We start from the raw sequence: 57,671 nt of genomic DNA on the forward strand, positions 1-57,671 counted from the left end.
TCCCCTCCGGTCAACAGTAATGAGTCCATGATATCATGAACTCTTTTTTTACTGTCTACCTTGAGGGGATAATACCACCGCAGGAGAAAGGGCTGTCCCTTTTTGCTTGTTGACGTGGAGGGGAGGGATCTTGGCTACTCCTGCCCCTTCAGCGTGACTTTTACCTTCACCGTTTCCTGCTCGTCCGGATTTTCCTTGGAGGTTATCGTGACGTAAAGCGTGACCGTTTCGCTGCCCGTTTCCGGTAGGGCGACGAGAACGCCGTTGTCATCGATCAGCTCCGGCTTGGAGCTTTTGGTGACCGCGTAGGAGACGTCCTCGGATTTGGTCGGCAGCGCCAGGACCGCTTCGCCGATCGTCTCCGTGTTGGCGACGTCCGCTTGGAACGCGTCAGCCGTCTCTTTCAGGCTGCTGCGCGCCTGTTTCTTCGCGGTCTCGTCGGTCGCCGCTTCTTTTACCCGCAGGGCTTTCCACAGCTCGTAGGTGTCCGCCACTTCCCCGGTTTCCGGATCGATGACGTAGGCGACGAGGCGCAGCTTGTACTTGCCCGGCGGCAGCAGCTTCGGTACCAGCGAACCGGTGACGTACGTGCCGTCGATGTTGGAGATCGTAAACGGCCCCGGCGCAAACGGCTCGAAGTCGTTAAAGCGGACAGCCATCGTGCCGATGTACGTGTCGTCCAGGCTCCACGCCTCCAGTTCGATGAGGTTGACCCCGGTCGCCTGGAGTATCGCCTCTACGGTGATGGTGTCATCCTTGCCATCCCCGTCGGGAGAGAGGGTTGCGCTGGAGAGCTTCATGTCGGCCAGACCGAAGTGGGTGTCCTCCGGCTTGTCGCCGACGTGGACGACGAACGGCAGATGCAGGTCCGGGTACTTCTCGTCCCTGCTCTTCAGAAGCACTTCCCCTTCGTACACGCCTTCTTTGGCGTCGCTATCGGGAGCGAGGCTGAGCGTAAACCTCGTCCGTTTCTTCGCTTTGGCGGAAATCGTATCGCTGGACAGCTTCACCTTGATGTCGCGGACGTCGGGCGTCTCTTTCGGATGCCACGGGTCGGTGGTGACGGCCTCGTGCATGATCACTTCCGCATCGTAGGTGACGTCCGTTTTTGACGTGTTTTTCAACTGCAGGGTCTTGCTGACCGGGGCGCTGCCCGCCTTCAATAGGCCAAAGCTGGTGTTGGCGCCGTAATTGGTGATCGTCTCCGGCTCGTAGTCTTCGTTGAGGATGGTCACCTGCTCCACGGTTTGCAGCACGGCCGGGGTCTTCATCGCGGCCAGACCGTTTACGCGTCCGGCGCCTTGGGAGTAGACGTCATACAGGGTGTCTTCCTCGTCGTAGAGGCGTTCCGCCGTGTTGGCGAGCGCCGCTTTGACGTCAAACGGGGTCCACTCCGGATGGGCCTGCTTCAACAGCAGCGCCAGGCCGGCCACGTGCGGCGTCGCCATGCTGGTGCCGTTGAAGCGGGCGTACGCCTTGTTGTACTGCGCGTCCTCAATCAGCTTGCCCCAGGCGGGAACGCTGGAGAGGATGGAGACGCCGGGAGCGGAGACGTCCGGCTTGATGGCGTAGTTGTCGCCCAGGACCGGACCGCGCGAGCTGAATCCGGCCATTTTGTCGCCGGGATCATTGGTGGTCGGGTAGTCGCCGGAGAAGGTGAACGTCAGGGACGAGGCCTTGGCCGGGTCGCTCAGCAGTTCCTTGGCCAGCGCTCGTCCTTCCACCCCCCTCATGTCAAAGGTGGGAATCCCCTCCATTTGATCGCCCAGGATGGTGGCGATGTAATCGCCGCGGTCTTCCGGCGGGAGATCCAGGTCGGCCTGTCCGTCGCCGTCCTTGTCGTTGCCGTTGAAGATGACGATGGCGGCTGCGCCGGCCTTCTTGGCGTTGAGAATCTTGTCCGTAAACGCAAGCGTGCCGCGGGAGACAAGCGCCACCTTGCCCTTTACGTTCACGTTGGCAAAGTCCTGCGCGGAACCCAGGTTGGCGTACACGACCGGCAGTGGATCGATGCCGATCAGTTCCCGGAAGTTGGCCTGATTGATCTGCCATGCCATCACGTGGAAGTTGTAGGTTTGGCCCAGGGACGAAGTGGCCGAGGCGTCGTACAGCACGCTCGGCGATGTCACCGCGCCTACCGTGATGGGCAGTTTGGCCCCGGCCGGCGAACCGGCCGTATAGTAGTATCGCCCCGGCTCGTCCTGCGCCGCGTTGCCGTTGGCGATGACCGTGATCACGCCTGCCCGCATGGCGTTGTTGACCGCGATCGAGTCGGGGGAGTCGGCGTTCTTTTCGATGTTGGAGCCGAGCGACAGGTTGATGACGTCCATGCCGTCTCTCACCGCTTTTTCGATGCCGTCGATCACCTGCGCGGAACTGCCGCCGTCACGGCCCAATACACGGTACACGTAGAGGTCGGCGGCGTAGGCAATCCCTTTTACCTGGACGTCGGACCGCTTGTTCTTGGCCCGTCCGACGATGGTGCCGGAGACGTGTGTGCCGTGGGAAGACCCTTCGTATCCCGTTCCCCTGCGGTCGTCATCCGGGGAGATGGGCGCTTCTTCGTACGGGTCCTTGTCGTTGTCGAACGAATCGTAGCCGCCTTTGTAGGCATCTTTCAGGTCAGGGTGCAGGTAGTCGACGCCGGTGTCGATCACCCCGACCTTCAATCCTCTGCCGTCCAGCCCCGCGTTCCACATGTCGAGGACGCCGATCTGCTTCAGCGGGGCGATGTCGTACTTGTACGAGCCGCTTTGGGCCGGTTCCACATCAGGGACGGAGTAGGTGCTGTTTTCGTAGACAGCCTGGACCTGCGGCAGTTCGGCCAGCTTGGGAATGTCATTGGCCGGCAGGGTCAGCTCCATGCCGTTGAACACGAGGGAAAACTGGCGCTCCACGTCAAGGTCGATGTTCTTTTTCCGCGCTTCTTTCAGGAAAGAGGACTGCTCCCGGGCGACCCGGCTCTCCTGCGGGCTGGTCGAGCGGGAGCCGCGGCGGTATTCCTGCGATACGGCCGCCGGTTCCGATTTGAACTGGACGATGACGCTCACCTTTTTGTCGGATTCCGTGTTGAGACGGGGAGAGATTTTGGCGGTCCCGGTCCCCTCGGTGACGACCGCGTTGGTGACGCTGTTCAGCTTGGACAGCTCCTGTCTGCTCAGCTTCTCCGAGGCGTAGGCGTTGTACGGCAGGGACGTGAGCAACAGGACAGTTGCGAGAGAGAGCGAGGCAACGGTTTTTCTCGTGTTTTTCACACTTTCTCCTCCTACCAGAAAAATAAACATTTATAAAATCGCTAATGGTTTTCGGTATTGTGGAAGAGATTCCCTTGTTAAAAAAATTATTTTTTTTCGTCATGTTTCGATAAAAATTCCCCTGTTTTTACAGGGGGACAGAGACAAAAAAACATTCCCCTTCCGCGGGGGAAGGGGGATTCGCATCCAAGCGTCATGGCATCGGCACGGCCGGCATCAATTCCTGGAACAAATCCTGGTGCTTCATCATGAAGGACTGCGCGGCGTCGGCCACTTCCTGCTGGATGGCCATGATTTCTTCGTCGGTCACCGTCGCGATGTTGACGGCATTGTCCGGGGTCATGGCCGGAATGCTGAGCGGTTTGCCAAACGCTTCCTTCACTTTTACGTTCAGGCTGATGCCCTTCGGCATGTCGGGCGCCGCCTTGTCGAAATTCACCTTGATCGTGCCTTCGGAATCGCGTTCGCTGTCGGTTTTTGTCATCGACGTGGTGATGCGGCCGGAGAGGGCAATGTCGTCCGGCTGATCCGCGCTCTTCAGGTTCAGCTTGAAGTCGTAGCTGCCCGTTTCCTTTTTGTCCTGCTTGCTGGTTTCGAACGTGGTGGACAGATCCAGCTTCACTTCCGGTTCCGCGTTGAACAGGAAGCCGATGGTGCCGGTCGTTTTGTCGCTGTGCGTGGTGCCTTTGTAGCGGAACGTCATCTCGCCTTTTTGGCCGTCGTCGTCGACAAACAGGGAGTAGCGGCGGTACGTGTCGGCTCCGTTGGCAAAGGCGACGCTGTGCCAGAGGTTTTGCTCTTCCTTGCCCTGTTCGCCGGTGATCACCAGCTTGCGGGAGAGGATTTTGTCGTCGCTGTTGATGAGCACCACCATTTTGAGCTGGTCGTTCGTGCTCGCGGTCTTTTTCCATTCGGCCAGCATGTCGTCAAAGACCTTGACGTATTCTTTCTTGAACTCCTCTTTGGACAGTTCCTGCACGTCCGGATACCCGCTGTCTTTCAGCAGCACGGCGACGTTGTGGTAGCGGCCGTAGATCAGGTCGAACAGCTTGTCGTCCGCCTTTGCCTTTTCCGCTATTTTCGTCAGGAGCGCTTTTCCTTCCTCATCGGTGAAGGTGACGGTCACCTCGCGGGCGCTCGTCTGGTAGCCTTCCTCGGAGAAGGAGGCGTTCTTGTTGATCGTCACCTGGCTGTCTTTCAGGTTTTCCGCGTACAGGAGCGCATACGGCCTGAGCACGCTGGCCACTTCATCGCGGGAGACTTTCAGCGCCTCGTACAGGTCGCGGGACGTGATCAGGCGCTTGGGCAGCTCTTCGCCATATCGCGCCTTGATCGTGTCGCGGTCTTTCAGGTCCACATAACCGTATTTGGGGTAAAAGTCCGGGAGCCGGAAGCCCAGCTTGGTGTCATCGAAGACATATTCCAGCGTAAGGAGCTTGCGGTCTTTCAGATGCACTTCCACACCGCCGGACTGCTGCCGCTTGGATTCGTCCGCGTTGGACTGGATCACCAGTTTGGCGCTCTTCAAGAGGTCCAGGATTTTCTCGGCCTGCGGGTCGGCGGGGGTGCCGTCGACGGCGATTTGACTCAGCTCGGTCGTGGAGTGAACCGGTTTTTCCAGGTACGGTTTGATGTACTCTTCGTATTCGTTAAAAGATTGGGAAAAGTCGTCGGACAACTGGGCAAAGTTGTTGGCCTCCGCCTCCAGATAGACCGTTTTGGCGCTTTTGAACAAATCCAGCTTGGCGTACGCTGCGCCCAGTCCGCCCAGCACCGCGATCCCGGCCGCCCCGATCACGAGCAGCGTCTTGTTGAAGCGTTTGCGCGGCGGGTTCACGTTTGTCGTGGTTTCCATAATGTTCCTCCTCGCATGGTTTCTCTTCTCTTTATGGGGGTGCGCTGTGGAAAGGATTTTTTGCACCCGACTCCGTATTGTACCACAAGGAAGCGGAAATGATGCCCGTGCGTTTGAGAAAAATTTTTAAAACAAGGAAAATCATCCAGGGAATATGAGGAGGAACAACCATGTTTCGGCTTGAACAGTTGGCGTACCTGGTGGCGACCGCCGAAAAGGGGAGCCTCAACAAAGCGGCCAAGGCGCTGTACCTCTCGCAGCCGGCGCTGTCGAAACAGTTGGCCTTGCTGGAAAAGCAGCTCGGCTGTCGGTTGTTCCACCGGAAGCGGACGGGGATCGAGCTGACCGAGGCGGGCCGCTACCTGTACGAGCGGGCCAGTCTGATTCTGGAGCAGGTGGAGGAGACGGTGGCGGGGATCAAACGCTTCAGCGAGCAGCAGCGGCTGCGCATCGGCGCGCTGCCCAGCGTGGCCAACCACTACCTGCCCGAGCGGGTGGCGGCGTACACCGCCGGGGAAGCCGGGAAGGTTGCGCTGGTCGTCAAGGATACGTCGGAGGAATTGACGGCGCTGCTGGAGGAGGGGACGGTGGACGCCGTCCTTGTGCAAAACAGGGCGGGAGACGCGCCGTTTCTTACCCGTCCGCTGCTTCACGAATCGTACCTGGCCGTTCTCCCGGCCGACCATCCGCTTGCGGAAAAGGAGGCGGTGGACTTCGCCGCGTTTTGCCGCGAACCGCTCCTGATCCACCGCGACCCGTGCGACATTCGCGAAGACTTTCGCCGCCAATGCCGCCGCTTGGGCGTGCAGGCAGCGCACCTGCTGGAGCTGGATTTCAACGATTCCCTGCTGGCGTACGCGGCCATGGGCAACGGGCTGACCATCGTGCCCGAGATGGCGGCCGCTTCGCTGGGGGACAAAGGGCTGGTCGTGCGGCCGTTTTGCCAGCCGTTTGGCCGCACGATCTCGCTTATTTGTCATCCAGGGGCGGTACGTGAAGCCGTCCGCCTGTGCGAAGCGGAAACAGGCGAGCCCAGCTCTCCCCGTTCAGCAGAATGACGCCCGCCAGCACCCCGATGCTGCCGGCAAGCGAGGTGGCGGTCAGCTCTTCGCCGAGAAACACGGCGCCGATCGCCAGGGCGATGACCGGGGCCACGTAGGTCCAGGTGGTGGGAAACGCCGCGTTGGTCGCCTGGACCAGCCGGTAGTAGAGCGTGGAGGCGACAATGGACACGACCACCGTCAGATAGGCGAGCGCGGCCAGGGAGAGGCCGGTAAAACGGACGGCGCTCACCGGTTCCGTGACCGCGGACAGGAGCAGGAGGACCAGGCTGGCAGCCAGCATCTGGTAGCCGTTGAAGACGAACGGGGTCAGCCGGGCGACCCAGGCGCGGGAGCGAACCGCCCCCCAGGAAAAGAACAGCTCGGAGACGACAATCGCCCATTTGCCGAGGAGCGCGTGGATGCTGCCGCCTGGCTCCGCCGCCGGCCAGCCGACGAGACAGGCGGTGCCGGCCAGGCTGAGCAGCAGTCCGGCCGGCACGTACCAGCGCCAGTTCATCTGTCTGCACACGACGCTGATCAGCGTGGTGAACACGGGTGCCGTGGCGACCAACAGCGCGGCGGTTCCCGAGGAGATGTGCTGCTCGCTCCAGAACAGGGCGGCGAAGGGGATGGTCGTCATCAGCACGCCCAAAAGCGCCACCTCCGCCCATTCGCGCAGGCGCAGCGGAACAAGCTGCCGGCGCCAGGCGAGTACCGCCAGAACGAGGACGGCGGCGAGGAAAAAGCGGAGACCGGCAAACAGCAGCGGCGGCATGCCTTCCGCCAGTCCCAGTTTGATCGCGAAATACGACGTGCCGTAGATCAGGCACATCAGTCCGTATCCGACGAGCACGACCTTCTCTCCTTTCTTTTTCTTTCATCGTACCTACGGCGGGAAAACAGGACGTACTACCGATTGGGCAGAATGATATAACGCATGGTTATCATGAAGGAGGGAGCGCCGTGGATTTTCGGGTGCTGCAAACCTTTGTCATGGCGGCCGCCACGGAAAATTTTCACCAGACGGCTGAGGCGTTGTTTATCGCCCAACCGACGGTCAGCCAGCACATCCGGATTTTGGAAAAGGAATTGGGAATCAACCTGTTTGAGCGGGTGGGCAAACGCGTCCGGCTGACACCGGCCGGGAAGCGTTTTCTGCCCCATGCCAAAGGGCTCCTGGAACAATGGCACCACGGCCTGGAGGACCTTCAGGCGTGGCGGCAGGGGTACCGGGAGAAGCTGCAGATCGCGGTCTCCCCGATCATCGCCCGCACGCGGTTGTCCCATTTGATTCACCGCTATACCAAGCTGTATCCGGACGTGGACCTCTCCATCAAAATCGCCGAGTCAGTGGAGATCGGCCCGCTGGTGCAGAGCGGGCAGGCCGATCTCGGGCTGACGCGGATGATCCCGGGCGAACTCAATTTGCATACATACAGGCTGTACGAAGATCCGGTCGTGTTTGCCGTCCCGCACAGCGGCGGGGACATGGAGGCGCCGCTGCCCGACTGGGAGCAGGAGCTGCAAACCAAGCGGCTTCTGACGCACAATCACCCCGGCTACTGGGACGATCTGCTGCTTCTGCTCAGGCAGCGCGGACTGTCGCTGAGGACGATGGCCGTCTCCCAGGTGGACATTACCAAGGCGTTCATCGAGGAGGGATTGGGCGTCTCCTTTTTGCCCCGCTCGGCCATCAGCCGGGAGCTGTTCGAAAACCGCTTTATGGAACTGCCCACCCCCGGCCTGGTCATGCCGAAGGTGGCCTCCTACCTGGTGCTGCCGAAAACGGGGGGAAGCGAACCGGCCCAGCGCTTTGTCGACATCCTGGCCGCCTTGTATCCGCCGCTGCCGGAGGTGCACGGGGCGGGGCGGTCGTGAGGAGACAACCGGCAGGCGGCGTACGGGAGAACTGAATTGATCACGACTTGCAATTGATACGCCTGTTTTCTTCTATTTCCCTTAACGTTTTTTAATCGATATACTGATAAGAAGAGAAATGGAGACGAAGAGACTGGAGAAAAGGGAGTGGCGTGGATGAGTCAACAGCATACGTTAGCCATTGGTTTGGAAGGCATCGCGGTCGCGGAAACGGACCTCAGCCTGGTGGACGGCCTCAACGGCCTGCTTGTCTACCGCGGCCATTGGGCGCGCGACCTGGCGATCAACCATACGTTTGAGGAAGTGGCCCATCTGCTGTGGTACGGCCATCTGCCCAACGAGCAGGAGCTGGCCGAGCTGAAGGGCAAACTGAAAGCAAACCGGGAACTGCCGGCCCACGTCAAGAACATTCTCGACCTGATCCCGGCCGACGTGGACATGATGAGCGTGCTGCGCACCGGCGTTTCCATACTGGGCAGCGCCGATTACGGCTGGCCGCCGACGCTGGACCAGGTCATTTCCCTGACGGCGAAAATGCCGACGATCGTGGCGTACCGCTACGCCCGCCTCTGTGGCCGCGAGCCGCTGGATCCCAACCCCGCCCTGGATCACACGGCCAACTACCTGTACATGCTGAAGGGGCAGGAGCCCAACCCGGCCCATGTGCGCGCGCTGGACGCCTACCTGATTCTGACGCAGGAGCACGGCATGAACGCCTCCACGTTCTCCGGACGCGTCGTCAGCTCCACCCAGTCCGACCTGATTTCCTCGATCACGGCCGCCATCGGGGCGCTGAAGGGACCGCTGCACGGCGGCGCGCCGTCCGAAGTGACCGAGATGATCGAAGCGATCGGCACCAAGGAAAACGCCGAACCGTGGCTGCGCGCCAAGCTGGAAAAAGGAGAACGCTTGATGGGTTTCGGCCACCGCGTGTACAAGACCGTCGATCCGCGCGCGACCGCGCTGCGCGTCGTGGCGTCGCAGCTCTCCGGCGACGATCCGTGGTTTGACCTGGCCACGCACGTGGAACAGGTGGGGTTGAAGCTGCTGAAGGAATACAAGCCGGGCCGCAAGCTGAACACCAACGTGGAGTTTTTCGCCGCCGCCGTCATGCGGGCGGTAGGGCTGGACGATTCCCTGTTCACGCCGACCTTTGCCGTCAGCCGCGTCGTCGGCTGGAGCGCCCACATCCTGGAGCAGGCCAAAAACAATCGGATCATTCGTCCGCAGTCGATTTACACCGGTCCGATGCCGGAATAACATCCTGCGCGGCTGTCGATACAGTCCGTGCATCTGACGGGAGCAGCCCTGTGGGGACTGCTCCTTTCTTGTTGGGCAGCCGCTCTGGAGGAGCAGGCTGTTTTTTGGCGGAAACCGGCTTCTTCCAACGGGCTTTCCTGGAAGGTTTTCCTGCCTGCTTGACCGTTTTTGATTGGATAATGATTGAAATTGCTCGTTTATGGTTGTTTATAATCGAAATTTGGGATATAATCATGGGAGAATTCGAAAAGTTTTGTCTCTCATCCCGGAAAGGAGGGTGCGATGCTAACCCCTGAACGTCATCACGTCATCTTGTCCCTGCTCAAAGAAAAGGACGTTGTCCGCATCCACGAGCTGGTGGAAGCGACAGGGGCATCCGAGTCGACCATCCGGCGCGACCTGAGCGAATTGGAAGAACAGCGGCTGCTCAAGCGCGTTCACGGCGGGGCGTCTTCCTTGCAAAACAAGATTGAAGAACCCACCGTTTTGGAAAAAGCGGTCAAACGCGAGAAGGAGAAAACGGCGATCGCCCGGTATGCCGCCAGTCTGGTGCAGGAACGGGACTCGATCTTCATCGACGCCGGTACGACCACGTACCAGATGCTGCCTTTCCTTCCCTACGACAACATCGTCGTGGTGACTAATGGTCCCGACATGGCCCTGCAGCTCATCAAACGGAACATCAAGACGATTCTGATCGGCGGAGAATTGAAAGCGGCAACATTGTCGCTGGTGGGACGGGATGCCCTCAAAACCATCAGCCAGTACCGCTTCGACAAATGCTTCCTGGGCATGAACGGGGTCGACAAGCACCACGGCTTGACCACGCCGGACCCCGACGAAGCGTATGTGAAGCAGTTGGCGCTGCAGTTCTCCGACGAGCGGTTCGTGCTGTGCGACTCCGACAAGTTCTCCCGCGTGACGTTTGCCAAAGTGGCCGACTTGCGCGAGGTGACGGTGATCACCGACGACGGCTTGTCGCAAGAGGAACAGCAGGCGTACAGCCGATTAACAAATCTAAAAGTGGTGAAAGCATGATTTACACAGTAACCTTGAATCCTTCGATCGACTACCACGTATGGGTTCCCTCTTTGTCCGAAGGGACCATACACGAGGCGCACAAAGAGTGGAAGGATGCGGGGGGAAAAGGCATCAACGTCTCCAAAGTCCTGCGGCTGTTGGGAGTGGACAGCACGGCCCTGGGATTTGTCGGCGGATTTACGGGCGCGTTTATCCGGGAGCAGGTCGAGCGGGCCGGCATTGTGCACCAGTTTCTTTCCATCGAGCAGGATTCGCGAATCAACATCAAGATCAAAGCCCACACCGAGACCGACATCAGCGGCGTATCCCCGGAAATCCCGGCGGAAGCGCTTCAGCGGCTGTTTGCGCAGATTGACCGGTTGGGGCCGGACGATTACCTGGTGCTGGCGGGAAGCGTGCCAAAGAGTTTGCCGCTCGACATCTACCCGACGATCATGAAACGGCTCCGGGGCAGAGGCGTCCGCGTGTTTTTGGACGCGAGGGGAGAGGCGCTGCGGAGCGGATTGTCGGAAAGGCCGTTTCTGATCAAGCCCAACCATCACGAGCTGGGGGAACTGTTCGGGGTGGAGATTTCCACGCACGACGACGCGATCGCCTATGGGCGGAAAGCGCTGGAACTGGGCGTGGAGAACGTGATCGTCTCCATGGCTGGCCAGGGCGCCGTGTTCGTCAACCGTGAAGAGGCATACGCCGCTCGGATTCCGGAGCGAAAACCGGTCAACTCGATCGGGGCGGGAGACTCCATGGTCGCCGGATTCCTGTATGCGCATACAAAGGGATGGCGTGCGGAAGAGGCGTTTCGCTTTGCCGTTGCGGCGGGGAGCACGACCGCACTGTCGGAAGGATTTTGTACGCATGAAAAGATCCGCGCATTTTTACCCGAGATCAGCGTGATCAAAGTGGAATAAAAAAGGGGGCCTGTACCATGCAGCATCACATTCGCATTGTCGATTTGCTGAAGGCCGATACGATTGTGCTTCATCTGTCAGCGACGACAAAAGAGGAAGTGCTTGACGAACTGATCGCGAAGCTGGACGAAGCCGGTCGTCTGCACAGCCGGGAAGAGATGAAACAGGCGATCCTGGCCCGCGAGGCACTAGGTTCGACCGGGATCGGGGACGGGATCGCCATCCCGCACGCCAAAACGGCAGCGGTCAAAACGCCCAGTATCGCCTTCGGTTTTTCCAAAGAGGGGATCGATTTTGACTCGCTCGACCAGCAAAAAGCGCATCTCTTCTTCATGATCGCGGCGACGGCGGACGCCAACCAGGCGCACCTGGAGACGCTGGCGCTGCTCTCCCAGATGCTGATGGACGAATCGTTCCGGCAGCAGTTGATGCAGGCGGAAACCAAGGAACAGGTATTGGACATCATCAGCCGGAAAGAGCAGGACATTCACGGCGAAACTGAAAGCGTTTCCGACGCGCCGGCCGGTGCCGGGGTGAAAATCGTGGCCGTAACCGCGTGCCCGACCGGGATCGCCCACACCTACATGGCCGCCGATGCGTTGAAAAAGAAAGCCGACGAGATGGGCATTTCCCTCAAGGTGGAGACCAACGGCTCCGGCGGGGTGAAAAACAAGCTGACGGCGGAAGACATCGCCGAAGCGGCAGCCGTCATTGTGGCTGCGGACAAACAGGTGGACATGGACCGCTTTGCCGGCAAAGTCGTGATTGAGGTGCCGGTGGCGGAAGGCATCCGCAACGCGGAAGCGCTGTTGAAACGCGCGTTGAACCGGGACGGGACCGTCTACAGCGGCGAAGCGGCGGCCGGCTATCAGGAGAAGATTGAGATGGCGAAGGCCGAGAACAAACAGAAGCAGCCCGCCTTCTACAAGCATCTGATGAACGGGGTATCCAACATGCTGCCGTTTGTCGTAGGCGGCGGCATTATCATCGCCCTCAGCTTCATGTTCGGGATTAAGGCGGCCGATCCGAACGACCCGTCCTTCCACCCGCTGGCCAAGGCGCTGATGGATATCGGCGGCGGAACAGCCTTTGGCCTGATGATCCCCGTGCTGGCCGGGTTTATTGCCAAAAGTATCGCCGACCGCCCGGCCTTTGCGCCCGGCATGGTCGGCGGGATGCTGGCGGCTTCTTCCGGCGCCGGGTTCCTGGGCGGGATCATTGCCGGCTTCCTGGCAGGCTACACGATAGCCGGATTGAAAAGGCTGTTTGCCGGACTGCCGCAGTCCCTGGAAGGCATCAAGCCGATGCTGCTCTACCCGCTGTTCGGGATTTTGATTACCGGCTTTGTCATGATGTACGTCGTGTCCGAGCCGGTGGCCGCCGCCAATGCGGCGCTGGGTGACTGGCTGAAAAACATGAACCAGGGCAATGCCGTTCTCTTGGGCATGGTGCTGGGGGCCATGATGGCGTTCGATATGGGCGGTCCGGTGAACAAAGCGGCCTTTACGTTCGGGATCGCGATGATTGCCGAAGGAAACTTCGCTCCCCACGCGGCGATCATGGCGGCAGGGATGACCCCTCCGTTGGGCCTGGCGCTGGCGACGCTGCTGTTCAAGAAGAAGTTTACGGATGAGGAACGGCAGGCAGGCAAAACCGCCTGGGTGCTGGGTGCGTCGTTCATTACGGAAGGGGCCATCCCGTTTGCCGCGGCCGACCCGACGCGCGTCATCCCTTCGATCATGGTGGGCTCCGCGGTCGCAGGCGGTCTGTCGATGCTCTTCGGTTGTACGCTGCCTGCCCCCCACGGAGGGTTGTTCGTTCTTCCGGTCGTGGGCAACGCCGTCCTGTACCTGGTTTCGATACTGGCCGGTACGGTCGTAACGGCATTGATGATCAACCTGCTCAAGCGAGAAGCAAAAGAAGCAGCAGAATAAACAAGGAGTGGATGCAACATGCTGACCAAAACTTTCGTCATTCAAAATCCGACGGGCCTGCACGCACGTCCCGCCTCGCTGTTCGTGCAAAAGGCGACGTCTTTCAACTGCGAGGTCAGCCTCGTCAAAGGCACGAAAAAAGTGAACGGCAAAAGCATTATGGGCGTGATGACCCTGGGCGCGGCCAAAGGCGACGAAATTACGCTGGAAGTCAGCGGCGAACAGGAACAGGCGGCCATGGAGGAACTGGGCAGGATCCTCGAAATGGTTCACGAATGACAAGAAAACGAACATGGGACAGGGACTCTTCTGTATTTGGAGAGTTCCTCAGACCGCAGACAAACTCCCTCTTCTGCAATCGCAGCGAGGGAGTTTGACGTGTAAATACGCAAAAAAGAAGCGGCCCGTAACAGCACGACGCCCCTTTGTCCCCGTTTTCCATAGCCAGTTGGCTAATTTTTTAGGCTCATGCAAGCAAAAACAAGCATCGCCTGCATTGTCACTTTCTTTAGTCCTCGTACAGTGGTCCAACGCAGACCATGCTTCTCCTTGACATCCGCAAACACTCGCTCAATGGTTTATTTACGGCGTGCGTAAAGGAACTTATTCATTTCCGTATGTCGAAGATGTTCGACCTCATCCAGGTAATCTGCCCATATATGGCGACTGACTCGTTTCACAGCATCGCGGCTCTCTGTACATTGGAAACGGAACGGGCATTGAGTGCATATCTTTGGCTCGGAACGATACATACGGGAACCGCCACGATTAGTGGTTTCGTAAGGTAATACCTGGCCGGCGGGACAGATAAAGCAATCATCGTACTCGTCATACACATAATCATGTTTGCGAAACAATCCCTTTTTTGTATGGGGGCGGGTATAGGGCATACCAGGGCGAACGCCACCGTCTAACAGATATTTGCTTATGAACACTGACGACAAAGCCATGTCTGGTAACGGCCTTCGGTCTGTTGTTTGCTCAGCATACTTCCACCTCTTCACCGAATCGAATAAGATCAATTCGACAAAAAAGCGTGTAGATCTTGTACCTTGGGTACTTTGTCTACACGCTGAAGCCAGATAGTACGCTGTCTGGCTTATTTATTACTTGTTATTCGATTTTTTCTTTTTGTTCTTCTTTTCTGCCTTCTCTTTTGCTTCTTTGTTTAGTTTGTCAATATCTTTGTCCGTTACATTAAAGTGCTTTTTAAAATTAGTCAATGTCCTATCTTCTGGATTATTCTCGTCCATCCACTGGTTAAACTTATCTTCCCCAACGTAGTCTATCAAAATTTGGTCAATAAAATATTCAGGGTTATCATACTTAAAATCGATGTCGATGTGATCACTATGATCACTATGTTCGCTTTCAACGGCCATTAATGATCTAAATTGATTTGGCCAGAAATATTTTGGATTAATTGTATCTGAGTAATCTGGAGTTGTATCATTCCCATTGTTTACATCAAAGTGCAAGTGATAACCTCTTCCATCCTCCTCTCCTGGTGCCCCTGTATTACCTGATTCAGCAATTTCTTCTCCCCTACTAACATATTCATATTTGCTAACATAGTAGTCGTTTAGATGAAGATATCGCGTAATGAGGTTATTTCCATTTGGATCCTTATCATCATGTTTGATTGTTACATACTTAATTGGAGCAGTTGTATATGTTCCAATCCCAACAACTTGACCGTCAGCAACTGCATAAACTGGTTTAAGTTTCACTCCAATATCTATTCCCTTGTGTCGCCCATCCGAGCGGTATTCACCGTATTCTCCGGTAATTGTGTAACTAGTTGTTGGCCATCTCCACCCCAGCGGTGCATAGGGATTATCTGGATCATACATAGGGACTACATCCACATTTTTAGAGAATGCAGCATTAGAAGCACCAAGTGATAATAAAACAGCAAACAATCCTAATGTAATTCGTTTCACTTCTTAACAACCCCTCTTCCAAAATAGTACTTTGCAACCCAATTCTACCATATTGTAGTAAAAAATTGCAATATTTATACTTGGAAGAATTTTCTTATATGAGTACACCCTACATTTTGACATGAAACTTAGGCTAAGGCTGACACAGTTGATGCACAAGGATTTTTCCGTATCGAGCTTATGAAGAGTAAGGCGGCACGCCGCCCAACTCTCCCTAGGTTCCTGTCGCCCTCTTGGTCCCTCCCACCCCTAACGCATGCGTTAAAGTAAAGAAGCCCCCTGCAGGGCAGGGAGAGGAAAGGATGCCTCCTGGTTACGCCAGGAGCCTCACAAGGGCCGGTGGCTTGCTAGTCGAGATGAGCAGATGTATACTGGCCATCACCGGCTTGGCGGGGCCGGATCAAGGGCTTTTGCGGCATATCCTCGCTACGGGATGAGGATGAAAGAAATACACTTTCGTCTGGATCCCTGCGCTGCGGCATTCCACGATCCCTTGACAGGCCCCGGTCGGCGGCAGGGGCGGAGCTTGCCGCCCGGAACCTCAGGAAGGAGTCGTTAATTATCGATTCAGGGCGAAGCCCCATTGTGTGCCGCCGACTACCCGCGCCTGGTGCAGTAATCCACGCAGCTGCCGGTTGCCCCTCCCTTTTTTCCTAGGAAAGAGTTGGATGGAGAGTAGGATGAGGCATGGAAATACAATCAAACAATTGTATAAGTATCTGAATGATATAAGCGGAGGTGTTCAGTGGGAATTGTTCCATTATTCCAACAAATTGTCCATTGGCCTACAGGACAATTCATCGGCTATGAAGCAACTATTCGAGGAGAGGATGAACAAGGCCACAATATGCAGCTGCTCAGTTATTTCATCATGCTGCAGTTGAGGGGAGGGTGGAGCAGTTAGACTTAGAAGCTCGTAGTCTCAGTAGCCGCTATGGCATACGTCTACTAAGAGAGGAGTTGCGTTTATTCTTAAACATTGTTCCTGAATCAATCCAGAATCGAGCATCCTGGTTTTCAACAACCAACATTTCGCTTCACCGAATTACTTTAGAAATAAAGGAACATTCTCCTTTAACCGTCACGGACAGCATCTTAGAAAAGATAAACCGGCTCCGTCGAGAGGGGTTGAAACTTGCTATTGATGACTCCGGAAGTGGGCACCACAGCCTGAGGCTGATTGATCTACTCAATCAAGATTTTCAAAAACTGGACAAGCTGATCACCAACGATTCTTCTGACAGAACCTTGAAATCGATGGTCAGCTTTTGTAAAGAATCAGATATTTCCCTGATTGCGGAAGGGGTTAAAAGTAATAAACACTGGAACGCTTAGTGCGTTTAGGTATTCCGAATTTCCAAGGGGATCTGTTTGGATGCCCGGCCCCGCGGGACCAATTGAAAATCATGACGAAAGTATTGTGAATGGGGGGAGTAGGATCATTAAACAACAGGCGTAAACACAGGGGCTGCAAAAGTAGTCATTACTATCCTAAATTCCGCCCCACAAGTGACGATTCTTTCACCTTTCGATAATCAAACATTATCGATAGTTCATTGCGCAAAATCGGGTGATTTTCCAGTTTTAAAACACAGAAGGAAAATTGAGGGAAATTATAGGTTTTGATTATTGATAAATTGCAAAAAAAATTAGGCAGGAAAAATAAATTTTTTAAAAGAGCAGCTCAAAAGTTATCCCATTTTTACCGGAATTTAGAGGGTACACATGAATAAAATGGAAAAGACGTGGCTGAAGCAAGCGCCGGTGTAAAGAAGTATCAGCGCTCTGTTGGGTGGCAACTTAACAGCTCGTATGTAGAGGGGATCAGTACCTTTGAGACGGTGCCGGAACTGCTGGAGGCTTATCAAAAAGCGGTCAGCTCCGAAGGTCAAACGGTGAAGGACATCGGCATATCTCTTGATTTCCAAATCGGCTACCGTTCGCGGACCGCCAGGAAGCATAAAGCGCTGAAAGTCAGCTCATCTTGGAGGCTTTCCAAACAGTCGGATGTGACATATTCCAGTTGGCCTATGGCCGTCTGTATCACGCCTGGGGATTTGGCTCCCCAGGCAGGCAAAGGAGGGAAAAGTCATGGCTTATTTCTGTTGAAAAATCCCCCATTCTAGTTATATGATTGAAAATAACCTATCAAATGGAAGAATCACTTTGAGAGGAGAGGGTGATTATATTGCTTAGAATGTATCGCACGATTTTTTTTATGGGGATTCTTTGTTCAATTGTGTTATTTGGGTGTTCCACAAGTTCTGAAACAGTAGAGGGCAGTTCAACTAATTCTGTTACATCTGACATTTTAGAGAAGGTGAAAATTGGACAATTGGAAGGTGTGTCAATTGGAATCGGGGCAACAAAAAAGGAAGTAATAGAGAAGTTTGGAAAACCGACTCGCACTGGAAATGCTGAGTATGGGTTTACCATGTATTATGATGGTTTTAGTCTAGAATTTGAGGATTATGCTAATTCCATTGATGAACTCAATGAGAATAGCAAAGTTGTCCTTATAAATGCTGACCCAAAAATGGTTGATCTTACCGGAAAACCTGATGAAATTAAGGGAATTCTAGGAACCCCTTCTCGTGAGATACTAGATGATACGGGTGATGACACTTTCATTTTGGAGTATTCGGAAAGTGATTATTTGTTAAAACTTACTTTTGATACAGAAGATGATCCAGTGAAATATATAACTCTTCATATCAAATAAGCCAGACAGTACGCTGTCTGGCTTCAGACCGCAGACAAACTCCCTCTTCTGCAATCGCAGCGAGGGAGTTTGACGTGTATTGTACCTTGGATACTTTGTCTCCCCGCTGAGGGACTCTCCCGTTTCGGGAGAGTTCCTTGCTGTTCCGGGGCCGTTGTGTGACGAAAGGGATGCCCCTGATCGTCCGGGCGGGACAATGTGCTGCAAAGTGCAGCCAGACGTTGCGAATGCGGCGGTCATTTGCGAAGATGAAGAAAAAGGGAAGGAGTGGAAGTCATGGCTCTTTTGTCTGCCCCTTTTCAATGGAAAGGGCTCGCTTTGAAAAACCGGGTGGTGATGCCGCCCATGTGCCAATACTCGGTGGAGGCCAAGGACGGGAAACCGAACGACTGGCACTTTGTCCACTACGTCTCGCGCGCCGTCGGCGGAGCGGGCCTGATCATCATGGAGATGACCGACGTCGAACCGGACGGCCGCATTTCCGACTACGACCTGGGATTGTGGTCGGATGAGCACATCCCGGCGTTTGCCCGGATCGTGTCGGAGGTGCACAAGTACGGGGCGAAAATCGGCGTGCAGATCGCTCATGCCGGTCGCAAGGCGGAGGATGCCGAGGTGCCGGTCGCGCCGTCTCCGATCGCGTTCAGTGACAAATACAAGACGCCCCGCGCCCTCACCACGGAGGAAGTGCAGGCGCTGGTCGTCAAGTTCCGGGAAGCGGCCAGACGGGCGGTGGAAGCCGGCATGGACACCATCGAGATCCACGGCGCCCACGGCTATTTGATCCACCAGTTCCACTCGCCGCTCACGAACAAGCGGGATGACCGGTACGGCAGGGACCTCGCGCTGTTTGGCGTGGAGGTGATCGAAGCGGTCAAGAGCGTGATGCCGGAGGACATGCCGCTGATCATGCGGATCTCCGCGGTGGAATACGTGGAAGGCGGCTACGGCCTGGAGTACAGCACGGAATTGTGCCGCCGCTACAAAGAGGCGGGGGTCGACATCTTCCACATCTCCAGCGGGGGCGAAGGGCCGATCGGTTCGGGGGGACGGCCGGGCATCCACCCCGGTTATCAGGTGCCGATGGCCCGGACGATCAAGCAGGCGCTGGATGTGCCGGTGATCGCCGTGGGCAATCTGGACGATCCCCTTTTGGCCGAGGCGACGCTGGGCAACGGCGACGCCGACCTGGTGGCGGTGGGCCGGGGCATGCTGCGCGACCCGTACTGGGCGCTGCACGCGATCCGTACCGTCTCCGGCGAGGTTGTACCGCCCAAGCAGTACGGCCGCGCCTTTTAAACGGGCAGTTCTGTAGGGAAATCGGTAGCGGACACAGGACAAGCGCGGGTTCCGCGGCCGTGATAGGCTGGAAGCGGTTGACAAAGGAGAATTCAGCACCGTTTAATGTTGAAAAACCGATATGTTTAATCGGGATTTATCGGCCGCGGTAAAACCGACTAGACCACTAGAGGTTTTCCCCGAGGGGAGAAACCTCTTTTCTTTTTACAGCCGGGCCGAACCGGTTAGCTTCAGAAGAGGGGAGGAAAAACAATGGCTGCGGTGCTGGTCATCGGAGGGGACCGCTTGGGGAATATCACCGAGCTGCTTCACGGCAGGGGATACCGGCAGATTTATCACGTATCGGGGCGAAAACACTCCCAATACAAGGTACATATTCCCGTCGACACCCAAATGATTGTCGTGTTTACCGACTTTGTGAATCACAATCTGTCGTGGCACGTAAAACATCAGGCAAAGGCGAAAAACGTACCCATCCTGTTTTGCAAACGCTCGTGTGCGTCCATCGTGAAGCGGCTGTGAACATAATGTTCATTCAATTCCGACTTGACGCATATGATTAATATGAATTATGCTTTCTTCAAACCACTGCCGCTTCCGGCACGTCAACCGTGCCGCACTCACGTCCCTGGGCTGACAGGCAGCGGCCGGACGGGACCGGGAAGGAAAAACGGCTGGACAGGAGTGAATCACATGGTGAACCGGAATCACGAAGAGCTTGCCGATTCCCGCATCGAGATGATCCTGCGCGCACTGGAAGGTCTGGAGTACGGTACCCTGCACATCGTCGTGCACGAGTCGCAAATCACGCAAATCGAACGAACCGAAAAGACGCGCTTTCCCCTGGAGCGCGCCGCCGCCGTCAAATCCAACACGAGGCAGGCGGGGCGGGGCAGATAGCCGTCATGATGACGGCACGGGTGAGCGAACCATCAAAGGGCACGGGACAGAAACCCGTGCCTTTTTTTGTGTGAGCACGGCTTGGGCTGTACCATGCCTTTATGGTCGGCGTTAGTCATTCGATAGAACCATTCGAACTATCACATTGTTTTTTGTAAGGATCATTAAGGATGGAAGATAAAAACCTTCTTGATTTTCTTCGCCGGTTATATACAAGGTTTGCGTTTGAGTATCTTCATGGGGTTCATATGCGTACATTTTACGAAAACTCTTTTCCAGGCTTCCCAACTTATCGCCGATATTGAATCCATAGTTTGTTTTGGTTTTATCGGTGGATGGGCTATTCACGATGATTCTGACGACACCACCCACTTTGGCATTCGGAGAACCATAGATTCCGCCAATCGCTATATTTCCTTTATGGAGGGGACCTGGGCCTATTTCACTTGAATCAGTAACGATCTGGATACTCGTGTGGGAAGGCTCCCCATCGGCTGAACAACCCGATAAGAAAGAAGCACTTGCGATCAACATAGATAAAAATAAGCGCATGTTTTTTACCAACATAAGAAACCTCCTCTTCCAAACAACATACTGCAATTCCATTTTAATACAGATCTGTGCTTATGTATGGATTACAAACTGGCCAAATCACTCGAGGTGACAATCGTGAAGCACATGGTGCTGTTCTTGCTTGTCATGTCCCTGTTGTCTGCAGGTTGTTCTCCTGTCCAGACGCACGGAGACGATCCCCCTGTCGCATTGACAAAGGCAGAACAAGAAACGACCATCCCTCTTTCCTTTGAAGAAGGCAAGGAGGAACAGCAGGTAACGTTACTGGATAGGAGGATAATCAAACAGGTCGTAAAGCAGGAACGCCTTGGAACTGCGAAACTGTTTGCTTTCCTGAAAGCGAATGAGGACCCAACCCGTTTATTCGGAGGGATTCAAATGGGAGATGTCTGGTATGAATTTGGCGAGGTAGGCGCATTCCCTTATGTTGATAAGCTGGAGTTTCAGAAATCTTCACTGTTCCAGAAACCGGTTGTGGAAGTAAAGGGATTATGCGGAGCAAACTGTCCGTTCCGCTATGAAATCACCATCGAGGAAGCGAAACCTTCCATCCTTCTGTTTGTAAATGAACCTGTTGCAGATATAGCAGATCTGGATCACGATGGAGTGGAGGAATCGTAACATCCTGCGGGAGCCCTGGTGTGTTTGAGACCCGGATTTACACATGGAGGGACAATCGGATTGTTCGTGTCGATCTGAACAAGCTCGTAAAGGCAAGCAGTGTCTGGTATACTCGTCCGCTCTTTCAAGTACAATCAGGGAATGATTCCACGATCAAAACATACCGATACACCGCAAACGGATTGTCTTTGGTTACAGAAAAGTAGGCACACGCCCTTTTCCTACTGACCTGCAGGGCTTGCAGATCGAAGCAGCCAGCCTCTATTGAAAGAGGGGGCCATTCAAAGCCAGTGCGCAGCATCCATTTCCGTGCCCAATCCCCAAAAGAGATGGGAGATTATCCTGATACGCAGAAAAATGGGTCATCAGCTCTTTGCTGATCACCCATTTTTTTGCGATTCGTTCGATCCGCGCCCGTTCCTTTCCCTCGAAATCGACGTAGGGAATGTCAAACAAGGTGATTAAACGATCGATTAAGGAGCGGGTATCCGTCACGGTTACCCGGCAAATCATGCCGACATGGCCGTTTCCCGCCGGACAAAACGGCTGGATCGGCTCGGCCTGCAGCGCTTCCATGATGGCGCCGCCGGTGCCGAGCGGCCAACTGGTGTCCATCGGGAGGTGGCAGGTGAAGACCGAGAGCTCTTTCTCCTTTAGCGCCAGCAGCAAGTCCCGCCTGATCGGCACGAACCCCCTGCCCCAGCGGCCGCGCGGGTCGCCGCATTCCATCAGCAGCGGGTGATGCATGAACAACAGGTCGCCCGGCACTGACTCGTCCAGGAAGCGCTTCAGCACCTCGTCGGTCGGGAAGACGGCCAAAAAGACGGTGTGTACCTGTTCGCGTCCTCTGAGCATCAGGCCGTTGAAGCGGCGGACGAACTCCGCTTCGAAAAAGCGCTGCCAGTCAAACCCGACCGGCTCGTACACCATGGGAATGAAACGGCTGAAGCCGGGATCGGTTTCCCACTCGTCCATGCGAAACAGTCGGGTGAACGCTTGTTCCAGATGCGTCAGGCTTTCCATGAGAATCCCTCCTTGTACAGGTGTTTAACACCTGATGGTGCCGGACGGCCGCTTGCGGGGCGCTGCCGGTCCCGCCGTTTTTCCGGGAAAACGCCCGAACGAACGGCAGATTTCCTCTAATACAGCACCATGCTGCCCGTCCGTTTCATATGCCGTTCCGCCCGTTTCAACAAAAAGACGGAAGCAGTCACCAGCAGAACCAGCACGCCGGCGAGCAGTCCAAGCTCCTGCCACAGATCGCCCAGTTCCGCTCCTTCCATCAGCAAGGCCCGAACCATGTGCAGCGCGTAGGTGAGCGGAAAGCAAAGGGAAATCAGCTTGGCCCAGAACGGGAACGCCAGCGGAGGGAGGCGCACGCCGGAGAAGATCAGCATCGGCTCGTCCAGCACGGTGTAGAGAAAGCCGGCGTCCCGCGAGAAGAGAAACAGCACGCTGAGAAAGCCGCCCCACACCACGGCGGAGACGAGCAGGATCAAAAAGGCGAGCGGAACGGCCCACCAGCCGCTGACGTGAATGCCGCCGACAAACGCCATCGCCAGCAGCGTGAAGCAGAAGAACAGCCAGACGCCTTCCACCAGCGCAGAGAGGGAACGGCCGTAGACAAACGCGAGCCGGTTGACCGGACTGATGAAGATCATCTCCATCGTGCCCGCCTGCCGCTCAAAGCTCATCTGCCAGGCCGACTGCACCAGGCACCAAAAAAAGATGTAGCCGAGATAGCCGGTCAAAAGAAACAGCGGAAGCTGCCCGGGGGCGACGAAGCGGGCGAGCGGGCTGTCCGCTCCCATGCGAAACGGGGCAAACGAATAGTACGCCGTGACGAACATGACGACCGGCCAGATCAGCAGGCTGAAGTACACCAGACTGCTGTGAAACGAATGGCGGTGTTCCTTTTTGATCTCCGCCCAGAGCAGGCTCATCCACTCGTTCATGCGCTCCTCCTTTCCGCCATCTGCAGGATGACGTCTTCCAGCGACGGCTGTTCCGTGACCAGGCGCAGCACCGGCGATTGGTGGGCGGCCAGCAGGGAGAGGAGGGGAGCGGTCAGGTCTGCCTCGCTGCGCAGCGTGAGCTCCCATGCCTGTTGGTCCGTTTCCGCCACGTCCCACGTACCGCGGTGCCGTTCGGCGAGCTGGCGCAGGTCGCGCTGCAGCGCGTCGGGGAGAACGGGAATCGTGACGCGCAGGGTGGTCTCCCGGCAGAACGAGCGGGTGAGGCGTTCCGGCGTGTCGTGGGCGACCAGCCGGCCTTTGTCGATGATGTAGACCTCGTCACACAGCTCTTCCACCTCGTGGATGTAGTGGCTGGTCAAGAGGATCGCCTTTCCCTGCTCGGCGGCCAACTGCTTCACCTGCCGCCGCAGTTGGCGGGCGATGGGGGCATCCAGCCCCAGCGTCGGTTCGTCCAGGAACAGGTATTTCGGGTCGTTGATCAGCCCGCGGGCGATCTGCAGCCGCTGTTTCATCCCCTTGGAGTAGCGCTCCACGGGGGTGTCGGCCGCTTCCCGCAGCTCCACGAGATCCAGCAGCGTGTCGACGCGTTCCGCCAGACGGGAGCCGGACAAGCCGTACAGGCTGCCGAAGTACTGCAGGTTTTCCCTCCCCGTCAGCCGCCAGTAGAGCATCCGCTCCCCGCCGGCGATCATGTTGACCAGCGCCTTTACCTGCCGGTCGCAGCGGACGGCGTCATAGCCGTCAACCGTGATGGAGCCGCTGGTCGGTTCCAGCAGCGTGCAGCACATTTTGATCGTGGTCGTCTTGCCGGCGCCGTTGACGCCCAACAGCCCGACGATACTGCCTGGCCGCATCGCAAACGAGAGTCCGCTGACGGCCTCCACTTCTTTCCACTGGCGCGAGAACCAGCTTCCCCGCTCCCTGATCCGGTACACTTTGCGTACGTTTTCCACCAGAAACATGTGTCATCCTCCTATCCAAAGATCGATTCCAGCACCCGTTTTTCCATCCGGCGAATCCCGACGGCGCCGACCGCCACGTAGACGGCGGACAGGATGGCCATGTGCATGAGCTGCGGCGCGGATGCCGACAGCGGCTGGCCGAGAATGGCGCTGTGGCGAAACGCCTCCAGCGCGGGCGTCAGCGGCAGGAGCTGGCTCAGCGGCTGCAGCCACTCCGGCAGGTAGGCCGTGGGGTACGTGACCCCGGAGAGAAAGGCCATCAGGACAAACAAGGTGTTCTGCGTAATGTAGGTGTCGCGAAAGCGGAGCATCACACTGCCCAGCACCAGCGCCTGGCAGAAAAATGCTCCCGTGGACAGCAGCCAGACGGCGGCCGCGCTCCAGACGTCGGCGCCCGCGAGATTGAGTCCGAACAGGCGGCCAACGAGCAGGATGACGGAAAATTCAAACAGCGTCCGCATCAACTGCTGGGTGACGTTGCCGAGAAAGTACCCCTTTCGCGATGAAGGGGTGAGCAGCAGCGCCTCCAGGGTCCCCTCGCGCAGCTCGGTGATCAGCGAGCGGCTGACGTTCATCAGCGTGGAGACGGCAAACGAGTAGAACGCGCCGCCGAGAATGACGTAGGAGAGGTAGTCGGCGGAGCCGGCGTAGCGGACGAAGCGGTCGTCCAACTGGCCGGCAAACACGTGGGTATACGCAAAATAGGCAAACAGCACCGTGTACACGCCGGCCAGGATGTGGCCGATCACGAACGACCAGGGATAGGCTCTCAGCATGACCAGCGTGTTGCGCAGAAAGGTGGCTTTGGCAACCTGAAACACGTCATTTCCTCCGTTCTGTCGAAGATGGGGCGGCCGGCAGACCGGCGTCAGGCATGTCGATAAACTCGTGCAGGTCGACGGCCAACTGTTCCAGCCGGGAGGGCATCGCACGGTAAAACACGTAGCGCCCCCGCCGCTCGCTCCAGACGAAGCCGGCGTCGGCGAGCAGCTTGATGTGTTTGACCACGGCCGGTTCGCTGATGCCGTGCAGCGCCGCCAACTGCTGAACGCAGTAGGGGTGGCCGAGCAGCGACTTCAGGATGGCGGCCCGCGTCGGATCGCTGAACACCTTCATTTTGGCGATAAAATCGGCCGGAATTGCAGCCTTCTCCGCCGTCCCCGGAACGTCCACGTGCAGGCCGACGGTAATCCGGTCGGCGTAAACGCCCAGGAGCAGATGAGGCGCGGCAAAGGTGGAGACGATCAGGTAGATGTGCGTCAATTCCTCGTAGGCAAACTGGTAGGTTTTCGCCTTGTGAAACTGCAGAAAGCGCTCGTGGACATGAAGCCGCGGGTGGACCCGGGAGAGAAACGATACCGGGTCGGCGGCCAGACGCTCCGCCGCTTCATGCACGGCGCGGATCAGCCAGGGCTCGATGCGCCGCTCCTCCGCCTGGAAAAACGGCAGGTACGCGTAGCAAAAATCGAGAAAGTCCCGCTTGGCGGCCAGCGGACGGCGAATCAGCTCGCGGTGCTCCGGTTTGAGCTGTTCAAACGCCTCGTCCGTATGCCCCCGCATCCACGCCTGGAGCTGGCGGCGGTGGCAGACCGGCCCCATCATCGCTTCCGCAAACTCTTCCGGAGACATGGCCTGCACCCGCTCCAGCCCCGCTTCGACCGAATGATGGTACGTCTCTTCCCAGGGAGAGAGAAAGTCCAGCACGTTCAGAAAGTGGTTGGAGAGCGCGTCAAACCGGCGCAGGTCGCGTGCCAGGCCGCCCGGCAGAGCGTTAAGCGTCTCGCGGGCCCAGCCGATGCGGGATGTGTGGTGGTCCGGATTGGCCAGCACGTGCAGGCTGAGAAAAAACTCGCAGCCGGGAATGTACGCGGCCGACACCCGCTTGCGCAGCCACAGCGGCAGATCCTGCATGGTCTCCCTCCTTTCGATTAACTGTTTGGTGAATTCATTGTGGCGGATGGCAAAAGTGAAGACATTATGGGGGAGGGGAATCGCTTTGTCAATACACCAAATGAAAAACCACGCCGGAGAAAGGCGTGGTTGTGCCGATCCATCATTCGCGCTTGGACGAGTCCCGCAGCTTCCGCAAGCACTGCTCCAGGTCGTTCCATTCTTCCGGCGAAAGCGGCTGCTGGCGGTAGCGGTACCGCTCGTAGTAGCCGGTGATCTGTCCGGCCAGTTCCACTACGTCCGGGTTGGCCCACTGCGAGCGGATGCGCCGCAAGTATTCGTGGCTGGTCTCATGCCGTTCGATCCGCATCCCCGCTTCGGCCATGTGCTGGAGAAACCGGTAGTACGCATACCGCACCGGATCGTCGACGGGGCCGGACGGGCCGCGCATCAGCGTGTCCAGCTCCCAGAGGGGACCTTCGTCTGCCGATGCGTCCGCGGCGACCGGGCGCCAGGCGGTTTGAACCGGAGCAGGGGAGACGGCGGTGCCGCCGACGTTCCGGTAGCGCCGTTTCCAGATGAACCGCGCCAGCGTGGCGAGGACCAGCGCCGAGACGCATGCGATCAGGTAGGGTTCCGCCATCGAAAACAGCGTCTCGCCGCCGGCCGGAGCGATCTCCTCCAACGGCTGTTCGACGACATCCGTTCCGCTGTTGAACAGCCCGTTGACGCGGCTGTTTCCGCTCAGGACGTCCGCCAGTTTGCCAAACAGCGCGGCGGTTCCCAGGAGGAGCGGGCGGGCCAACAGGTACAGACCGTCTCCCAGCGGTTCTTTGACCAGCCCCCAGATCCACGCCAGGAGCCAGAGCAGGCCGCCGCCTGCGAGGGCGTATCCCGCCGCCAGCAGCAGCCGGGTGGTCAGCAGTTGACCGCCCAAAGCGGCGGCAAGGGAGATCGGCGCGGCGCTTCCGCCCGGCGGTTCGCGCGTCAGGTACTCGCCCCAGCCGGTGACGAGGTGGCTGGCGAGCACGAAAGCCAGTATCGCGTAATACGCCCGAACGTCATGCGGCTGCGGGGCGGCCAGCGCTCCGAACAGGCCGGCCAGCACCAGTTGGAACAGGCAGATGATCAGCGCCAGCACAAAGCGGTGGCGCAGATGGACAGGCGTACACGGAATCGAGGGCGCGGCGTGGATTCGCCAGAAAAAGAGGGCGGCCAGCAGCAAAGCGAGCAGCCAGGAGCCGAAAGCGGCGTAACACAGACCGCCGACGGCCGCCACCAGCGGATACAGCAGCAGGTGAAGCAGGAGGTGGTGTCCGCCCCCCTGGTACAGCCAGCTTCCCAGGGCGAGCAGGAGCGCGGCGGCCAGGACAAAGCCGATCATGCTTTCCGGCCGGGCCGGCAGCCACCGGAACAGCATCAGCACGGAGGCCGTCAGCAGCGCTTCCATCCAGAACACCAGCGTCCAGCGTCCCAACATGGACCACGTCATGAAAGGACCACCTTCCTCGCCGGGGTGCGGCCGGACTCGTGCCGGCGCAGGACCGGCTGCTCTTCCGACACGTCCAGCACCGTGACGCTGTGGCCGTGCCGCACCAGCCGTTTGACCGCTTCTTCCGCCGGTCCGTCCAGACGCGGGGTGACGATCAGGATCGCGTCACGGGTGCCGCTGTGCTCCAGACGCCGCAATACGGCCGCCAGCGAAGTCGGCATGTACTGATACAGGCGGGCGAGCTGTGTCATGACATGGACGTGGTGAGCCTTGCCGCTGCCCGCGGGGAGGTGGAACTGCTCCCGTCCGCGCTGTTTCACCGTCAGGAACAGGTCGCAGGACAGCGATTGGCGGCGGCAGAGAACGGAGAGGGCGGCAAGAGCGGAGATGACCCGCTCGTTCACCGTATCGTTTTGCCGCTGCAGCAGCGGTTCGTAGGACGGCAGAATGTGTCCCACCACCTTCCAGGTGGGGCGGGCGGTCGGCTCGAACAGCCGCGTCTGCAGCGCGCCGGTTTTCGCGCTGGCTTTCCAGTGGATGTGCTTCAGCCGGTCTCCCGGCGCATAGCCGCGCACGCCGCGCAAAAACGTGACGTCCTCCTCCAGGCGTCTGCGCGAGACGCTGCCGCCGTCAGGCTCGGCTGCCGCCGCCGACAGCGGGGGCAGCGTCAAGGGCAGCGGGTAGACCAGGAGGGAAAACGACAGCGGCAGCGGAATCGGGTCCTGCTCCTCGCCAAACACGGAGAGCGTGTCCGCCTGGGCTTCCGTCAGCCACACCAGGCCGCGCTTGTGCGGGGTGAGCGTAAACGTCCGTTCCGCGCTTGTCCTAAGCGGCAGGTGGAAGCGGAAGCGAACCGTGCAGCGCTGGCTGCTCGCTGTCACGTCGTCCGCCCCTTCGACCGTCACGTGTTCGGGAAAGGACACGCGGATCACCGTGCCGGGCAGCGGCAGCCAGGAGCGGTTGTGCAGCGAAAAACGGACGGTGACGGGCGTTCCCGGCATCACCCGGCTCTGGTCCGCGCTCCACTCCAGCCGAACCCAGCGCGGCAGATTGGCCCGCCACCAGCGGTGAGCCAGCGTCATGAAAAAGAAGAAGCCGCCAAACAGCCAGAGAAAGCGGCTGCCCGAAAAGAGGGCAAACAGGAGGCAGAGAAACCCCAAAGCGTGATAGACCTGTCTCGTGCTCATGTGTGGATCACACGCCTTCTTCGACCGGTGTCGCCACGCTTTTGAGGATGTCGTCGATCACTTCCTGCTCCGTCACGTGCAGTTCCGCTTCCATCGACAGGCGGATGCGGTGGACGGACAAAGCGGGAAACACCGCTTTGACATCGTCAGGCAGGACGTAGGTGCGCCCGTCCAGGTAAGCGGCCGCCTGCGCCGAGCGCAGCAGGGCGAGCATGGCGCGAGGACTGAGGCCCGTTTCCACGGAGCGGTGGCGGCGGGTGGCTTCCGTCAGATCGATGATGTACTCCTCCACGGCGGGGCTGACGTGTACCGCTGTCACGTCCCGCTGCATGGCAGCGATCTCGTCGACGCTGATCACCGGCTCCACCTGCTCCAGCGGTGAGCCTGTCCGGAACCGCCGGAGGATCTCCCGGGCGTCTTCCCTGCTGCCGTAGCCGAGCGACAGGCGGAACAAGAAGCGGTCGAGCTGCGCTTCCGGAAGCGGATAGGTTCCCTCCGATTCGATCGGGTTTTGCGTGGCAATCACCAACAGCGTCGGCGGCAGGGGAAGCGTCACCCCTTCGATGGTTACCTGCCGTTCTTCCATGCATTCCAACAGGCCGGATTGCGTCCGCGGCGTGGCCCGGTTGATCTCGTCGGCCAGGAGCACGTCGGCAAACACCGGTCCCCGCCGAAGTTCAAACGCGCCGGTCCGCTGGTTGAACACGTGCAGCCCGACCACGTCCGAAGGCAGCAGGTCGGCGGTAAACTGCACCCGGTTGTAGGTGCCGCCGATCGCCTGGGCGAGCGTTTTGGCCAACACGGTCTTGCCCATGCCGGGCAGGTCCTCCAAGAGCACGTGGCCGCGGGCCAGAAGAGCCGTCACCAGCAGCCGGATCTGCGGCTCCTTGCCGACGATGACGCGGTTGACGCTTTCCAGCAATGTGTCCAAAGGGCGATGGGTCATGAGGACGTCTCCTTTATGGGAAAATAGGGCGCGAGACCCGGTTGTTCCAGTATGGAAGGTATTATACATCGGAACGCCTGATTTTGCCAAATCTTCATAAAATTATCCCGATCGGAAAAACGGCCCTCTGAAACGAGCGTGCCGCTGATCGGCGGGGGAACGTTTGCGACCTTCATCGGCGGCGCACAGTCAAGCAACTGGGTGCTTGAAAGCCGCGGGAACAGAGGGTGAAGAAAAGGCGTCGGAAACAAGAAAAACAGCGAAGGGGAACTCCCGCTTCGCTGTTTGACGCAAACGAGCGCAGACGCGCGCCATCTCCCGGCCGCTTTGGGCGCGGCGGGGCGCCCCAACGGACCAGACTCGTTCCTTATCCGACCTGCTGGGGCACCGCCTGCTTCAGCGCCTGCTCCAGATCGGCGAGGATGTCGTCGATCGCCTCCGTGCCGACGGAGAGGCGAATCAGGCCCGGGGTGACGCCGGCGGCGAGCTGTTCCGCTTCCGACATCTGCTGGTGGGTCGTGCTGGCCGGATGGATGATGAGCGACTTGGAATCGCCGACGTTGGCCAGATGGGAGAACAGCTTGACCGACTCGATCAGCTTCTTCCCTTCGGCGACGCCGCCGCGAATGCCAAAGGTGAGGATGGCTCCCGCGCCTTTCGGCAGGTACTTTTGCGCCAGGCGGTAGTGCGGATCGCTCTCCAATCCCGGGTAGCTGACCCACTCCACGGCGGGATGTGCCTCCAGATAGCGGGCGACGGTCAAGGCGTTTTCGCTGTGCCGCTCCATGCGCAGATGCAGCGTTTCCAGCCCTTGCAGGAACAGGAAGGCGTTGAACGGCGCGACGGCGGCCCCGATATCCCGCTGCAGTTGAACGCGGGCCTTGACGATGTACGCCAGCGGGCCGAGCGCTTCCGTGTAGACGATGCCGTGGTAGCTCGGGTCGGGCGTGGTCAGGCCGGGAAACTTGCCGCTGCTCCAGTCGAACTTGCCGGAGTCGACGATGATGCCGCCGATGGCCGTGCCGTGTCCGCCGATGAACTTGGTGGTGGAGTGAACGACGATGTCCGCTCCGTGGTCAAACGGACGGCAGAGGATCGGAGTGGCAAAGGTGTTGTCCACGATCAGCGGAATTCCGTGTTCGTGGCCAATCGCGGCAATCGCCTCGATGTCGGCCACGTCCATGCGCGGATTGCCGATCGTCTCGAGGAACAGCGCTTTTGTCTTTTCGTTGATTTTGGAGCGGAAATGGTCCGGGTTGGATTGGTCGACGAAGTGAACGGTGATGCCGAGCCGCGGCAGCGTGTGGTAGAAGAGGTTGTAGGTGCCGCCGTACAGGCTGTTGGAGGCGACAATTTCGTCGCCGGCCTGGGCGATGTTGAGGATGGAAAAGGCGATCGCCGCCTGCCCGGAGGAAGTGGCCAGCGCCCCGACACCGCCTTCCAGCAGGGCGACCCGCTGTTCAAACACGTCCTGGGTCGGGTTCATGATGCGCGTGTAGATGTTGCCCGTCTCTTTCAGCCCGAACAGGTTGGCGGCGTGCTCCGTATCGCGAAACACGTACGAGGTCGTCTGGTAAATCGGCACGGCGCGCGCTCCCGTCACCGGATCGGGCGACTGTCCTCCGTGCAGAGCGATGGTTTCCGGCTTCCACTGGCGTTGGTCCGACATGGGCATCTCTCCCTCTTTCCTGGATAAAGGATGGATAACAAACGAAGCCTTCTTCCGGAGAGAAAGAAGGCTTCGGTCATTCCCGATCAAGCGGCCGTTTCATCTCTCAGAATCCGGGATTCTGCAGGAATTGGCACCATGCAAGCAGGCTTGTTTGCCGGTTGCCGGGCTTCATCGGGCCTGTCCCTCCGCCGCTCTTGATGAAATCGTGGAAATTTTGCAAATTGTGCTTATCTGGTATTATAGGGGGACAGCCGGATTCGGTCAATACAAATTTCCGAGTAAGTCAGGGGGAATTATCATGATTGCTGTTTTCTTGCGTCCACACGATTTGGCCTATGCGGAGCGCATGTTTGCGCTGGTTTCCGATCCGGCCGTCAGCGGCGCGCTCAGCCTGCAGGACCAGTCGGTCGAGGATACGAAGCGGTTCATCCGGCACATTACGGAAGAGGAGCGGGCAGGAAGAGCCGTCAGCCGGGTCGTTTTCAATGAAAAGGAGGAGTTGATCGGCGTCACCACGCTGATGTTCATCGACAGGGAGCGGCGGCGCTGTCACATCGGCAGTTGGCTGGGCCGGGCGTACTGGGGGAAAGGGTACAACCAGCTCGCCAAGGAAGCGATTTTGTCCATCGCGTTTGGCGAGCTGGACCTGGACATCGTCTTCGCCGGGGCGCGGACGACCAACATCCGCTCGCAAAAAGCGCAGGAGAAGCTGCCCTACGTCACGCTCCACGTGGAAAACGAGTATCCCGAGGAGCACGCCGCTCTGGAGCAGCGGCAGCAGCAGCCCTGTGTGCTGCACGCCTTCAAGCGGGACGATTTTCTCCGGTATCTGGCGGAAAAGGAACGGGCGGCCAGGGGAGAAGCGGTCCGTGACTAATCCGTACACGGCGGGCTGAGGCGGGCCGGTCCCGCTCCCATCGGGGCCGGCTTGAAGCAGGAACCGCAGCGCCCCCCGTCACAATTGCGTAACCGTTTCGCCCTCTCTCGTTCACAACTTTTCGGCCGGGGCAGCCCTATAATAGGGGTGATTGTGATAAAAATCACATATTCACTGTGAAAATGTTGTTTCGGGGAGGGGAGACATCGATGGAACTGGACAATACCATGCTGGCCAGGATCCTGACCTCGTTGACGCTGGGGTTTCACATCATTTTTGCCGCTTTGGGCGTCGGCATTCCCGTGATGATCTCGATCGCGGAGTGGCTGGGCATCCGCCGCAATGACCCGATGTACACGCTGATGGCCCGCCGCTGGGTCAAAGGCTTTACGGTCACCGTGGCGGTAGGCGTGGTCACCGGCACCTGTATCAGCCTGCAACTCAGCCTGCTCTGGCCCAGCTTTATGAAAATCGCCGGGGAAGCGATTGCCCTGCCGCTGTTTCTGGAAACTTTCGCCTTTTTCTTCGAAGCGATCTTTCTCGGCATCTACCTGTACACCTGGGATCGCTTTGCCAACCCGTATGTCCACTGGTTTTTCTCCATTCCGGTCGTGATCGGTTCGACCGCTTCCGCTTTTTTCATCATGACGGTGAACGCGTTCATGAACGCGCCCCAGGGCTTTACCCTGCAAAACGGCGCCATCGTCGACATTCAGCCGCTGGTGGCGATGTTCAACCCGGCCACGCCGACCAAGGCAGGCCACATGATCCTCTCGTCGTACGCCGCCTCCGCCTTTGTACTGGCCGCCATCGCCGCCTGGAAGCTGCTGAAAGGGAGCAGGCACGAATACTACCGGAAGGCGCTCACCTTCACCATCGGCCTGGCGCTGCTCTTCTCCTTCGGCACCGCCCTGTGGGGGGACCTGGCCGGCAAGTACCTGGCCGAATACCAGCCGGCCAAGCTGGCGGCGGCCGAGTGGCACTTTGAGACCAGGCCGCGGGCGGAACTGGTCGTCGGCGGCGTGCTGGACCCGGAGACGCTGGAAGTGAAAAACGCCCTGAAACTGCCGTACGTGCTCAGCATTTTGGCGACCGGTTCGCCAAACGGCACGGTCACCGGTCTCGACCAGATTCCGCGCGAGCTGTGGCCGCCGCTCTTCATCCACTACCTGTTTGACGGGATGGTGGCGATCGGGGTGTACATGCTGATCGTCCCGCTTCTCTACTTTGCCGTCCGCCGCTGGAAAAAAGGGGAGGTTCCGCGCCTGCTGCTGCGCGCGATCGTCTTGGGGGCGCCGCTGGCGTTTCTGGCGATCGAACTGGGCTGGATCTTTTCCGAAATCGGCCGGCAGCCGTGGATTCTCGTCGGCTACATGAAGACGCAGCACGCCGCCACCACCGCCGACAACGTCGGGCAGATGCTGGTCCTGTTCGGCCTCCTGTACGCGTTTTTGGCCGTGGTTTGCACGCTGGTGCTCAGACGGATGTTCGCAAACAAGCCGGTCGAGGCGGAATGGAAGTAACGGAAGGAGGGGATCGACATGACATTGGAAACGCTGGCGATTACCGTGCTGTGGACGTTTCTCTACGGCTACCTCATCGTGGCCTCCATCGACTTTGGCGCCGGGTTCTTTTCGTTTTACTGCAAGGTGACCCGCCGCGACCACATCGTCAACGCGATCATCGAGCGGTACCTGTCTCCGGTCTGGGAAGTGACCAACGTCTTTCTGATTTTCTTCATCGTCGGGCTGATCGGGTTCTTCCCGGACACGGCCTACTACTACGGCACGGCGCTCCTGGTCCCGGGCAGCCTTTTTCTCGTGCTCCAGTCGCTGCGCGGATCGTTTTACGCGTTTGCCCACTACGGGGCGCGCGACAGCATGGCTTACCTGTTCATCTACGGCGTGACGGGCCTGTTTATCCCGGCATCGCTGGCCACCATCCTGACCATTTCCGAGGGAGGCTTTATCGAAACACAGGGAGAAGAGATCGTGCTCAACACGGGGCGGCTGTTCACCAGTCCGTACGCTTGGGCGGTCGTTGCTCTCGCCCTGGTCAGCGTGCTCTACATCAGCGCCAGCTTTCTCACGTACTACGCCGACCGGGCCAGGGATGCGGCGGCGGTCAAGCTGCTCCGCTCTTACGCCGTCGCCTGGAGCCTGCCGACCATCTTTGCCAGCTTTCTCGTCTTTCTCTCCATCCACCGGCACAACCCGCAGCACTTTGACAAGATGATGGAGATCAGCTGGATGTTTTTGCTCTCGTTCGCCTGTTTCTGCGGGGCGCTGGCGCTGCAGTTGAAACGGCGTTACTACGGCTGGGCGTTCGTGCTGGTCATGCTGCAGTTCGCCTTCGCGTTCTTCGGGTACGGGATCGCCCACCTGCCGTATCTGCTCTACCCGTACATCACGATCACCGACAGCATCAACAGCCCGGCCATGAGCACCGCGCTGGTGATCGCGCTGATCGCCGGCCTGTTCCTGCTGATCCCGTCGCTGATCCTGCTGCTCAGGCTCTTCCTGTTTGACGCCACTTACGTGGAGGGGCGGCCTGTTCGAAAATAGCCGGCGGTATGGTATGATGGGAGGCGGTATGGAATCAAAGTTCACGAATATACAGGAGGCTAGTGAAACATGGCGGATCAAGGGGTAAAGGAAATCACGCCGCAGGAGCTGATGGAGAAGCTGGCTGCGGGAGAAAAGCTGCAGGTCATCGACGTACGCGAAGTGGAGGAGTGGAATGGCGGTCACATTAAGGAAGCCAAACTGATTCCGCTCGGCTTTCTGCCGTATCGCGTCGACGAGCTGGACAAGGAGACGCCGGTCGTGCTGGTCTGCCGAAGCGGCGCCCGCAGCCACATGGCCACCCAATATTTGCAGGAATTGGGCTTCGACGCGGCCAACATGGTGGGCGGCATGCTCGCCTGGCCGGGGGAAACGGAAGCGTAACGCAGCGCTGCAGAAAGAAAGATGCGCGTGATCGCCGTTTGTCGGGGATCAGCGCGATCAGGATGAGGAGGAGAGCAAGATGAGCGAAGGCAAGGCGTCGTTCTGGCAGCGCCACTGGTTTACCGTGGCGGCCGCCGTGCTGGTGCTGCTCGTTGTCGGGGTATTCGGCTACCAGTACTGGCAGAAGAGCCAGATCCCCGTCATGAAACAGATGAACGACTTTACGCTGGACAACATCAACGGGTCCACATTCACCCTGTCCGAAACCAACGGCAAGGTCCGGCTGGTGGAGTTCATCTTTACCCACTGCCCGGACATCTGCCCGGCCACGACGTTTAACATGGCCAAGATGCAGGAACAGTTGAAGGCCAAAGGGCTGTTCGGAGACAAGGTGGCGTTTGTGACGATCACCTTTGACCCGGAGCGGGACACGCCGGAAGTGCTCAAGGCGTACGCGGACAAGTTTGGCGCCGATCAGAGCGGCTGGTACTTCCTGCGCGGCGATCAAGCGGCCGTGGAGAAAGTGACCAAAGACTTCGGCATCGCCGTCCTGAAACAGCCTGACGGTTCGTTTGCCCACACCGCCCGCATGTTCCTCGTCGACAAGGACGGCAACATGCGCCGCATGTACGGGATGGCGTCCGACATGGATATGGACAACATGCTGAAAGACATCGAGCAGTTGGCCGATTAGACAGCCAACCGGGGCCGCCCCGGCCTTTGCATGACGCAGCGGGCCGGCCCTTCCGGAAATTATTTTCCGTAAAAAAACCCGCCTCTGCCGGACCTGATGTTCGCGGTCCCGGGGGCGGGTTCATCTGTTTCATGGGCGGCCCTCTTCGGGAATCACGGGGTTCCCTGCGGCACATTGGCTGTTCAGCGGGTCTCTTCCAAACGGATGGCTTTGACTGTCTCCGTCACATATAAGCCGCCGCCAGACCGACAAGCCCGCCCCCCAAGACCAGCCAGGCGGAATTGATGCGGAACCGGATCACCAGGAACAGGCTGACGGCCAAAAGCAGCGCGCCCAACCAGTCGGTGACGGCGGATGTGCCCAACTGTGCCGAGACCAGCGCCATCAGGGCGAGCGAGGCGACGTTTACCCCGTCAAGCAGCGAACCGGCGACAGGAGAGCGGCGGAGGCGGTCCACCCACGGATTTACCACGGCGACAAAGACAAACGCCGGGAGAAAAATCCCGATGGTGGCGAGCACGGCGCCCGGCGTCCCGCCGACCAGATAGCCGACAAAGGTGGCGGTGGTAAAGACCGGACCCGGCGTAAATTGGCCCACGGCGACGGCGTCCAGCAGTTGTTCCGGGGTCAGCACGGGCCAGCGGCGGACAAACTCCGACTGCAGGAAGGCGAGCAGTACATAGCCGCTGCCGTACAGCACCGAGCCGATTTTGAGAAACAGAACAAACAGCTTGCCCAGACTGGCCGCATCGGCGGCAGGCGTTTTCGCCGCAGCCCACAGCCCCCACATCGGCAGAACGGGGGAGAGGGCGTGCATCCGCCCCTGCAGGCGGCCTCCCTGCCTGATCAGCAGGACAGCCAGTCCGGCGAGCGCCAGGACGGGAATCTCGTGCATGCCGAGAGCGGCGGCAGCCAGGGCGGCGGCGCCGACCATCCCGGTCGCGCGGTCCTTGACGGCGGTGCGGGCCAGTCCCCAGAGCGCCTGCAGCACGATCGCGAGAATCACGGGTTTGATGCCGTACAGCACCCACGCCAGTTGGGGCAGCGAGCCGAAGCGGACGTACAGCATGGCGAACGCCAGCACGATCAGCATGGCGGGAGCGATGAAGCAGACGCCGGCGACGATCAGGCCGGGCCATCCCGCGCGCCGGTACCCCAGGTGAATGGCCAATTCCGTTGAGTTGGGCCCGGGGATCAGATTGGACGCCCCCAGCAGGTCGAGAAACGTTTCTTGATCGACCCACTTTCGCTTTTGTACAATTTCTTCATTCATCATGGCGATGTGGGCGGCAGGCCCGCCAAAGGCGATGCTCCCCAGTTTGAGAAACACCTGCGCCACTTCCGGCAGATGACGGTTCATGAGGGCTCTCCTCGCTTCTTTTCCGTTTTCTTTACCTCATACGGTAGCAGAATGCGGGAAAATGGCAAGACTGGATGAAACGAAGGCGCCGCGATGTGATACAATAAGAAGTGGCATGCATTGGTCGGGTTTCCAACAAAACATGCACGAAATCTATTAGGAGGAACGAGTATTGAGCGACGTAAAGATTTTCGCGATGGGCGGTCTCGGCGAAATCGGCAAAAACATGTACTGTGTCGAGTACGAAGACGAGATCGTCATCATCGACTGCGGGGTCAAATTCCCCGAGAACGAGATGTTCGGCATTGACCTGGTCATCCCGGACATCACCTATCTGATCGAGAATCAGCACAAGATCAAGGCGCTGCTGCTGACGCACGGACACGAGGACCACATCGGCGCCATCCCGTACGTGCTGAAGCAAATCAAGGTGCCGATCTATGGCGGCCGCCTCACCCTGGGCTTGGTCAAGGCAAAGCTGGAAGAGCACCGGATGCAGAACGAGGTGAAGCTGATCCCCATTTCGGAGGACACGGAGATCCCGTTCAAAAAGCTGAAAGCCACCTTTTTCCGCACCAACCACAGCATTCCCGATTCGTTCGGAATCGTCATCCACACGCCGGAGGGCATGGTCATTCACACGGGCGACTTCAAGTTTGACATGACGCCGGTCGGTCCCACCACGGAATTCGGCAAAATCGCACGGATCGGCAGCAGCGGCGACGTGCTGGCGCTGCTGTCGGACAGCACCAACAGCGAACGGTACGGGTTTACCATGTCGGAGCGCATGGTGGGCGAAGGCATTCTCGACGTGGTGAAAAAGGCGCGCGGGCGGATTATCCTGGCCACGTTCGCATCGAACGTGCACCGCCTGCAGCAGGTGGTGGACGCGGCCATGGAGTGCGACCGGAAAGTGGCGGTCATCGGCCGCAGCATGGAAAAAGTGTTTCAGATCGGACAAGAACTGGGCTACATCCAGATGCCAGAGGGCATGCTGATTGACGTCAAGCACATCGACAACTACGCGGACAACCAGGTGCTGATCATCTGCACGGGCAGCCAGGGCGAGCCGATGGCGGCACTGACCCGCATCGCCTCCGGGTCCCATCGCTCGGTGCAGATTTATCCGGAGGACACGGTCATCATCTCCGCTTCGCCGATCCCGGGCAACACGGTGAACGTCAGCCGGACGATTGACAAGCTGTACCGGGCGGGAGCCAACGTGGTGCTGAGCCACGTGTTTGACATCCACGCGTCCGGCCACGGCAGCAGCGAAGAGCTGAAGCTGATGCTCAACTTTATCCGCCCCCGCTACTTCGTGCCGATCCACGGCGAGTACCGCATGCTGAAAATGCACGCCAGACTGGCGCAGCAGGTGGGCATCGAGGAGAGCAACATCTTCATCATGGACAACGGCGACGTGCTCAACTGCAATCGGGAAAAAGCGTGGCTGAGCAAAGTGCCCGCCGGGATTGTCCTGATCGACGGCAGCGGCGTGGGCGACGTCGGCAACATCGTGCTGCGCGACCGCAAGCATCTGGCGGAAGACGGCCTGATGGTGGTCGTGGTCAGCCTGGACATGAAAAACTTCAAGATCCTGACCGGGCCGGACATCGTCAGCCGCGGCTTCGTCTACGTGCGCGGATCGGAATCGCTGATCCAGGAGGCCACCGTGCTCGTCCGCCAAAAGCTGCAGGAGGCGCTGGACAAGAAGATCAAGGAATGGTCCGAGCTGAAGTCGCAGATCAACGAAGTGATCAAGCCGTTTATCTATGAAAAGACGGGCCGCAATCCGATGATTTTGACCATCCTGATGGAAGTATAGGCGCGGCCGAATCTGTGAAAGTGTCGGGAACCATTCTCCTTTGGGCTTTCACGGGATATAATAAAAAGCAAATGTACCGGAAAAAGGAGAGAATGCCCCATGATGTCCTACGAGGCATACATGAATCAAGTGATTCAACCGATGCGCGACGAGCTGACCCGCGTCGGCTTCACCGAACTGCGCACGGCGGAGGAAGTGGAGAAAACCCTGCCGAACCTGAAAGGCACCGCGCTGATTGTGGTCAACTCCGTCTGCGGCTGCGCGGCGGGTCTGGCCCGTCCGGCCGTGGCCCACTCGCTCAACCATCCGAAAAAGCCGGACCATCTCTACACCGTCTTCGCCGGCCAGGACAAAGAGGCGACCGCCAAGGCGCGCGAGTACTTTGAAGGCTATCCGCCGTCGTCTCCGTCGTTTGCCCTGATGAAGGACGGCAAGCTGGTGACGATGATCGAGCGCCATCAGATCGAAAACAACGACCTGGCGACCATTTCCAAGCTGTTGACCGACGCGTACGACAAATACTGCGACTGATGACGAACGTGAGGCAAGACGCTCCGCTGCGGGCGTCTTGTTCTGCGTGGTTGCGAAAACGAAGCGCCTCTGCCCGGCACGCCCGCGGCCCCCGGCCAGGCTGCCTGCAAGCGGCTGCGGTCGGGATGCGGTTGGCGCGCGATCGCCGGGCGCATTTGCGAAAGGATGACCAAGCATGATTACCCGTTCGTTTGGACGAGACCCCCATCAGGTTTCCCTGCTGGGCTTTGGCGCCCAGCGCATCGTGGACGAGCACGGCTGCAGCGAGGAGCAGGCGATTGCCATCGTCCGCCGCGCCGTGGAGCTGGGCGTCAACTATTTTGATACGGCTCCCAGTTACAGCGACGGCCAGTCGGAGACGCGGCTGGGCAAGGGGCTGAAAGGGCTGCGCGACAAGGTGTGGATCGCCACCAAAACCGGCGGTCGGACGCGCGATTTGGCCTGGCGCGATCTGGAAGCCAGCCTGAAGCGGCTCCAGACCGATTACGTCGACGAGTGGCGGGTGCACAACGTGATGCAGCCGCACGACTTCGAAGCCATTTTTGCCAAGGGCGGTGCCTTGGAAGCGCTGGTCGAGGCGCGGGAGCAGGGGCTGGTGCGCAAACTGAGCATCAGCGGCCACACCGATCCCCGCCTGCTGGCGGAAGCCATTCGCCGCTTCCCGTTTGACAGCGCGCTGGTCGCCCTGTCGGCGCTGGATCACTTCATCTACAGCTTTGCCCACGAATTCGTCCCGCTGGCGGTGGAAAAAGGCGTCGCTGTCATCGGCATGAAGGTGATGGCGCTTGGCCAACTGGCGCCGTGGACGGAACAGGCGCTGCGCTACACCTGGAGTCTGCCCGTGTCCACCGCGATCCTCGGCGTCAGCAAGATGAGCGAGCTGGAGGCGGATGTGGAGGCGGTCAACCGCTTTGTCCCGATGACCGACATCGAGCGGGTCGCCTTTTTCCAGGAGATCATTTCGCTTGTCCGTCCTGATGTGCTGCGCTGGAAGGCGAGTTGAATGGATGTCCGGCGAGTGGTATGAGCTGCCGGAGCTGCGGTTTTAACCGGGAGACAAACGCTCTTTTCCGAAGAGGAAAGGAGCTTCAGTGTGTAAACAAAGTAGCTGCTGGGGGGAGAAGCACGTTTCCGGCATCCGCTCCGTGCTTTACCCACCGAACACAAGCTAACGCTCGCGTTCGGCGGGGCCCAGTTTACGCCCAGCAAGGAAGCACAGACTGCACGCTCCGCAGCGATTTGCGGGGGATCGCCAAAGCCGCATTGCTTCGCAGTCCATTCAAAGTGGCGCTCCTATTCCCCGCAAATCGCTGCTTCGCTCGGTAGGGCTCACAAGTTGCTCTGCCTGGAAACATGCTTCTCCTTCGATCCAATCGGTTTGTCTTCAGTCTGAAACGCTCCTTTCCGAAGAGGAAGGGAGCGTTTGTTATTTTGAAAATAATGGAATTTCTCCGTGCTATCCTGAATACCCTTTGCAGTGAGACAAAATCCATGTAGCGGGGGAGACAGGATGCAAAACGAAAAGAAGGCACTGCCACAACCGGCGTCTGCCGATCGGGTCATGGAATGGATCACCGGGGGGTGGGTGCAGCAGGCCATCTATGTTGCCGCCAAGCTGGGAATTGCCGATTTGCTGGCGGACGGGCCGAAAAGCGCCGGCGAGCTTGCCGAGGTGACCGAGACCCATGCTCCGTCACTCTATCGGATTTTGCGGGCTCTGTGCGGCATCGGGCTGTTTCAGGAGGAAGGCGAGCAGCGGTTTGCGCTGGGTCCGCTCGGTTCGTATCTGCAGACAGGGGAGAACAGCCTGCGCGGCATGGCGATCATGGTGGGGGAAAAATGGCACCGGGACGCGTGGAGCCACATCATGTACACGGTGAAGACGGGCAAACCGGCGTTTCAGGATGTGCACGGCATGGGCGTTTTTGCATACTTGGCGAATCATCCGGATGCGGGCGAGCGTTTTAACCAGGCCATGTCGGACATGTCCCACCGGGTGGTGTCGGCCCTGGCGTACGATTTTTCCCCGTATGACAGGGTCATCGACGTGGGAGGCGGACACGGACGGCTGATGACCGCCATCCTGAACGCTCATCCGGGCCTGAAAGGGGTCATCTACGACGTTCCCTCCGTGATCGAAGGCACCCGGCGGCACATTGCGGAGGCCGGGCTCACGGATCGGTGCGCGTGCATCGCCGGCAGCTTTTTCGAATCGGTTCCGGCAGGCGGCGATTTGTACGTGCTGAAGAACATCCTCCACGACTGGAGCGATGACGAAGCCGCTGCCATTCTCCGGAACTGCCGCCGGGCCATCCGGGAGGACGGAAAGCTCCTGGTGATGGAGATGGTCGTTCCGGCCGGAAACCAACCGCATCCGTCCACGTTGATCGATCTGGAAATGATGATCATGGCCACGGGAAGGGAACGGACCGAGGCGGAGTTTCGGACGCTTTTCCGGAAAGCAGACTTTGAACTGGAGCGAATCGTCCCGACATCTGCATCCGTCTGCATGCTGGAAGGAATTCCCGTGTGACGGGGATGGCCCTGTCGACAGCAGCTTGTAGAGTGATCGTCAGCCCTCTGGCGAAAGAAGGGAGCCGGAGGGCTGACTATTTTATCGCAATGACGCATAAAAAAACTGCTTAATAGAATAGATGATAATGTTTCGTAAGTTTGGGATATGTGGAGGGGGATGGCATGTTTGTGAGGAAGAGGAGGCTGGTCGTCATCACCGGCGTCACCAGAGGATTGGGGCGGGCCATGCTGGACCGGTTTGATGAAGCGGGCTGGACCGTCGTCGGGGTGGCCAACGTGATCCGCGCCTTGGTGCCGGCCATGGTGGAAAGAGGGAGCGGTGTGATTGTCAACATCAGTTCCGGGTGGGGCCGATACGGAGAAGCGCTGCTTGCCCCCTACTGCGCCTCCAAATTCGCCGTGGAGGGACTGACTCAGTCGCTGGCGCGAGAACTTCCGGAGGGGATGGCCGCGGTGGCCCTTGATCCCGGGGGGGAGCATCGATACAGCGATGCTGCGCGCGTGTGCCCCGGAAGAGGTGGACAGTTCCCCGACGCCGGAGGAGTGGAGCCGTACCGCCGTGCCCTTCATTCTCTCCCTCGGTCCGCGAGACAACGGCAAGTCGCTTACCTGCCCGCGCCCGTAACCCCTGTCCACATGGAAAAACAGTCCTCATTTCCTGCTGGCGTGCAGGAAAAGGACTGTTTTTTTATCGTGATGGGACAGTCGGGCCGAGCTGTTTTTGCTGCCGTGTCAGGCAGCCGGACGCAGCCCGTTTGTGTGCCCGTTCCGTCAACAGGAGCGGGCCGGCTGATCGGCAGCTGTCCGCTTTTCCCGATGAAACGAAGCGTGGACCAGACAGAGCAGGACGGCCGCGGCGGACATGGCCGCTGCCAGGAGCAGCGTGGGCACGACGCCGCCTCCGTCGTACAGATGGCCCATCACCAGCGGGCCCAGCAGGCGCCCGACCGCCGTGATCGAACCCGACGCGCCGAGGTAAAACGGCGCGTTTTCTCCCGTCTTTTCCGTGATGAAGGTGGGGACGGCGGGAGCGACCAGCATCTCTCCAAAGGTGGTGATGATCATGCCGGCCACAAACGCGGCGTAGCTGTCATGAAAGAAAAGCATGAAGCCGAACCCGGCCGCGTAAAGGGCGGCGCTGGCCACCAACTGGGCGGGAAGGCTGTGCTTCACGATGCGTTTCAGCCAGGAGACGACCGGCTGCCCGGCAAAAATGACGATGCCGTTGATCGTCCACAGCCAACTGTAGGACGAAAGCGGCATGCCCTGTCCGGTCAGGTAGGGGGCTACGCCGGTATTCCAGACTGCGGTGGAAAAGAAGATAAAGGCCGAACCCAGCGCCATGAACAGGTACACCTGATAGCGGAGCAGCAGGGTCAGCGGCTGCCGGCCGCTCCGTTTGCCGGCATCATCGCCGCCCGCCAGCTCCTCGTGGGAGACGCGCCTCATAAAAAGGAAAAAGAACAAGGCGAACACAAAGGTGCTGGCGCTGTTCAGCAAAAACGTGAAGGCAAACGAAAAGCTGGCGATCAAACCGGCGAGAGAGGTGCCGATCGCCATGCCCAGGTTGTTGCCCACATACACGACATTGAACAGCTCCCGCCGCCGCTCCTTCCAGCGAAAGCCGACAAAGGCCTGAATCGCCGGGGAGGACACGTTGAACAAAAAGCCCATGCCCACCATCAATCCGATGTACACGGGCCAACTGTCGGTAAACGGAATGCCCACCTGCAGCGTTCCCTGCAGGACCAGCGAGCCGACAATCAACGGCTTGGGGCCGAGCCGGTGAAACAGGGCGCCCCCGGCAAACTGTCCGACAATGCCGGCCAGCGACTGCAGCATCAGGACGACACCCGCTTCGGCCATCGAACGGTGCAGATGCGTATGGACGTAAAGCGTGGTCAGCGGCCACATAAAAGCGCTGCCGGACGCGTTGATGCAGCTGGCGGCGAGAAAGAGCAGCACGTCCCGCGGGTATCGGCGAAACCAGTTTCTGGGGGAGATCATGCGCGGTCACCCTCTATCGGCAGGTTTTTCCATAGTATACCCCCATTTATAAACTTTGTAAACGAAAAAGTTTAAAAACAAGATTCCAACCAAATAAAGGCTGCCCGGCTTCGACCAGATTCGAGTATACTAGTCAAAGTGGGGAGTATATCATCATCTCAGAAAGAGATAAAGGTGGCGTTTTCCAAATGCGCTTTTTGAAACGATTGCTGCTCTTCCTGATCGTGGCAGTCGCCGCGGCAGGGGGGTACTACGGATATTCGCTGTATCAGTTTGCCGAGGACATTCAGCAGCCCAACGTGATTAACCATCCTTCTGCCGGTTCGACGAAGGCGGCGGAGATTCCCGCGTGGGACGGCAAGGAACGCGTCAACATCCTGCTGATGGGCGTCGACCGGCGCGGCATGCACAGCAGCACGCTGCCCCGCTCCGATTCGATGATGCTGCTCAGCATTGATCCGGTTGCGAAACGATACGATCTGTTTTCGATCTTGCGCGACACCTATGTGGAGATTCCCGGCCACGGCCATGCCCGGATCAATTCGGCGATCGTCGAAGGAGGGCCGGAATTGGCGATGGAGACGGTGAGCCAGTTTACCGGACTGCCGGTGAACCGGTATGTGATCACCGACTTCGAGGGCTTCAAGCATCTGATTGACGCTGTCGGCGGCGTGGAGCTGTACGTGGAGAAAAACATGCGGTACCGCGACCCCACCGACAAAGGCGTGTACGATATCGATCTGAAAAAAGGGCTGCAGCGGCTGGACGGCTCCAAGGCGCTGCAATACGTCCGCTTCCGTCACGACGCGACGTCCGACTACACGCGGACGGAGCGGCAGCGCAAGCTGATGGCCGCGCTGGCCGACCAGATGAAGAGCGGCACCACGCTGATCCAGCTCCCGTCCATTTTGAAGGAGATCACCCCGTACGTGCAGACCAACATCAGCTCTTTGGACATGCTGAAGCTGGCGTCGCTCGGGTTGACGCTGAATACCCAACAGCCCGGCCAGTATCAGCTCCCGCCGATGGGGATGTTCCGCGAATCCAATCGCGCCGGTGCCGTCCTCATCCCCGATGTGGAGCAGGTTCAGGCCTTTATCCAGGAAAAACTGCAGCACTCTCAACCGGAGGCGGAGTCTGGTCGCGAACCGAGCGGCACGCAGAACTGATGCGTGCCGCAGCATGCGCGTGGGCCAACATCTTTTTCCTTTGTTTGCTATTGACAGAGTTTTTTTAAATGGAATATAATCCGATTTGTATCAACGTGAATACAAACAAACAGCATATACGGAGAAATTCTTCTTATCAAGAGAGGCGGAGGGACAGGCCCTATGAAGCCCGGCAACCGGCTCATCGCACAGATGGGTGTCGCGGTGCCAATTCCTACAAGATCGGCTGAATCTTGAGAGATGAGAAGGGTGGATGTGATCGGATAACGATGCAAACCCCTTTTTCATGTTGAAAAAGGGGTTTGTTCCGTATCAGGGAGGTGAACCGGATGATTCGCTTGCAAAACTTGCGCAAGAACTACACGGTACAAGGTAAGACGGTCCCCGCGCTGCTCGGGATTGACCTGACCATAGAAAAGGGAGAAATCTTCGGCATCATCGGACATTCCGGTGCCGGGAAAAGTACGCTGATTCGCTGCATCAACATGCTGGAGCGTCCGACATCCGGTCACGTAATCGTAGACGGCGTCGACCTGACCACGCTGGATGACCGCAAGCTGCAGGAGCAGCGGCGCCAAATCGGGATGATCTTTCAGCACTTCAATCTGCTCTCTTCGGCCACGGTGGCGGAGAACGTGGCCTTTCCCCTGAAGCTGGCGAAGCGGCCCAAGGCGGAGATTGACAAAAAGGTAAGCGAACTGCTCGCGCTGGTCGGCCTGGAAGCGCACCGCGACAAGTATCCGAGCCAGCTCTCCGGCGGGCAGAAGCAGCGCGTCGGCATCGCCCGCGCGCTGGCCAGCGATCCGAAAGTGCTGCTGTGCGACGAGGCGACATCCGCGCTCGACCCGCAGACGACCAATTCGATTCTCGCCCTGCTGCTGGACATCAACCGCAAGCTGGGACTGACCATCGTGCTGATCACGCACGAGATGCACGTCATCCGCTCCATCTGCGACCGCGTCGGCGTCATCGACGGGGGCGTCATCGTCGAGGAAGGCAGGGTTCTGGACGTGTTTCTCAAGCCGCAGCATCCGACCACGCGGGAGTTCGTGGAGCAGGTGGCTGATTCCGCCGAGCTGCGGGAAGCGGTGGCCCACGAAAAGGCGGCCGGCGACCGGACGATTGTCCGCGTCACGTTCCTGGGCGAAAAGACGTACCAGCCGATCCTGTTCCAGACCATGCAGGAGACCGGCACGATGTTCAGCATCCTGCAGGGCACCATTTCGCGGATGAAAGAGACGCCGTACGGACAGTTGGTCGTCGAATTGAACGGCGACCCGGAGCAGAGCAGCCGCGCCATCGAAACCTTGCGCCAGCGCGGCCTGGAAGTGGAGGTGATGTAAATGGGACTGACGTTTGAAAACGTCGATCTGACGGAAATCGGCCAAGCCACCCTGGATACACTGACGATGCTGGGCTTCTCGACGCTGTTTACCGTCCTGATCGGACTGCCGCTGGGCGTCCTGCTGTTTCTCACTTCCAAGGGACAGCTTCTGGAAAACCGCGCCTTTTACGCGATTGCGTCCTTTGTCGTGAACGTGCTGCGCTCGGTGCCGTTTATCATCCTGATGATCATGCTGATTCCGCTGACGAAGGTTCTGGTCGGCACGTCGCTGGGCGTCAAGGGAGCGATCCCGCCGCTGGTGATCGGGGCGGCTCCGTTTTTCGCCAGACTGGTGGAGACGTCGCTCAGGGAAGTGGACCGCGGCGTAATCGAAGCGGCCCAGTCGATGGGGGCGTCCAACTGGCAGATCATTTGGAACGTACTGCTGCCTGAATCCCGGCCGGGGCTGATTGCCGGCATTACGATTACCACCGTGGCGCTCGTCTCCTACACGGCGATGTCCGGCGTCATCGGCGGCGGCGGTCTGGGCGACCTGGCCATCCGCTACGGGTACCAGCGGTTCCAGACCGATGTGATGATCGTTACTGTCGTGATTTTGCTGGTGTTGGTTCAGATCTTGCAAACGCTGGGAGACAGACTGGTGATCCGCTTCAGCCGCAAGTAAGATCTTCACCATAAATTATGAGGAAAGAGAAAGGGGAAATCATCCGTGAAAAAATGGGCTGTTTCCATTCTGTCCACTGTACTGGCATTGTCCTTGGCCGCATGCGGCAGTAAAACCGAAACCGCTCCGAATCCGGCCAACAGCGGTTCGGACGGGGGCGAAAAAAAAGAAATCACCCTGAAAGTGGGCGCTTCGCCTGTACCGCATGCTGAAATCCTGAAATTCATCCAGCCGAAACTGAAAGAACAGGGCATCAACCTGGAAATCAAGGAATTTACCGACTACGTGCAGCCGAACGTACAGTTGAACGAACAGCAGTTGGACGCCAACTTCTTCCAGCACATCCCGTACCTGGAGCAGTTCAACAAAGACCAGAACATGAACCTGGTGCCGGTCGTGCCGGTACACATCGAGCCGTTCGGCGCCTACTCCAAGAAAATCAAGAAGATTGACGAACTGGCGAACGGCGCAACCATCGCCCTGCCGAACGACCCGACCAACAACGGCCGCGCGCTGGCCCTGCTGGAGAAAAACGGCCTGATCAAGCTGAAAGACGGCGTCGGCATCAAAGGCACCGTAAAAGATATCGTCGAGAACAAGAAAAACCTGCAGTTCAAAGAAGTGGAAGCAGCCATGCTGCCGCGCGTTCTGGAAGAAGTGGATCTGGCGATGATCAACACCAACTACGCGCTGGAAGCCAAACTGGTGCCGACCAAAGACGCACTGATCATCGAAGACAAGGAGTCTCCGTACGCCAACTATCTGGTAGCACGTCCGGACAACAAGGACTCCGAGGCCATCCAAAAGCTGGCGAAAGAGCTGAACTCGCCGGATGTGAAGAAGTTCATCGAGGATACGTATAAAGGAGCGGTTGTGCCGGCGTTCTAAGGCCATCCCTCCCGTGACGCCCGAATCGGTTGATTCGGGCGTTTTCATTTTCATTTACAATTGGAAGCGTTTTCATAAAACAAAATTAAACTTACTTAAAATCGCTTTAATATTACTAAAAGTACAGTATATTGATAGTGGATCTTTTTGGAGGATAAGGGGGAATGTTTCATGAAAAAGACAGTGTTTGCCGCGATGAGCTCCATCCTCGTACTGGGTGCGGCTTTGGCCGGCTGCGGCGGGGAAAAGGCGGCTGACCAGGCACAAGACAAGACGGAGCAGCAGGAAAAGACCGGACCGAAAGTGCTGCGCCTGAATCTGCCCAGCGAACCGCCGTCCGCCGACCCCGGACTGATCGAAGAAAACATCGGGGGTGCGATCGCCCGCGCCACCTTTGACGGACTGACCCGCATCGGGGAGGACGGCAAACCGCACGAATCCGTGGCGGAAAAGATCGACATTTCTGAAGACGGCCTCACCTACACGTTCCATCTCCGCGATTCGAAATGGAGCAACGGCGATCCGGTGACCGCCCACGACTTCGAATACGCCTGGAAGCGCGTGCTCGATCCGAAGCTGGGCTCCACCTACGCCTACCAGCTCTACTGCATCAAAGGCGCCGAGGAATACAACAACGGCAAGGGCAGCGTGGAAAACGTCGGCGTCAAGGCGCTGGACGACAAAACGCTGCAGGTGCAGTTGAAGAACCCGACGCCGTACTTCCTGGAGCTGACCGCCTTCTACACCTACTATCCGGTGAACAAAAAAGTGGCGGAAGCCAACCCGAACTGGGCGATGGAAGCCCAAACCCACGTGGGCAACGGCCCGTTCAAGATCGAACAGTGGGAGCACAAGAGCAAGCTGATTCTCGTGAAAAACGAGAATTACTGGGACAAGGACGCCGTGAAGCTGGACAAGATCGACTTCTCCATGGTAGACGACGCGAACACCGAGCTGTCCATGTTTGACCACGGCGACCTCGACTGGGCCGGCGGACCGCTGAGCGCGCTGCCGATCGACGCGATTCCGGCGTTGAAGGAATCCGGCAAGATGCAGACCCGCGCGATTGCCGGTACCTACATGTACAAGTTCAACACGGAGCAGCCGCCGTTTACCAACGCCAAAATCCGCAAGGCGTTTGCCTACGCGATTGACCGCAAGTCCATCATCGAAAACGTGACGCAGGCCAATCAGGAGCCGGCGATGAGCCTGGTGCCGCCGACCATGGCCGTCTCGTCCCAACCGTACTTCAAGGACAACGATGTGGAAACCGCGAAAAAGCTGCTGGCAGAGGGCATGAAGGAGCTGGGCATCACCAAGCTGCCGCCGATCACGCTCTCCTACAACACGTCGGAAGGGCATCAAAAAATCGCTCAAGCGATCCAGGACCAATGGAAAAAGGCGTTCGGGGTCGAGGTGAAGCTGGAAAACAAGGAGTGGAAGGTGTTCCTGGAAGACATGCACCAAGGCAAGTTCCAGATCGGACGCTCCAGTTGGACCGGCGACTTCAACGACGCGATCAACTTCCTGGATCTGTTCAAGTACAAAAAAGGCAGCAACAACGACACCAACTGGGAACATCCGAAGTATCAGGAACTCCTGAACAAATCGGCGGCGGAGAAGGACCCGGAGAAGCGCAGGCAAATCCTAGCCGAGGCGGAAGCGCTGTTCATGGACGAAATGCCGGCGGCGCCGATTTACTTCTACACCCAATCCTACGTGAAGAACGACAACGTGAAGGGCGTGGTGCTGGACGGTCTGGGCTTTGTCGACTGGAAGTGGGCAACCATCGAATAAGCAGGCACGGCGCACGCCATAGAGAAGGGCCGAACGGCTCTTCTTTTTTTTGACGTCCATTTGAAAATATTTGGAACAATACGTATAATAGAAAAGATTGGAAAAAGGAGGTAAGTAGATATGCGCAAAACCATGAGCATCTCACTTGGCACGCTGTTGGCCGTGAGTGCCGTGCTGGCATCCGTGGGCAGCGCCGCGGCAAGCGGAGCCGCCCAGCCGGCAGCCGAAGCGAAAAAAAGCGGCAAGGTGCTGCAGGTCAACCTGGGCTATGGATTCCTCTCCGCCGACCCGGTGCTGTCCGAGGACCCGGTGTCTGCTGCGATCGTCCGGGCCACGTTTGACGGGCTGACCCGGACCGGCCCGGACGGCAAGCCGCAGCCGTCCATCGCGGAGAAAATCGACGTCTCCGCTGATCTGCTGACCTACACGTTTCACCTGCGGGACGCCAAGTGGAGCAACGGCGATCCGGTAACCGCCCACGACTTCGAATACGCGTGGAAGCGGGCGCTCGATCCGAAAACGGGTGCCGCTTACGCCTTTCAGTTTTACTACATCAAAAACGGCAAGCAGGCCAACAGGGGAGAGGTGAAGCTGGACGAGGTGGGGGTCAAAGCGCTGGACGCCAAGACGCTGCAGGTCACGCTGGAGCAGCCGACCCCGTTTTTCCTGGAGCTGACGTCATTTCCCACCTACTATCCGGTGAACAAAAAAGTGGCGGAAGCCAACCCCAAGTGGGCCAATGAAGCGGGCACCCACGTCGGCAACGGACCGTTCAAGCTGGCGGCTTGGGAGCACAAACAGAAGCTGACGCTCGTGAAAAACGACAAGTACTGGGACAAGGATGCCGTCAAGCTGGACAGGATCGAAGGAACGATGGTCGAGGACGAAAACACGGAGCTGGCCATGTTTGACAACGGCGAGCTCGACTGGGCCGGCCAACCGCTGGGGCAGCTCCCGCCGGACGCCCTCCCCTACCTGAAGGAGGAGGGCTTGCTGCAAACACAGCCGATCGCCGGTGTCTACTACTACAAATTCAACACGGAGCAGCCCCCGTTTACCAACGCCAAAATCCGCAAGGCGTTCGCCTACGCCCTCAACCGGAAGGCGCTGAGCGACGAAGGCGTGATCGGCACTCATCTGCCGGCTCTCGGGTTCGTCCCGCCGACCATGACCGTTTCGTCCCACCCGTACTTCAAGGACAACGATGCGGAAACCGCGAAAAAGCTGCTGGCAGAGGGCATGAAAGAGCTGGGCATCTCCAAGCTGCCGCCGATCACGCTCTCCTACAACACGTCGGAAGCCCACAAAAAGATAGCCGAAGCGATTCAAAAGCAGTGGCGGCAGACGCTCGGGGCGGAGGTGAAGCTGGAGAACAAGGAGTGGAAGGTGTTTCTCGAGGACCTGCACAACGGCAGCTATCAAATTGCCCGCTATGGCTGGCTGGGCGATTTCAACGACCCGATCAACTACCTGGAGCTGTTCATGGAGAAAGACGGGGGCAACAACGACACCCATTGGGAAAACGCCGAGTACCGGAAGCTGTTGACCCAGTCCGCCACGCAAACCGATCCCGAGAAGCGCAGGGAACTGCTGGCGCAGGCGGAAGCCATCCTGATGGACGAAATGCCGGTCTTGCCGATCTATTACTACACGCAAAGCTACGTGAAAAGAGACCACGTGCAGGGCGTCCTTATCGACGGACTGGGCTTTATCGACTGGAAGTGGGCGAGCATCAAATAACGTGTCGCAAAGAAAGGGAGAAGAGCCATCGTGCTCTTCTTTTTTTTGCTCATCCATATACGAATGTTTATTATTACGATAAAAACTTTTATAAATAAATAAAATTTTATTAAATCAACGTAAAACTTGTTTAAAAAGAATATATATGGATGTATATTGAGAAAAGATTTAGACAAGGGGGATAAGTGGCATGAAAAAGAATATTTTTGTAGCGATGAGTTCCATCCTCGTGCTCGGCGCCGCCCTCGCAGGGTGCGGAGGCAATCAGGCCCAATCCGACAATCCAAACCAGGGTGGCTCCCAGGCGGCGGAATCCGCGGCGAAAACCGGCCCGCAGGTGCTGAAGTGGAACCTGCACTCCGAACCGCCTACGGCTGACCCGGGCCTCTCCGAAGATACAACCTCTGCGGCCATCATTCGTGCGACGTTCGACGGGCTTACCCGGATCGGAGCGGACGGTCAGCCGCATGAGTCCGTTGCGGAAAAAATCGACGTTTCCGAAGACGGCCTCACGTACACCTTCCATCTGCGCGACTCCAAGTGGAGCAACGGCGATCCGGTGACCGCGCACGACTTCGAGTTCGCCTGGAAGCGCGCGCTCGACCCGAAAACCGGAGCGGCCTACGCGTACCAACTGTACTACATCAAGAACGGGGAAGCGTACAACAAGAACAAGGCCAAAGCGGAAGACGTCGGCGTCAAGGCGCTGGACGACAAGACGCTGGAAGTGAAGCTGGAAAACCCGACGCCTTTCTTCAAGGAACTGACGGCGTTCCCGACCTATTACCCGGTCAACAGGAAACTGGTTGAATCCAACCCGAACTGGGCCATGGAAGCGAGCACCCACGTGGGGAACGGTCCGTTCAAGATGGCAGAATGGGAGCACAAGAACAAGCTGGTGCTCGTGAAAAATGAAAACTACTGGGACAAAGACGTGGTAAAAGTGGACAGAATCGAGTTCTCCATGGTGGAAGACGAGAACACCGAGTTGTCCATGTTTGACAACGGCGAGCTCGACTGGGCCGGCGCGCCGATGAGCGCACTGCCGACGGACGCCATTCCGGCTCTGAAAGAATCCGGCAAGATGCACACCCAGCCGATCGCAGGTGTCTACTGGTATAAGTTCAACACGGAAAAACCTCCGTTTAACAATGTGAAAATTCGTAAAGCGTTTGCGTACGCGATCGACCGTCAATCCCTGATCGACAACGTGCTGCAGGCGGGCCAACTTCCGGCTATGGGCGCGGTTCCGCCGTCGATGGCGCTGAACAAGGACGGCTACTTCAAGGACAACGACGTGGAGACCGCGAAGAAGCTGCTGGCAGAAGGCATGAAGGAGCTGGGCATCACCAAGCTGCCGCCGATCACCCTCTCCTACAACACGTCCGAAGGGCACCAAAAAATCGCCCAAGCGATCCAGGACCAATGGAAGAAAAACCTGGGCGTCGATGTGAAGCTGGAAAACAAGGAGTGGAAGGTGTACATCGAAGACCTGCACCAAGGCAAGTTCCAAATCGGACGCCAGGGCTGGCTGGGCGATTTCAACGACCCGATCAACTTCCTGGAGCTGTTTAAGGAAAAGATGGGCGGCAACAACGACACCCGTTGGGAACATCCGAAGTTCAAGGAGCTGCTGAACCAGTCCGCACTGGAAAAGGATCCGGAGAAGCGCAAGCAGATCCTGGCCGATGCCGAGCAAATCTTCATGGACGAAATGCCGGTCATCCCGATCTACTTCTACACCAACTCCTGGGTGCAAAAGGAGAACCTCAAAGGCATCGTCATCGGTGGGCTCGGCGACATCGACTGGAAATGGGCTTCCATTGAATAATGCGCGGAACAGAGAGGCACATTCGTGTGCTTCTCTTCTTTTTTTCGCCCGCCATGGACATTCGACCAAACCCCCGAGCTTCTTTGGTCATAGAGTAACAAGGAATAAACCGTACCAAGGGGGAGAAGCCGTGGATCTTGGAAAGCTGCTGAACCTGGTCAAGTCGATTCCGAAAGAAAAGCTGAAGACAGACGAAGGGCTGAAGGAAGTGATCCGCGATCTGGGCAGAAAGACCGGGAAGTCGTTTACCGATCAGGAGCTGAATCAGTACGTGGCGCAGTTTCGGCGGTTGGCCCGGACGGAGAACGTCAACAGCCTGTTGAACAAGCTGGGCCAAAAGGGGATTAAGGAAAGCGACCTGAACAACATCAAGAAACGACTGAGATAGCGGGGAGGTGGAACTATCGCTCAGAAGACGAAAGGCAAGCAAAAAAACACCGTCTCCCATGCGCAGCTGCTGGAGACGATAAACCAGTTGGCCGAAGCCCACAACTCCAGCAACGAACAGATCATTCGCGAAATGGACCAGGTGCGGGTGGAACTGCAGGAGATGAAGGAGACGCTCAACCGCTTGAAGGTACAGCCGCCGGCCCAGCGGCGGGGGCCGCTCTTTCGCCGCCGTCGGAGGGTGCCGGTCCAGGTGGAGCCGGAAAAGCCCAAGCTCTCCTTGTCTCTGGAAGATCTGCTGCCTTTGCTGCCCCATTTGAGCGGGACGTTTCCTCAATTGAAAAATCCGAAGGTGGCGGAGTCGATCAAGGTGCTTGCCAATCCGGCCGTGATGGCCATGATTCAGCAATTCCTGGCAAACAGCGGTCTGACAGGCAAATCCGTCACCCAGGTCAGCCGGAGGGAAAGACGCCTTCCGGGCTGGGGCAGACGTTGAGGCGTTCTCTACAAGGAAGCGCCTCTTTTTTTGTCCGCAGAAAAATATTGGAAAAAATGTGCCGTAATTCGACACATTTTTTCTTTTTTCGACTGAATTTGGTCCAAAACTCCTACAAACTTTGTCGCCTTTGCTGCGTCTAATACTATGGCGCATCCCGCTCGGTAGTTTATGCCAAATCGAGAAAACCAACGGAGGAGGTCAGGATGAAGAGACGATTGTTACTGTTTTTTGTACTGCTGGTCCTGCTGCTCATCCCCGGGTGGGCTGCGGCGGCCGGCAGCGCCAAGGAAGAACCGGTGAACCTGATGATCAATGGACAAGCCGTCCAGCCTGATGTGCCGCCGCTTATCCAAAACGGCCGCACGCTGGTTCCGATCCGGGTGATCGCCGAAGGGTTGGGCGCCGATGTGAAGTGGGATGAGGCCGCGCGGACGGCGACCATCAAGCGCGGCGGACAAAAGCTGGTGCTCACGCTTGATTCCACGGCGGCCCTGGTCAACGGGAAACAGGTGAAGCTGGACACCCCGCCGGTCGTGCGCCAGCAGCGGATGCTTCTGCCGCTGCGGTTCGTCGCCGAATCGCTCGGCGTCACGGTGGGATGGAACGAGTCCTCTCGCACGGTAATCGCCAACGAGACGCCATCCGTTCTGATCAACGGCAAAAGTCCGTCCAAGCCGCTGGAGTTCTACCGGATGGGCAACTCGCTGTACGTCTCCGCACAGGCGGTGGCCGAACAGGTGGGATGGAAGGATTTCGCCTGGAAGCACCCGGACGAGACCGTCACCATCGACGGTCAGCAGGTGGTGCCCCTGGATCGGCTGGAAAAAGAACTGGGCGGCAGCATGACGTGGGACAAGCGGGACAACCGCGTCGAGATCGAACGGCTCAGCCGCTTTACCGGTGCTGCCGCGGAAGGGAACAGCGTCCGGATCGACACCACGCTGCCCGTGACCCCTGCTGCGTTCGTCCTGGAGGGACCGCACCGCATTGTGCTGGATCTGCCGCAGACCGAGCTGGATGACGACCTGTTGGCCGCACTGGGCAGCCAGAAGGTCGACGAGGTTGGAGGGACGGATGGGCAGAATCAGCCGGATCAAGCAGGGGACGCGAATCAGATGTCGCCGTCGGACAAGCCTGCCGCCGGCACGCTGATCGCCAATATCCGCTACAGCCAGTACAGTTCTTCGCCGAAGACGGTTCGGGTCGTCATTGAGTTGAACCAGAAGAGCCAGTATAATCTGGAGTATACCAACGACGGGATTACCGTCAAACTGACGCCTGCTGCGACTGCTCCCGGCAAGACGGGCTTCCTGATTGTCGTCGACGCGGGACACGGGGGCCACGACAATGGGGCCGGCGGCGCAGCCGGCAATGTGGAAAAGGACTTTACCCTGGCCGTTGCCAAAAAGCTGGCGGCAGAGTTGAAGAAGTACCCCGAGTTTCAGGTGGAGATGACGCGCACCACGGACGTCTATCTGACCCTGGCACAGCGGGTGGCGTTCGCCAACGATCGGAAGGCGGATCTGTTCATTTCGATTCACGCCAACTCGTTCACGAAGCCGACCGCGGGGGGTACCGAGACGTTCTACTACAACGCCAACAGCGAAGCCCTGGCCCGGATCGTACACCGTCACCTGCAGGGGGCGACGAAATTTCCTGACCGGGGCGTGAAGCAAACCGCGTTTTACGTGATCAAAAACACGAAAATGCCGGCCGTGCTGACGGAGACGGGCTTCCTCTCCAATCCGACGGAAAACGCCCAGCTCACGTCGCCGGCGTTTCAGGACAAAGTAGCCAAAGCGCTTGCCGCCGCCATTCGCGAGTACTATCTCACGTACCGGTAAGCGGCGGGACAAGCCAGGCGACATGACCAGAAGGGGGGTTCCCGATGAAACGACGCAGTTTGATCGGACTCGCTGCAGCTCTCGTGCTGCTTGTGGCAGGATGCGGACAGGGGGCGAAGCCCGCACCGCAGCCATCCGGCCAGCAGACAGGCGCGACCGCGCCGCAGCCGCAGGCGGAACAGCCGACGACACCACAGGCTGAACAGCCGGCGCAGCCGCAGCTCACCAAGAAGACGATCGCCGTGTACTACACGGACGACAACTTGACGGCCCTGCAAAAGGAAGAGCAGGAGATCGCGTATGCCGACGACCTCGACAAGTACAAAAAAGCGATCGCCCTGCTGGAAAAACCGAAGCAGGCGGGACACAGCCCGCTGTGGAAGGATTTCCACTATCACTCCGTCACGTTTGACAAAGGCACGCTGACCATTGACGCCGACAGCAAGAATGTGTACAACCTCGGTTCCAGCGGCGAAGCCATGGCCATCGATGCGTTGAAGCAGACGCTGTTCCAGTTCGACGAAGTGAAGCGCATCGTGATTCTGGAAGACGGCAAGCCGGCCGAGTCCCTGATGGGTCACGTTGACATCACGGAACCGTTGACAAGAGACAGCCAATGATGAAAAACGACATGTCCAGTACCGGACATGTCGTTTTTTTTTTGTAACGGAAAAGGGGCGCCGCCGAATCGGCCAAACTTTAAGAAAGCTTTACAATGGCACCACAATTCAACAACATTCGAGCGGTATAGTTTGTTCATGGAAAGAGAAACAATCCAAACCGATGTTTAAGGAGGATTTTCATCAGATGAAAAAGCTCGGCAAAATGCTTATGGTGCTGACCTTCGCAGGTGCGCTTCTGGCGGGATGCGGAAGCAACAACGCAGCTCCGGCACAACCGGAACAACAAGGCAATGCGCAAAACACCGGTTCTTCCGTATCCGGCGAGCCAGTAACCGCAGTAGGTTCCACCGCACTGCAGCCGCTCGTCGAACAAGCGGCAAAAGACTTCATGGCCAAGAACCAGGGCGCGCAAATCCAGGTGCAGGGCGGCGGCAGCGGCACCGGTTTGAGCCAGGTTGCCAGCGGGGCAGCCACCATCGGCAACTCCGACATCTTCGCCGAAGAGAAACAAGGCATTCCGGCCAACGAGCTGGTCGACCATAAAGTGGCGGTAGTCGGGATGGCAGCAGTCGTCAGCCCGAAAGTCACGGTTGACAATCTGACCAAGCAGCAGTTGATCGACATCTTCACCGGCAAAATCACCAACTGGAAAGAAGTGGGCGGTCCTGACCTGAAAGTTACGCTGGTAAACCGTCCGAAGAGCTCCGGCACTCGCGCCACCTTCCACAAGTTCGCGCTGGACGGCCATGAC

Annotated in this window: 51 protein-coding genes, 2 pseudogenes and 2 riboswitches (1 of these 55 running past the window's edge); of the genes and pseudogenes, 36 read left to right on the top strand and 17 right to left on the bottom strand. The window is 58.3% G+C overall.

Translation table 11 applies throughout. The annotated features are described in order from the left end of the window. Positions 1 to 134: 134 nt before the first annotated feature. Both FOI68_RS19095 and FOI68_RS19100 read right to left on the bottom strand, forming a co-directional pair. Entirely contained in the window at positions 135 to 3,254 is a 3,120-nt protein-coding gene (locus FOI68_RS19095; RefSeq protein WP_255433682.1) for a S8 family serine peptidase, read from the bottom strand. Between the two features lie 193 nt (positions 3,255 to 3,447). Then, positions 3,448 to 5,109: a DUF6583 family protein gene (locus FOI68_RS19100; protein WP_143864036.1), complete on the bottom strand. Its 1,662-nt coding sequence runs from the start codon at positions 5,107 to 5,109 to the stop codon at positions 3,448 to 3,450. A 170-nt stretch (positions 5,110 to 5,279) separates the two neighbouring features. On the opposite strand from FOI68_RS19100, the gene FOI68_RS19105 reads away from it, so the two are divergent. Then, entirely contained in the window at positions 5,280 to 6,167 is an 888-nt protein-coding gene (locus FOI68_RS19105; protein WP_044900009.1) for a LysR family transcriptional regulator, read from the top strand. On the opposite strand, the gene FOI68_RS19110 is transcribed toward FOI68_RS19105, so the two are convergent. After that, on the bottom strand, positions 6,079 to 7,005 hold the full coding sequence (locus FOI68_RS19110; RefSeq protein WP_052660367.1) for a DMT family transporter: 927 nt from the start codon (positions 7,003 to 7,005) through the stop codon (positions 6,079 to 6,081). The genes FOI68_RS19105 and FOI68_RS19110 overlap by 89 nt on opposite strands. 110 nt (positions 7,006 to 7,115) lie before the next feature. On the opposite strand from FOI68_RS19110, the gene FOI68_RS19115 reads away from it, so the two are divergent. The 6 genes from FOI68_RS19115 (at position 7,116) to FOI68_RS19140 (ending at position 13,452) form a co-directional block, all read left to right on the top strand. Beyond that, entirely contained in the window at positions 7,116 to 8,030 is a 915-nt protein-coding gene (locus FOI68_RS19115; RefSeq protein WP_143864037.1) for a LysR family transcriptional regulator, read from the top strand. A 156-nt stretch (positions 8,031 to 8,186) separates the two neighbouring features. Continuing rightward, complete coding sequence (locus FOI68_RS19120) at positions 8,187 to 9,290, top strand: citrate synthase/methylcitrate synthase (protein WP_143864038.1); 1,104 nt, start codon at positions 8,187 to 8,189, stop codon at positions 9,288 to 9,290. Between the two features lie 282 nt (positions 9,291 to 9,572). After that, the gene (locus FOI68_RS19125; protein ID WP_035299198.1) at positions 9,573 to 10,328 is read left to right on the top strand and encodes a DeoR/GlpR family DNA-binding transcription regulator; all 756 of its coding nucleotides are present in this window, start codon (positions 9,573 to 9,575) and stop codon (positions 10,326 to 10,328) included. Further along, positions 10,325 to 11,239, top strand: a complete 915-nt coding sequence (gene pfkB / locus FOI68_RS19130; protein ID WP_143864039.1) for a 1-phosphofructokinase — start codon at positions 10,325 to 10,327, stop codon at positions 11,237 to 11,239. Before FOI68_RS19125 ends, pfkB begins: the two co-directional genes overlap by 4 nt. Positions 11,240 to 11,256: 17 nt before the next feature. Next, positions 11,257 to 13,173 carry a PTS fructose transporter subunit IIABC gene (locus tag FOI68_RS19135; RefSeq protein WP_044900005.1) on the top strand — a complete coding sequence of 639 codons (1,917 nt, stop codon included), beginning with the start codon at positions 11,257 to 11,259 and terminating at the stop codon, positions 13,171 to 13,173. Between the two features lie 18 nt (positions 13,174 to 13,191). Beyond that, a complete protein-coding gene (locus FOI68_RS19140) occupies positions 13,192 to 13,452 on the top strand; it encodes an HPr family phosphocarrier protein (RefSeq protein ID WP_029100951.1) in 261 nt (86 codons plus the stop codon). A gap of 173 nt (positions 13,453 to 13,625) precedes the next feature. Here the strand turns inward: FOI68_RS19140 and FOI68_RS24295 are convergent. Together FOI68_RS24295 and FOI68_RS19150 are read right to left on the bottom strand one after the other, a co-directional pair. Beyond that, positions 13,626 to 14,123 (bottom strand): annotated as a pseudogene (locus FOI68_RS24295) (transposase). 156 nt (positions 14,124 to 14,279) lie between these two features. After that, complete coding sequence (locus FOI68_RS19150) at positions 14,280 to 15,116, bottom strand: M23 family metallopeptidase (RefSeq protein WP_143864040.1); 837 nt, start codon at positions 15,114 to 15,116, stop codon at positions 14,280 to 14,282. Between the two features lie 891 nt (positions 15,117 to 16,007). On the opposite strand from FOI68_RS19150, the gene FOI68_RS19155 reads away from it, so the two are divergent. The 6 genes from FOI68_RS19155 (at position 16,008) to FOI68_RS19180 (ending at position 20,037) form a co-directional block, all read left to right on the top strand. Beyond that, the gene (locus FOI68_RS19155; protein WP_143864041.1) at positions 16,008 to 16,451 is read left to right on the top strand and encodes an EAL domain-containing protein; all 444 of its coding nucleotides are present in this window, start codon (positions 16,008 to 16,010) and stop codon (positions 16,449 to 16,451) included. Between the two features lie 410 nt (positions 16,452 to 16,861). Next, positions 16,862 to 17,242: a hypothetical protein gene (locus FOI68_RS19160; protein WP_143864042.1), complete on the top strand. Its 381-nt coding sequence runs from the start codon at positions 16,862 to 16,864 to the stop codon at positions 17,240 to 17,242. Positions 17,243 to 17,313: 71 nt separating this feature from the next. Then, a complete protein-coding gene (locus FOI68_RS19165; protein ID WP_143864067.1) occupies positions 17,314 to 17,838 on the top strand; it encodes a DUF4309 domain-containing protein in 525 nt (174 codons plus the stop codon). A gap of 276 nt (positions 17,839 to 18,114) precedes the next feature. Next, positions 18,115 to 19,137 (top strand): NADH:flavin oxidoreductase/NADH oxidase, encoded by a 1,023-nt coding sequence (locus FOI68_RS19170; protein ID WP_143864043.1) that lies wholly within the window; start codon positions 18,115 to 18,117, stop codon positions 19,135 to 19,137. Between the two features lie 252 nt (positions 19,138 to 19,389). Next, positions 19,390 to 19,659, top strand: coding sequence for a DUF2325 domain-containing protein (locus tag FOI68_RS19175; protein ID WP_029100954.1), 270 nt, complete (start codon positions 19,390 to 19,392; stop codon positions 19,657 to 19,659). Positions 19,660 to 19,830: 171 nt separating this feature from the next. Beyond that, positions 19,831 to 20,037, top strand: a complete 207-nt coding sequence (locus tag FOI68_RS19180; RefSeq protein WP_141669812.1) for a YezD family protein — start codon at positions 19,831 to 19,833, stop codon at positions 20,035 to 20,037. Positions 20,038 to 20,148: 111 nt separating this feature from the next. Here FOI68_RS19180 and FOI68_RS19185 read toward each other — a convergent pair whose 3' ends face one another. Beyond that, positions 20,149 to 20,604 (bottom strand): hypothetical protein, encoded by a 456-nt coding sequence (locus tag FOI68_RS19185; protein WP_143864044.1) that lies wholly within the window; start codon positions 20,602 to 20,604, stop codon positions 20,149 to 20,151. A 102-nt stretch (positions 20,605 to 20,706) separates the two neighbouring features. Here FOI68_RS19185 and FOI68_RS19190 point away from each other — a divergent pair, with 102 nt between their 5' ends. Then, on the top strand, positions 20,707 to 21,231 hold the full coding sequence (locus tag FOI68_RS19190; RefSeq protein WP_044900002.1) for a hypothetical protein: 525 nt from the start codon (positions 20,707 to 20,709) through the stop codon (positions 21,229 to 21,231). 261 nt (positions 21,232 to 21,492) lie between these two features. Here the strand turns inward: FOI68_RS19190 and FOI68_RS19195 are convergent, their stop codons facing one another. From FOI68_RS19195 to FOI68_RS19235, 9 genes are all read right to left on the bottom strand, one after another. Then, positions 21,493 to 22,254 carry a Nif3-like dinuclear metal center hexameric protein gene (locus FOI68_RS19195; RefSeq protein WP_143864045.1) on the bottom strand — a complete coding sequence of 254 codons (762 nt, stop codon included), beginning with the start codon at positions 22,252 to 22,254 and terminating at the stop codon, positions 21,493 to 21,495. A 116-nt stretch (positions 22,255 to 22,370) separates the two neighbouring features. Continuing rightward, positions 22,371 to 23,186 carry an ABC transporter permease gene (locus FOI68_RS19200; RefSeq protein WP_029100958.1) on the bottom strand — a complete coding sequence of 272 codons (816 nt, stop codon included), beginning with the start codon at positions 23,184 to 23,186 and terminating at the stop codon, positions 22,371 to 22,373. After that, the gene (locus tag FOI68_RS19205; protein ID WP_029100959.1) at positions 23,183 to 24,169 is read right to left on the bottom strand and encodes an ABC transporter ATP-binding protein; all 987 of its coding nucleotides are present in this window, start codon (positions 24,167 to 24,169) and stop codon (positions 23,183 to 23,185) included. Before FOI68_RS19205 ends, FOI68_RS19200 begins: the two co-directional genes overlap by 4 nt. An 11-nt stretch (positions 24,170 to 24,180) precedes the next feature. Continuing rightward, complete coding sequence (locus FOI68_RS19210; protein ID WP_035299205.1) at positions 24,181 to 24,990, bottom strand: ABC transporter permease; 810 nt, start codon at positions 24,988 to 24,990, stop codon at positions 24,181 to 24,183. A gap of 1 nt (position 24,991) precedes the next feature. Next, a complete protein-coding gene (locus FOI68_RS19215; protein WP_044899998.1) occupies positions 24,992 to 26,080 on the bottom strand; it encodes an ArsR/SmtB family transcription factor in 1,089 nt (362 codons plus the stop codon). A 142-nt stretch (positions 26,081 to 26,222) separates the two neighbouring features. Further along, positions 26,223 to 27,551 carry a DUF4129 domain-containing protein gene (locus tag FOI68_RS19220; protein WP_044899997.1) on the bottom strand — a complete coding sequence of 443 codons (1,329 nt, stop codon included), beginning with the start codon at positions 27,549 to 27,551 and terminating at the stop codon, positions 26,223 to 26,225. Continuing rightward, positions 27,548 to 28,738, bottom strand: a complete 1,191-nt coding sequence (locus tag FOI68_RS19225) for a DUF58 domain-containing protein (protein ID WP_143864046.1) — start codon at positions 28,736 to 28,738, stop codon at positions 27,548 to 27,550. The genes FOI68_RS19220 and FOI68_RS19225 overlap by 4 nt, the downstream gene beginning before the upstream one ends. Before the next feature lie 7 nt (positions 28,739 to 28,745). After that, the gene (locus FOI68_RS19230) at positions 28,746 to 29,684 is read right to left on the bottom strand and encodes an AAA family ATPase (RefSeq protein ID WP_143864047.1); all 939 of its coding nucleotides are present in this window, start codon (positions 29,682 to 29,684) and stop codon (positions 28,746 to 28,748) included. A gap of 367 nt (positions 29,685 to 30,051) precedes the next feature. Further along, a complete protein-coding gene (locus FOI68_RS19235) occupies positions 30,052 to 31,353 on the bottom strand; it encodes a homocysteine synthase (protein WP_143864048.1) in 1,302 nt (433 codons plus the stop codon). 96 nt (positions 31,354 to 31,449) lie between these two features. Continuing rightward, a riboswitch (SAM riboswitch) is annotated at positions 31,450 to 31,560 on the bottom strand. Positions 31,561 to 31,654: 94 nt separating this feature from the next. On the opposite strand from FOI68_RS19235, the gene FOI68_RS19240 reads away from it, so the two are divergent. The 5 genes from FOI68_RS19240 (at position 31,655) to FOI68_RS19260 (ending at position 35,875) form a co-directional block, all read left to right on the top strand. Beyond that, positions 31,655 to 32,233, top strand: coding sequence for a GNAT family N-acetyltransferase (locus FOI68_RS19240; protein ID WP_143864049.1), 579 nt, complete (start codon positions 31,655 to 31,657; stop codon positions 32,231 to 32,233). A 209-nt stretch (positions 32,234 to 32,442) separates the two neighbouring features. Next, positions 32,443 to 33,756 carry a cytochrome ubiquinol oxidase subunit I gene (locus tag FOI68_RS19245; RefSeq protein ID WP_143864050.1) on the top strand — a complete coding sequence of 438 codons (1,314 nt, stop codon included), beginning with the start codon at positions 32,443 to 32,445 and terminating at the stop codon, positions 33,754 to 33,756. Between the two features lie 18 nt (positions 33,757 to 33,774). Further along, positions 33,775 to 34,797, top strand: a complete 1,023-nt coding sequence (locus FOI68_RS19250; RefSeq protein ID WP_143864051.1) for a cytochrome d ubiquinol oxidase subunit II — start codon at positions 33,775 to 33,777, stop codon at positions 34,795 to 34,797. 69 nt (positions 34,798 to 34,866) lie between these two features. After that, the gene (locus tag FOI68_RS19255; protein WP_044899986.1) at positions 34,867 to 35,181 is read left to right on the top strand and encodes a rhodanese-like domain-containing protein; all 315 of its coding nucleotides are present in this window, start codon (positions 34,867 to 34,869) and stop codon (positions 35,179 to 35,181) included. 79 nt (positions 35,182 to 35,260) lie between these two features. Beyond that, positions 35,261 to 35,875: an SCO family protein gene (locus tag FOI68_RS19260; RefSeq protein ID WP_044899985.1), complete on the top strand. Its 615-nt coding sequence runs from the start codon at positions 35,261 to 35,263 to the stop codon at positions 35,873 to 35,875. Between the two features lie 223 nt (positions 35,876 to 36,098). Here FOI68_RS19260 and chrA read toward each other — a convergent pair whose 3' ends face one another. Beyond that, positions 36,099 to 37,235, bottom strand: coding sequence for a chromate efflux transporter (gene chrA / locus FOI68_RS19265; RefSeq protein ID WP_044899984.1), 1,137 nt, complete (start codon positions 37,233 to 37,235; stop codon positions 36,099 to 36,101). Positions 37,236 to 37,407: 172 nt separating this feature from the next. Here chrA and rnjA point away from each other — a divergent pair, with 172 nt between their 5' ends. The 5 genes and pseudogenes from rnjA to FOI68_RS19290 all read left to right on the top strand — a co-directional run bounded on the left by rnjA (position 37,408) and on the right by FOI68_RS19290 (position 42,751). Next, entirely contained in the window at positions 37,408 to 39,060 is a 1,653-nt protein-coding gene (gene rnjA, locus FOI68_RS19270) for a ribonuclease J1 (protein ID WP_029100970.1), read from the top strand. A 99-nt stretch (positions 39,061 to 39,159) separates the two neighbouring features. Beyond that, on the top strand, positions 39,160 to 39,591 hold the full coding sequence (locus tag FOI68_RS19275; RefSeq protein ID WP_029100971.1) for a BrxA/BrxB family bacilliredoxin: 432 nt from the start codon (positions 39,160 to 39,162) through the stop codon (positions 39,589 to 39,591). Positions 39,592 to 39,766: 175 nt separating this feature from the next. Further along, positions 39,767 to 40,594 (top strand): aldo/keto reductase, encoded by an 828-nt coding sequence (locus FOI68_RS19280; RefSeq protein ID WP_255433692.1) that lies wholly within the window; start codon positions 39,767 to 39,769, stop codon positions 40,592 to 40,594. Positions 40,595 to 41,101: 507 nt separating this feature from the next. After that, positions 41,102 to 42,124: a methyltransferase gene (locus FOI68_RS19285; RefSeq protein WP_143864052.1), complete on the top strand. Its 1,023-nt coding sequence runs from the start codon at positions 41,102 to 41,104 to the stop codon at positions 42,122 to 42,124. A 164-nt stretch (positions 42,125 to 42,288) separates the two neighbouring features. Continuing rightward, a pseudogene (locus FOI68_RS19290) lies at positions 42,289 to 42,751 on the top strand (SDR family oxidoreductase). A gap of 146 nt (positions 42,752 to 42,897) precedes the next feature. Here the strand turns inward: FOI68_RS19290 and FOI68_RS19295 are convergent. After that, positions 42,898 to 44,133 (bottom strand): MFS transporter, encoded by a 1,236-nt coding sequence (locus FOI68_RS19295; protein WP_065068263.1) that lies wholly within the window; start codon positions 44,131 to 44,133, stop codon positions 42,898 to 42,900. 188 nt (positions 44,134 to 44,321) lie between these two features. On the opposite strand from FOI68_RS19295, the gene FOI68_RS19300 reads away from it, so the two are divergent. From FOI68_RS19300 to FOI68_RS19355, 12 genes are all read left to right on the top strand, one after another. Further along, the gene (locus tag FOI68_RS19300) at positions 44,322 to 45,302 is read left to right on the top strand and encodes an LCP family protein (protein WP_143864053.1); all 981 of its coding nucleotides are present in this window, start codon (positions 44,322 to 44,324) and stop codon (positions 45,300 to 45,302) included. 130 nt (positions 45,303 to 45,432) lie between these two features. Then, positions 45,433 to 45,549: riboswitch (SAM riboswitch) on the top strand. Between the two features lie 82 nt (positions 45,550 to 45,631). Further along, positions 45,632 to 46,645 carry a methionine ABC transporter ATP-binding protein gene (locus FOI68_RS19305; RefSeq protein WP_029100977.1) on the top strand — a complete coding sequence of 338 codons (1,014 nt, stop codon included), beginning with the start codon at positions 45,632 to 45,634 and terminating at the stop codon, positions 46,643 to 46,645. After that, positions 46,646 to 47,311 carry a methionine ABC transporter permease gene (locus FOI68_RS19310; RefSeq protein WP_029100978.1) on the top strand — a complete coding sequence of 222 codons (666 nt, stop codon included), beginning with the start codon at positions 46,646 to 46,648 and terminating at the stop codon, positions 47,309 to 47,311. It abuts the gene before it with no gap. Between the two features lie 45 nt (positions 47,312 to 47,356). After that, positions 47,357 to 48,199, top strand: coding sequence for a MetQ/NlpA family ABC transporter substrate-binding protein (locus FOI68_RS19315; protein WP_143864054.1), 843 nt, complete (start codon positions 47,357 to 47,359; stop codon positions 48,197 to 48,199). 171 nt (positions 48,200 to 48,370) lie between these two features. Further along, the gene (locus tag FOI68_RS19320; RefSeq protein WP_143864055.1) at positions 48,371 to 49,996 is read left to right on the top strand and encodes a peptide ABC transporter substrate-binding protein; all 1,626 of its coding nucleotides are present in this window, start codon (positions 48,371 to 48,373) and stop codon (positions 49,994 to 49,996) included. A 120-nt stretch (positions 49,997 to 50,116) separates the two neighbouring features. Continuing rightward, positions 50,117 to 51,736 carry a peptide ABC transporter substrate-binding protein gene (locus FOI68_RS19325; protein WP_143864056.1) on the top strand — a complete coding sequence of 540 codons (1,620 nt, stop codon included), beginning with the start codon at positions 50,117 to 50,119 and terminating at the stop codon, positions 51,734 to 51,736. A gap of 190 nt (positions 51,737 to 51,926) precedes the next feature. Beyond that, positions 51,927 to 53,567 (top strand): peptide ABC transporter substrate-binding protein, encoded by a 1,641-nt coding sequence (locus FOI68_RS19330; RefSeq protein WP_143864057.1) that lies wholly within the window; start codon positions 51,927 to 51,929, stop codon positions 53,565 to 53,567. A gap of 130 nt (positions 53,568 to 53,697) precedes the next feature. Then, a complete protein-coding gene (locus FOI68_RS19335; RefSeq protein ID WP_143864058.1) occupies positions 53,698 to 53,955 on the top strand; it encodes a hypothetical protein in 258 nt (85 codons plus the stop codon). An 87-nt stretch (positions 53,956 to 54,042) separates the two neighbouring features. Then, positions 54,043 to 54,450, top strand: a complete 408-nt coding sequence (locus FOI68_RS19340) for a hypothetical protein (protein WP_255433696.1) — start codon at positions 54,043 to 54,045, stop codon at positions 54,448 to 54,450. 206 nt (positions 54,451 to 54,656) lie between these two features. Beyond that, on the top strand, positions 54,657 to 56,297 hold the full coding sequence (locus FOI68_RS19345) for an N-acetylmuramoyl-L-alanine amidase family protein (RefSeq protein ID WP_143864060.1): 1,641 nt from the start codon (positions 54,657 to 54,659) through the stop codon (positions 56,295 to 56,297). A 44-nt stretch (positions 56,298 to 56,341) separates the two neighbouring features. Then, a complete protein-coding gene (locus tag FOI68_RS19350; RefSeq protein ID WP_035299222.1) occupies positions 56,342 to 56,917 on the top strand; it encodes a GerMN domain-containing protein in 576 nt (191 codons plus the stop codon). A gap of 187 nt (positions 56,918 to 57,104) precedes the next feature. After that, positions 57,105 to 57,671: the 5' portion of a phosphate ABC transporter substrate-binding protein gene (locus tag FOI68_RS19355; protein ID WP_035299223.1), read on the top strand. The gene runs 348 nt beyond the window's last position; 567 of the gene's 915 nt are visible here — the first part of the coding sequence; the start codon lies at positions 57,105 to 57,107; its stop codon lies beyond the right edge, outside the window.

This window comes from Brevibacillus sp. LEMMJ03 (assembly GCF_007197875.1).
GTDB classification, from domain to species: Bacteria; Bacillota; Bacilli; order Brevibacillales; family Brevibacillaceae; genus Brevibacillus; species Brevibacillus thermoruber.

Coding starts and splice junctions, on each gene's coding strand:
- FOI68_RS19215 (WP_044899998.1), bottom strand. CDS start 26,080: ATGCAGGATCTGCCGCTGTGGCTGCGCAAGCGGGTGTCGGCCGCGTAC.
- FOI68_RS19100 (WP_143864036.1), bottom strand. CDS start 5,109: ATGGAAACCACGACAAACGTGAACCCGCCGCGCAAACGCTTCAACAAG.
- FOI68_RS19305 (WP_029100977.1), top strand. CDS start 45,632: ATGATTCGCTTGCAAAACTTGCGCAAGAACTACACGGTACAAGGTAAG.
- FOI68_RS19230 (WP_143864047.1), bottom strand. CDS start 29,684: ATGACCCATCGCCCTTTGGACACATTGCTGGAAAGCGTCAACCGCGTC.
- FOI68_RS19255 (WP_044899986.1), top strand. CDS start 34,867: ATGGCGGATCAAGGGGTAAAGGAAATCACGCCGCAGGAGCTGATGGAG.
- FOI68_RS19350 (WP_035299222.1), top strand. CDS start 56,342: ATGAAACGACGCAGTTTGATCGGACTCGCTGCAGCTCTCGTGCTGCTT.
- FOI68_RS19280 (WP_255433692.1), top strand. CDS start 39,767: ATGATTACCCGTTCGTTTGGACGAGACCCCCATCAGGTTTCCCTGCTG.
- FOI68_RS19205 (WP_029100959.1), bottom strand. CDS start 24,169: ATGTTTCTGGTGGAAAACGTACGCAAAGTGTACCGGATCAGGGAGCGG.
- FOI68_RS19320 (WP_143864055.1), top strand. CDS start 48,371: ATGAAAAAGACAGTGTTTGCCGCGATGAGCTCCATCCTCGTACTGGGT.
- FOI68_RS19180 (WP_141669812.1), top strand. CDS start 19,831: ATGGTGAACCGGAATCACGAAGAGCTTGCCGATTCCCGCATCGAGATG.
- FOI68_RS19105 (WP_044900009.1), top strand. CDS start 5,280: ATGTTTCGGCTTGAACAGTTGGCGTACCTGGTGGCGACCGCCGAAAAG.
- FOI68_RS19220 (WP_044899997.1), bottom strand. CDS start 27,551: ATGACGTGGTCCATGTTGGGACGCTGGACGCTGGTGTTCTGGATGGAA.
- pfkB (WP_143864039.1), top strand. CDS start 10,325: ATGATTTACACAGTAACCTTGAATCCTTCGATCGACTACCACGTATGG.
- FOI68_RS19240 (WP_143864049.1), top strand. CDS start 31,655: ATGATTGCTGTTTTCTTGCGTCCACACGATTTGGCCTATGCGGAGCGC.
- FOI68_RS19285 (WP_143864052.1), top strand. CDS start 41,102: ATGCAAAACGAAAAGAAGGCACTGCCACAACCGGCGTCTGCCGATCGG.
- FOI68_RS19200 (WP_029100958.1), bottom strand. CDS start 23,186: ATGAACGAGTGGATGAGCCTGCTCTGGGCGGAGATCAAAAAGGAACAC.
- FOI68_RS19185 (WP_143864044.1), bottom strand. CDS start 20,604: ATGTTGGTAAAAAACATGCGCTTATTTTTATCTATGTTGATCGCAAGT.
- chrA (WP_044899984.1), bottom strand. CDS start 37,235: ATGAACCGTCATCTGCCGGAAGTGGCGCAGGTGTTTCTCAAACTGGGG.
- FOI68_RS19300 (WP_143864053.1), top strand. CDS start 44,322: ATGCGCTTTTTGAAACGATTGCTGCTCTTCCTGATCGTGGCAGTCGCC.
- FOI68_RS19140 (WP_029100951.1), top strand. CDS start 13,192: ATGCTGACCAAAACTTTCGTCATTCAAAATCCGACGGGCCTGCACGCA.
- FOI68_RS19195 (WP_143864045.1), bottom strand. CDS start 22,254: ATGGAAAGCCTGACGCATCTGGAACAAGCGTTCACCCGACTGTTTCGC.
- FOI68_RS19310 (WP_029100978.1), top strand. CDS start 46,646: ATGGGACTGACGTTTGAAAACGTCGATCTGACGGAAATCGGCCAAGCC.
- FOI68_RS19120 (WP_143864038.1), top strand. CDS start 8,187: ATGAGTCAACAGCATACGTTAGCCATTGGTTTGGAAGGCATCGCGGTC.
- FOI68_RS19250 (WP_143864051.1), top strand. CDS start 33,775: ATGACATTGGAAACGCTGGCGATTACCGTGCTGTGGACGTTTCTCTAC.
- FOI68_RS19175 (WP_029100954.1), top strand. CDS start 19,390: ATGGCTGCGGTGCTGGTCATCGGAGGGGACCGCTTGGGGAATATCACC.
- FOI68_RS19345 (WP_143864060.1), top strand. CDS start 54,657: ATGAAGAGACGATTGTTACTGTTTTTTGTACTGCTGGTCCTGCTGCTC.
- FOI68_RS19135 (WP_044900005.1), top strand. CDS start 11,257: ATGCAGCATCACATTCGCATTGTCGATTTGCTGAAGGCCGATACGATT.
- FOI68_RS19125 (WP_035299198.1), top strand. CDS start 9,573: ATGCTAACCCCTGAACGTCATCACGTCATCTTGTCCCTGCTCAAAGAA.
- FOI68_RS19330 (WP_143864057.1), top strand. CDS start 51,927: ATGAAAAAGAATATTTTTGTAGCGATGAGTTCCATCCTCGTGCTCGGC.
- FOI68_RS19295 (WP_065068263.1), bottom strand. CDS start 44,133: ATGATCTCCCCCAGAAACTGGTTTCGCCGATACCCGCGGGACGTGCTG.
- FOI68_RS19235 (WP_143864048.1), bottom strand. CDS start 31,353: ATGTCGGACCAACGCCAGTGGAAGCCGGAAACCATCGCTCTGCACGGA.
- FOI68_RS19245 (WP_143864050.1), top strand. CDS start 32,443: ATGGAACTGGACAATACCATGCTGGCCAGGATCCTGACCTCGTTGACG.
- FOI68_RS19165 (WP_143864067.1), top strand. CDS start 17,314: ATGTATCGCACGATTTTTTTTATGGGGATTCTTTGTTCAATTGTGTTA.
- FOI68_RS19170 (WP_143864043.1), top strand. CDS start 18,115: ATGGCTCTTTTGTCTGCCCCTTTTCAATGGAAAGGGCTCGCTTTGAAA.
- FOI68_RS19225 (WP_143864046.1), bottom strand. CDS start 28,738: ATGAGCACGAGACAGGTCTATCACGCTTTGGGGTTTCTCTGCCTCCTG.
- FOI68_RS19325 (WP_143864056.1), top strand. CDS start 50,117: ATGCGCAAAACCATGAGCATCTCACTTGGCACGCTGTTGGCCGTGAGT.
- FOI68_RS19275 (WP_029100971.1), top strand. CDS start 39,160: ATGATGTCCTACGAGGCATACATGAATCAAGTGATTCAACCGATGCGC.
- FOI68_RS19260 (WP_044899985.1), top strand. CDS start 35,261: ATGAGCGAAGGCAAGGCGTCGTTCTGGCAGCGCCACTGGTTTACCGTG.